This is a genomic window from Amycolatopsis thailandensis (assembly GCF_042723255.1).
Classification (GTDB): domain Bacteria; phylum Actinomycetota; class Actinomycetes; order Mycobacteriales; family Pseudonocardiaceae; genus Amycolatopsis; species Amycolatopsis thailandensis.
This window is the reverse complement of record NZ_JBHXJK010000065.1, coordinates 1-47,862: the sequence shown is the minus strand read 5'-3', so window position 1 is coordinate 47,862 and position 47,862 is coordinate 1. Positions and strand designations below refer to the sequence as shown.

The window sequence follows — 47,862 nt, the reverse complement described above, 5'->3', positions numbered from 1 at the left end:
AAGGGGGCCTTCACGTACTTGCGGGCGCCCTAGCACAAGCTCCGACGATTTCCGGCCCGGAAGCTCTCACCGCGGCCGAGTTGTCCACAACACCCCGGTTATCCACAGGCGGGCGAATCAGGCCTGTCCGGCGGCCGGTCACCCTGGCAGCGTTGATCGCACACGCACCGTGATGATCGCTGAGGGGGATCGAGATGATGGGCACGGCCGAACAACCGTCCGCCGGCGCTTCGCACATCGAGCTGGGCAGATGGGGTGAAGAACTCGCGGTCCGGCATCTGGAGAAGACGGGCTACGTGGTCCTGAGCCGCAATTGGCGTTGCCGCGACGGCGAATTGGATCTTGTCGCGACCGACCGGAAACGCCTCGTCTTCTGCGAGGTGAAGACGAGGTCGGGGCTGGGCTACGGCGCGCCGGCCGAGGCGGTGACCCCGGCCAAGGCGGACCGAATCCGCCGTCTCGCGCACCAATGGCAGCGCACGTTCATGCTCCGCTGGTGTCCGGTCCGCTACGACATCATCGCGATCGTCGCCCGTCCGGACGCCCGGCCGCATGTGCGGCACATCAAGGCGGCGTTCTGAATGGCGCTGGCGAAAGCCTGGTCCGTCGCGTTGCTGGGCGTCGACGGCAGGATGATCGAGATCGAGGCCGACATCGGTGGCGGGGCGCCGAAGGTGACGATGGTGGGGCTGCCCGACATCGGGCTGAAAGAGGCCAAGGACAGGGTCCGCTCCGCCGTCCGCAACTCGGGCGAGACCTGGCCGGACGAGCGGGTCATCCTCGGTCTGTCCCCGGCCAACCTGCCGAAGGTGGGGTCCGGCTACGACCTGGGCATCGCGGCGGCGGTCATGGCCGCGACGGGGTCGGTTCCGGCCACGAAACTGCTGCACACCGTGCTGCTGGGTGAACTCGCCCTCGACGGCAGGGTGCGGGCCGTCCGCGGCGTCCTGCCGGGACTGCTCGCGGCGCGCAACGCCGGGTACCGGAGGGCGGTCGTGCCCGCCGAGTCGTTGTTCGAGGCCGCCCTCGTGGACGGCCTGGAAATCGGCGGCGTGACCCGGCTGAGCGATTTCGTGGGCTGGCTCAAGGGGGAAGGGGAGCTCGTCCGGCCCGAGCCGTTCACCCTCCAAGAGCCGACGCTGGTGCCCGACCTCGCCGATGTCGTGGGACAGCCGGAAGCGCGGTGGGCGCTGGAGGTGGCCGCGGCGGGCGGGCATCACCTGCTCATGACCGGTCCGCCCGGGGTGGGCAAGACGATGCTCGCGAAACGCCTCCCCGGTCTCCTGCCGCGACTGTCCGCCGAAGAGTCGTTGCAGGTCACCGCCGTCCATTCGATCGACGGTTCGCTCTCCCGGTCCGAACCGCTGATCACCGTGCCGCCGTTCGTCGCGCCGCACCATTCGATCAGCGTCCCCGCGCTGATCGGCGGTGGCAGCGGTCTCGCCGTTCCCGGTGCCATCAGCCGGGCGCACCGGGGCATCCTGTTCCTCGACGAGGTCTGCGAATTCGGCCCGGAACGGCTGGAGTCGCTGCGCACGGTCCTGGAAGAGGGCGAAGTACGGATCGCGCGGATCAAGGGCGCCGTGCGGTACCCGGCCCGGTTCCAGCTGGTGCTGGCGACCAATCCTTGTCCTTGCGCTCCGGCGAAGGAGGCCGATTGCGTCTGCTCGGCGTCCGCGCGGAGGCGGTACTTGGGGAGGCTGTCCGGACCGCTACTCGATCGGGTGGATCTGCGGGTCCGGTTGCGTCCGCTTTCCGCGCTCAGCGCGCATCTGAGTGAGCCGCCCGAAGCGTCGGCGGCCGTCCGGGAACGGGTTCTGGAGGCGCGCGAGCGAGCCGGAAAACGCTGGGCGGAGCACGGCTGGCCGACGAACGCGGAGGTGCCCGGCCCGGCGCTGCGCCGCGAGTTCGCGCTGCCGCCGCAGGTCACGGCGTTGCTGGACCGTGCGCTGGAGCGAGGCGCGATCACCGCGCGCGGCGCGGACCGCTGCCTTCGCATCGCTTGGACGCTCGCCGATCTGAGGGGCACCGACAAGCCGGAGGCGGACGAGGTCGCGGCCGCGTTGAACTTCCGAGAGAGGTCATCCGGATGAGTGAACTCGACGCCGAGCGGATCGCGCGGTCGTACCTCCTGCGCGTGGCCGAGCCCCCGGCGCCCGCTTTGGTCGGTTTCGTGGGCGAACACGGCCCGGTCGTCGCCGCGGAACGAGTGTCGCGGGCGGATTGCCCGCCGAAGGTGCGTGACGAGACGGCCGCCCGGCGCGCGCACGACTACGCCGAGCGCGATCTGGAGCGGGCTGCCGCCGCCGAGACCAGGCTCGTCATCCCCGAAGACGGCGAATGGCCGGCTTGGCCCTTGCTTTCGCTGGCCGTCGCCCAAGGCAGGGGCGTCTCCGGTGTGGCGCCGCCACTGGCGCTGTGGGTGCGAGGTCCGGCCAGGCTCGACGAGGCGGTGGACCAGGCGATCGCGATCGTCGGCGCCCGTGCGGCGACCGGATACGGTGAGCACAACGCGGCCGAGCTGGGTTACCACTTGGCGAGCCGGGGAATCCCGGTGTTCTCGGGAGCGGCGTACGGCATCGACGGCGCGGCTCATCGGGGCGCGCTGAGCGCCGGCGGTACGACGGTCGCCCTGCTCGGCTGCGGGATCGACGCCGGGTACCCGGCGCAGCACACGACCTTGTTGCGCACCATCGGGAAGACCGGCGCGGTGGTGAGCGAGTATCCGCCGGGCACCTCGCCCGCGAGGCATCGCTTCCTCGTCCGCAACAGGCTCATCGCCGCGCTCACGGAAGGGACGGTCGTGGTCGAGGCGGGCAGGCGCAGCGGCGCGCGGAACACCGCCGGCACGGCACGGGCGCTGGGCAAGGTCGTGATGGCGATGCCAGGGCCGGTGTCCTCGGGGATGTCGGCCGGCTGCCACGCGCTGATCCGCGAAGGCGAGGCCACGCTGGTGACCTCGGTCGACGAGATCCTGGAGACCGCGGGGCGGCTGGGGGAGCCGGGCGCGGATCCGGCGAAACCGCGACGTCGCACCGACCGGCTCGGTCCGGAAGCACTCCGCGTGCACGACGCGCTGTCCGAACGGTCGCCGAGACCCGAGGAACGGATCGCGGCCGAGTCCGGCGTTCCGATCGAGCGCGTCCGCGCGCTGCTCCCCGAACTGGAATTCGACGGCTTCGCGGAAAGAAGTGACACAGGGTGGCGAAGACGGCCTACCAAGACCTGACTGGCCTACACCCGAGACGCCATCCCGGCACGATCCGACCACGGACACCGCATCAGGGTGCGGCGATACTTGACCATCTGCCGTACATCGCGCAGCGTGATCGGCATGCCGTCGACCGAAGGCCCCCACGGCACGGGAAAACGCGCCCGCAGACCCGATCTGCGTGCCGCCCGTGCGGCGCTTCCGGAACCCGTCCGGAAGCTGATCGACGACTACGAGCGGCATCTTTCCCTGGAGCGCGGGCTTTCCGCGCATACGGTGCGTGCCTATCTCGGCGACGTGGTCTCGCTGCTGGGTTTCGTGGACGGGAACGGCGGCCGGTTCGAGGATCTCGACATCGGGACACTGCGTGGCTGGCTTGCCCGGCAACGCGAGGACGGCGCCAGCCGGACGACCCTGGCCAGGCGCGCGGCCGCAGCCCGCACTTTCACCGCGTGGGCCCACCGGGGCGGGGCGCTCGCGGCCGACCCGGGCGGGCGGCTGGTGGCGCCGCGCGCGCACCGCAAGCTGCCCGGGGTCCTCCGCGCGGAACAGGCGAACGAGGTCATGCGCTCCTCAGCCGCCGGTGCCGAACAGCGGGACCCGGTCGCCTTGAGGGACAGTGCCATCGTGGAACTGCTCTACGCGACCGGTGTGCGGGTCTCGGAACTGTGCGGGCTGGACGTCGGCGACGTCGATTTCTCCCGCAGGGTCGTGCTTGTGCTGGGCAAGGGCGGCAAGGAACGCGTCGTGCCGTTCGGCGTCCCCGCCGAAACGGCCATGCGGGTGTGGCTCGACGAGGGCAGAGGAAAGCTCGCCGTCGAGACGAAGGGGGCGGCCGAAGCCGCGCTCTTCCTGGGGGCGCGAGGAGGCAGGCTCGATCCGCGGGCGGCCCGCCGGGTCGTCCACGACGCCGTCGGCTCGGTTCCCGGCGCGAACGACATGGGACCGCACGGCCTGAGGCATTCGGCGGCCACTCATCTGCTCGAAGGCGGTGCCGATCTTCGAAGCGTTCAGGAACTGCTTGGTCACGCTACGCTGGCCACAACGCAGCTCTACACTCATGTGACCGTCGATCGGCTGAAGGCGATCCACGACCGCGCGCACCCCCGGGCCCGATGATGCCGGGGAGAACTCGGCAGGTGACCCGGCGGCCCGAACCGGCGGCGCACGCGCATCCGCACGAGCACGGAGAACACGCTGAGTCGCATGCTGAGAACGGCGGTCCGATGACCGTCGACCCACATGTCACCGAAGCCGCCGGGAAACACCGTCCCGGCGGGAGCGGTCCTGCCGTCGCGCCCGGAGCGCGGACGGCCTACGAGGTGGACGCCGGGATCCAGGCGCTGTGGCGGGAGTTCACCGAGTCGCCGGACCAGATCGTGCGCGACAGGCTCGTCCTGCACTACGCCCCGCTCGTCAAGTACGTCGCCGGCCGGGTCGGCACCGGGCTGCCGACCCACGTCGACGTCGGAGACCTGATCCAGTCCGGGATCTTCGGCCTGGTCGACGCGATCGAGAAGTTCGAACCCGCCAGGGGCCTGAGGTTCGAGACCTACGCCATGCAGCGCATCCGGGGCGCCATCCTGGACGATCTCCGTTCCCAGGACTGGGTGCCCAGGGCGGTGCGCAGCAAGGCCCGCGAGGCCGAGCGCGCGCTGGAACGCCTCGGTGCCCGCCTGAACCGCACACCGACCGACGCCGAGCTGGCGGCCGAGCTCGAAATCAGCGTCGACGACCTGCGCGAGTTCTACGGCCAGCTCCAGCTCACCAGCGTCATCGCGCTGGAAGACCTCGTCGCCGCGGGCAAGGACAGTGGCTCGCTGGTCGACACGCTGCCCGACGACGGAGCCGTCGACCCGGTGGCAGTCCTGGTCGACCAGGACAACCGCCGCCAGCTGGCGCAGGCGATCGCCCAGCTCACCGAACGCGACCGGATCGTGGTCGGTCTCTACTACTTCGAGAGCCTGACGCTCGCCGAGATCGGCAAGGTCCTCGGCGTCACCGAGTCCCGGGTCAGCCAGCTGCACACCCGCGCCGTCATGCGCCTGCGCGCGAAACTGGTCGAGCAGACCTGACGGCCCGGGCCGCCGGACGTGTCGTCCGTCCAGACACGCGTGTCGTCCGTCTGATCACGCGTGGTCTCTGTTGGCAACCGCCGCCTCGACGCGACCCCGGAGCACCTCCTGGACGTCATTCCGGTGAGACCGGCTCACGGCCAAGATCGGGCGGGGCCTCATGTGATCAAAGGCGGATCTCTCGTGATCGGGCACGGGACACGTGTGTTCGGAGCCGGGACTCGTGTGATCGGGCGCGGGACACGTGTGCTTGCGGATGGATCTCGCGCGGCCAGGGCGGGTCTCGTGTGATGGGGCCGGTGCGACTCGCGTGGCCAGGGCGAGACTCGCGTGCTCGGGCGGGGACTCGCGCGACGCGGGGCCGGACGACACACGTGATCAGGTGGCCGACACGCGTGATTGGGCGGACGACACGCGTCCTCGGGGCGGGACTTGCGTGGCCAGGGGCGGGATTCGTGTGATCAGGGCCGGGACTCGCGTGACCAGAGGCGGGACTTGCGTGGCCAGGGCCGGGATTCGTGTGATCAGAGGCGGGACTCGCGTGACCAGAGGCGGGACTCGCGTGGCCTAGGGCGGGACTCGTGTGATCGGGGGCGGGACTTGCGTGATTGGGGGCGGGACTCGTGTGATCGGGGGCGGGACTTGCGTGATTGGGGGCGGGACTCGTGTGATCGGGGGCGGGACTCGCGTGATTGGAGGCGGGACTCGTGTGATCGGGGCCGGGGCTCGTGTGATCAGAGGCGGGACTCGCGTGATTGGGGCCGGGACTTGCGTGACCAGAGGCGGAACTCGTGCGATCAACTGGGCGGCAGCCGTAGGTAGTGGACGGAAGCGTGCTCAGCCGGGCGGAACACCTGGCGAAGGTCCAGGGACAGGGGTCAGTCTCCTTCCCACGGTTTGAGGCGGATCTCGGACGGTTCGCCGATCAACGCGAGCGGATCGACGTACTCCTCGCCCCGCCGGACACCGAAATGCAGGCAAGCCGGCTCGGGGCAGCCCGGGTGGCCGGCGACGAGCGTTCCGAGCACTTGGCCCCGGTAGACCTGATCACCCGCGGTGACCGTCGGACTGAGGGGTTGGTAAGTGGTGTGCAGGCCTCCTTCGTGATCGATCGAAACCACCCCGCGGCCCGCCACCTGCCCGGCGAACATCACCACTCCTTCGGCGGCCGCGAGCACGTTCGTGCCCGGTGCGGCGGCGAGGTCGATGCCCCGGTGGCCGGGACCGTACGGCGTCGATGGCGGCTCGAAGTACCTGGTGACACTGGGTGCCGACGAGAGCGGCCAGGAGAGGCGTCCTTGCGGAGAGGGCGCGCCTCTGGCCGTTCCCGGCATCGTCGAAGCGGTCAAGAGCGCGAGCACGGTCGCGAGGATCATGAGGTGGGGAAGGCGTCGAGGACGCCCCGGGCGGCGGTGCCTGCCGCCGGTGCGGTCGATCGCGAAGGAATGCCTGGTGACGGGGCGGGAACAGGATGTCGTGGTCATGTGTTCCAGCTTGGGGGGACGGCGTGGCGAGCGGGGCGCGCCGGGGGAATCTGTGGATAACCGGGGCGGTTGTGGACAACCCCTCTCATCAGGGGCTGCCGGTGCGGTACCCGGTGGCGACAGGGAGTAGACTCTTTTGCGCGGTCCGCGGCAGTGGACTGACTTCGCGTGCACGTGCGCGCTCCCGATGGCCGATCTCCTCACGGAGGGTCAGGACAAGCGGGGGCACACGGCCCGGCGGTCCTTGGGGTTACTCGACTTCCGGGTCCGGGCCCGAGCATCTGCACCAGGGCGATCGGCCACCCGGCCGAGAGCGACGAACCGAGCAAGCGCGTTCCGGCCAGGCCGGGCGCGCACGACACAGAAGAGGTTGATTCCGGCAATGGCCGTCGTCACCATGAAGCAGCTGCTCGACAGCGGCGTGCACTTCGGGCACCAGACCCGTCGGTGGAACCCGAAGATGAAGCGCTACATCTTCACCGAGCGCAACGGCATCTACATCATCGACCTGCAGCAGACGCTGACGTACATCGACCGTGCGTTCGAGTTCATCAAGGAAACCGTCGCGCACGGCGGCACCATCATGTTCGTCGGCACGAAGAAGCAGGCTCAGGAAGCCATCGCCTCCGAGGCCTCCCGCGTGGGCATGCCCTACGTGAACCAGCGCTGGCTCGGCGGCATGCTGACCAACTTCCAGACGGTGCACAAGCGTCTCCTCCGCCTGAAGGAGCTCGAGTCGCAGGAGCAGACCGGCGGCTTCGCCGGCCTGACCAAGCGCGAGATCCTCACGCTCACCCGTGAGAAGGACAAGCTCGAGAAGACCCTCGGCGGTATCCGCGACATGGCCAAGGTGCCGAGCATCGTGTGGATCGTCGACACGAAGAAGGAGCACATCGCCGTCGGCGAGGCTCGCAAGCTGAACATCCCGGTCGTCGCGATCCTGGACACCAACTGCGACCCCGACGAGGTCGACTACCCGATCCCGGGTAACGACGACGCGATCCGTTCGGCCGCGCTGCTGACCAAGGTCGTGGCCGAGGCCGCCGCCGCCGGTCTGATGGCCCGCTCCAGCCGCAACGGTTCCTCCGCCGACGCCAAGCCCGAGGCGGGCGTCGCCACGGACGAGCCGCTGGCCGAGTGGGAGAAGGAGCTGCTCGCCGGCTCCGAGACCGCCGCCGCGGACGCCAAGGAAGCCGCCGCCGCGACCGGCGCGACCACCGAGGCCCCGGCCGAGCAGGCCACCGCCTCCTCCTGATCCACCCGCTTGTGGGGCCGCCTCCGGGCGGCCCCACGAGTACCTCCCCAAAAGACTTTCTCGTACCTGAAAAGGACGGATACACCCACGATGGCGAACTACACCGCCGCAGACGTGAAGCGTCTCCGCGAGCTGACCGGCTCCGGCATGATGAACTGCAAGAAGGCGCTTGAGGAGAACGACGGCGACTTCGACAAGGCCGTCGAGTTCCTGCGCATCAAGGGCGCCAAGGACGTCGGCAAGCGCGCCGAGCGCGCCACCGCCGAGGGCCTCGTCGCCGGTGACGGCGGCGTCCTGATCGAGCTCGACTCCGAGACCGACTTCGTCGCGAAGAACGAGGACTTCCAGGCTCTCGCCTCGAAGATCGTCGAGGTCGCGAAGGCCGAGAAGACCAGCGACGTCGAGAAGCTGAAGGCCGCCTCGCTCGACGGCAAGACCGTCGACGAGCAGGTCCAGGAGCTGGCCGCCCGTATCGGTGAGAAGCTCGAGCTGCGCCGTGTCGCCGCCTACGAGGGCACCACCACCACGTACCTGCACCGTCGCGGTGCGGACCTTCCCCCCGCCGTCGGCGTGCTCATCGAGTACACCGGTGAGGGCGAAGCCGCCGCCGAGGCCGCTCGTGGCGCCGCCATGCAGGTCGCCGCGCTCAAGGCCAAGTACCTCACCCGTGAAGAGGTCCCGGCCGAGATCGTCGAGAACGAGCGCCGCGTCGCCGAGGCGACCGCCCGCGAAGAGGGCAAGCCGGAGCAGGCCATGCCCAAGATCATCGAGGGCAAGGTCAACGCCTACTACAAGGACAACGTCCTGCTCGAGCAGCCGTCGGTCAAGGACAACAAGAAGACCGTCAAGGCCCTGCTCGACGAGGCCGGCGTGGCCGTGAGCCGGTTCGCCCGGTTCGAGGTCGGCCAGGCCTGATCCAGGCGCGGAACACAAAGAACCACCACTGTGCCCCGTCTCCGTCCATCGGGGACGGGGCACAGTCGGGTTTCAGAGCATTAGGGAGGGCGACATGGGTGTCCGGGTCGAAGGCGGATACCGGCGGGTGCTGCTGAAACTGGGCGGCGAGATGTTCGGCGGCGGTTCCATCGGGGTTGATCCGGATGTGGTGCACTCGGTCGCCCAGCAGATCGCCGACGTCGCACGCACGGGGGTGCAGATCGCCGTCGTGATCGGCGGCGGCAACTACTTCCGCGGCGCGGAACTGTCGCAGCGCGGCATGGACCGCGACCGCGCCGACTACATGGCGATGCTCGGCACCGTCATGAACTGCCTGGCGTTGCAGGACTTCCTGGAGAAGGAGGGCCTGCCCACCCGCGTGCAGACCGCCATCACCATGGGGCAGGTCGCCGAGCCGTACATCCCGCGCCGCGCCGAGCGTCACCTGGAGAAGGGCCGCGTCGTCATCTTCGGCGCCGGGGTCGGCATGCCGTACTTCTCGACCGACACCGCCGCCGCGCAGCGCGCGCTCGAACTCGGCTGCGAAGCCGTCTTGATGGCGAAGGCCGTCGACGGTGTCTACACCGCGGACCCGAAGAGCGACCCGACCGCCGAGATGTTCCACGAGATCAGCCACCGCGAGGTGCTGGAACGGGACCTCAAGGTCGCCGACGCCACCGCGTTCAGCCTGTGCATGGACAACAACATGCCGATCATCGTGTTCAATCTGCTCACCGAGGGGAACATCGCTCGTGCGGTCAGTGGTGAGAGGATCGGCACCCTGGTCGACACCCCCGCCGACGGGGTTTCCGCGTAGTCCTGCTCTGATCTCCGTAATCGGTACGCATACACAACAACGGGAGTTGCCGTGATCGACGAGACCCTCCTCGACGCCGAGGAGAAGATGGAAAAAGCGGTGTCCGTCGCCAAGGAGGACCTGTCGTCGGTACGCACCGGCCGGGCCCACCCCGGGATGTTCTCGCGCGTTGTCGTCGACTACTACGGCGCGCCGACCCCGCTGAACCAGCTGGCGGGCGTCAACATCCCCGAAGCCCGGATGGCGCTGGTCAAGCCTTACGACCAGACCTCGCTCAACGCCATCGAGAAGGCGATCCGCGAGTCGGACCTCGGCGTGAACCCGAGCAACGACGGCAACGTGATCCGCATCGTCATCCCGCAGCTCACCGAAGAGCGCCGCAAGGAGATGGTGAAGGTCGCCAAGGCCAAGGGTGAGGACGCCCGCGTCTCGATCCGCAGCGTCCGCCGCAAGGCCAAGGAAGAGCTGGACCGGATCAAGAAGGACGGCGAGGCGGGCGAGGACGAGGTCGTCCACGCCGAGAAGGAACTGCAGAACCTCACCGACTCGTACACGCACAAGGTCGACGAGCTGGTGAAACACAAGGAAGCCGAGCTACTCGAGGTCTGATGAGCCAGGTGAGCGAGGAACGCGAGGACCGGGTGGACGCCCCGGAGCCGGCTCCGGCGGCGATGCCGGAGCCCGAAACCGTGCCGGAACCGGCGCGGAAGGTTTCCCGCGCCGGCCGCAACCTGCCCGCCGCGATCGGGGTCGGGTTGCTGCTGGGGGCGGCGATCGTCACGTCCTTGCTCACCGTGCGCTTCCTGTTCATCGGCATCATCGCGATCGCGATCGCGGTCGGCACGATCGAGCTGGCCGGGGCACTGAAGCGCGCGGCGGGCATCCGGATCGCGCTGGTCCCGGTGCTCGTCGGCGGTCAGGCGATGATCTGGCTGGCCTGGCCGTACGGCCGTGAAGGCGCGCTGACGGCGTTCGTGCTGACGGTGCTCGTCTGCCTGCTGTGGCGGTTGCCCGGCGGGGCGGACGGCTACCTGCGCGACATCAGCGCGTCGGTCTTCGCCGCCGCGTACATCCCGCTTTTCGGCGCCTTCGCCGCCATGCTCGTCCCGCCGGAGGACGGTGTCGGCCGGGTCCTGGCGTTCATGATCGGCGTCGTCGCCTCGGACACCGGCGGCTACATCGCCGGCGTGCTGGGCGGCAAGCACCCGATGGCGCCCAGCATCAGCCCGAAGAAGACCTGGGAGGGCTTCGCCGGTTCGCTCGTGGCCGGTGTGGTCGCCGGTGCGCTGACCCTGAGCCTGCTGCTCGACGGCCACGCCTGGCAGGGCGTGCTGTTCGGCGCGGCGATCGTCTGCACCGCGACGCTCGGCGATCTCGTCGAGTCGCTGATCAAACGCGACCTCGGCGTCAAGGACATGGGGAACATGCTGCCGGGGCACGGCGGGCTGATGGACCGGCTCGACTCGTTGCTCCCTTCGGCCGTCGTCTCCTGGCTGCTGCTTTCGGCGTTCGTCCCCGTTTAGGCGAAACTCGTGTGACAAGCCCAGCACCCTGGGCCAAGGTCGAAGTATGCGAACTCGACGGATGAGTAAGCGACTTCTGGCCCTGGCACTGAGCGTGGTCACGTTCGGCGCCCTGACGACAGCCGTGGCGGAAGCGGGCGAAAGCCCGGTCGTCCGCACGGATTCCGGTCCCGTTCGCGGCGTGAGCACCAGCGAATACCGGAGTTTCCAAGGCATTCCGTTCGCCGCGCCACCCGTCGGTGACCTGCGCTGGGCGCCTCCGGCCAGACCCACGCCGTGGACCGCCGTGCGGGACGCGAGCAAGCCCGGTCCCCGCTGCGCGCAGGGGCCGGGGCTCGGTTCGGCCCCGAGCGACGACGAGGATTGCCTGTATCTCAACGTGATCAGCCCGGCCAAAGCGGCGCACAAGCCGCGGCCGGTGATGGTCTGGGTGCACGGTGGCGGGTTCACCTCCGGCGCCGGCGGCGATTACGACTTCAAGCGCATGGCCCTCGGCGGGGACGTCGTCGTGGTGACCGTGAACTACCGGCTGGGCGTGTTCGGCTTCTTCGGCCACCCGGAGCTCGGACGCGACTCCGGCGTCTTCGGCCTCCAGGACCAGCAGGCCGCTCTTCGCTGGGTGCAGCGCAATGCCCGCGCGTTCGGGGGCGATCCCCGGAACGTCACGCTGTTCGGTGAGTCCGCCGGAGGGATGAGCACGTGCGCTCAGCTGGCCTCGCCGTCGGCCGCGGGATTGTTCCACCGCGCGATCATCCAGAGCGGTCCGTGCACCCTGACCTGGCCTGACGGCGGCTTCGCCCCCGGCGTACCGGCGGGTTCGCCGTATCTGCCGCGTGCCACCGTCGAAGCGATGGGCGCCGACGCGGCCAAGAAGCTCGGCTGTGCCGACGTCGCTTGCCTTCGCCGTCTCCCGGTGAAGGATCTCGTGAATCAGCCGCTCGCGACCCCCGCGTTCGGCACCGGCCTGCTTCCCGAGCATCCGGCGACCGCGCTGAAGGCGGGCCACTTCGCCCGCGTCCCGGTGCTGACGGGCGTGACCAGGGACGAGGCGAGGTTGTTCGTCTCCCTGTACCCCGGTCATCCCTTCACGGAGGAGCACTACCGAGAACTGCTGCGGACCGCCTTCGGGGAGAAGGCGCCGCTCGTCGCCGCCCGGTATCCGTCTGCGAAGCACGGCAGCCCGGCGATGGCGTTCGCGGACGCGATGACCGACAGGATCTGGGGCTGCCCCCAGGCGGGGACCGAGCGGTTGCTGCGCGAGCGGACCCGGACTTTCGGCTACGAATTCGCCGACCGGGACGCTCCACCGCTTCTCCCGGCCCCTCCTGGAATGCGCATGGGCGCCTCACATGGATCCGAATTGAGTTATTTGTCTGATATTGCCGGGCTCCCGGTGAAATTGACTCCGGCGCAGCAGGAGCTCGCGGCACAAATGATTCAGTACTGGACCCGGTTCGCGAGGACCGGCGATCCGAACGGCGAGGATCTGCCGAAGTGGCGTCCTTCGCCACGAACCCAGTCACTGGTACCGGGCGCGATCGGCCCGGTCGACCTCGCGGCCGTGCACGATTGCGGGTTCTGGGCGGGTATCTGAAAAGAGAGCCGGGGTGACCAAGCGGTCGCCCCGGCTCTCTTTCAGTCGTCGTAAGGATCGTCGACTTCGGCGCTGCCCCAGCCTTCGACGGCCCGGGAGTGGTCGATCACGGCGAACACCGAGCCGTCCGGGTCGGCGAGGATCGCCATCCGGCCGAACGGGGTGTCGTAGGGCTGGACGACGACGGCGCCGCCGAGCATCAGGGCCTGCCCCGCCGTGGCGTCCGCCCCGCGGGCCGGGTCGAGTTCGAGGTAGACCATCCAGTGCGGCGGGGTGTCCGGCCGGTATTCCGAACCCATCACGTACCGGTACAGCACCGGTTCGTGCTCGATGAGCCATTCGGCGTAGTCGAGCGACGTGCCGTCGCCGATCTGGTGGCTGGTGTAGTCGAAGAGACGGCAGTAGAAGTGGTCCGCCGCCGCGCCGTCGTGGGTGTTCAGGTCCGCGCCGCTGAAGGTGTTGGGCACGCCGGTCGCGAACTCCCAGGTGGCCGGGGGTTCCCAGAAGACGACGTGCGCGCCGCACGCGTCGACGGCGTGGATGATGTTGCCACGATGGGGAATCGCCACCGGTCCGAGCGTGACCCGGCCACCGAGACTGTCCACCCATTCGGCGGCCGCGGCCGCCTGGGGCACCGAGATGTGGACGCTCCAGCCGAACGGTCCCTCCGCGCCCGCGCGGTACAGGCCACCGGCCGGGACGCCGTTGAGCGTCGCGATCGAGTAGCGGCCCGTCGGCGTCGCGGGATCACGCTGAACGGTGAACTCCCAGTCGAAAAGTCCGCTGTAGAAGGTTTGAACGGCCGCTTCGTCTCTGCACGCGAGTTCGATCCAGCACGGGATTCCTGAAGGGATTACGGAAGTGTGGGCGGCCGAGCCAAGCGACATGCGGTTCTCCCTAACCGGTGGGGAGAGTAAAGTCTAGTCGCTATCCGCATTGTTTCCGTGAGAGATTTCGAACCGGGTGGCCCGGAACCCGGCCCGGTGTCCCATCGTTGGAGCTTCCGTGCGCTGGTTTCCCCGAGCTGTCTCCTCCTTCCGCCGCGGCGGTGACGAGGTGCTGCCGAGCCCGAACATCTGGTACTACCAAAAGGCTTACGAGGTCGAGAACCGCGCGCAGGACGTCGACGACGAGATCTGGCGGGTGCTCGCCGGGGCTAGGGACTGGTCCGGTGCCGACGTGCTCGACATAGGTTGCGGAGACGGGTTCCACCTGCCCCGGTTCGCCGCGACCGCGCGATCGGTGCTCGGGATCGAGCCGCACGAGCCGCTCGTCCGTGACGCGCGGCGCCGCGTCGGGGAGCTGCCGAACGTCGAGGTGCGGCAAGGCCGTGCGCAGCGGCTTCCGGTGCCGGACGCGGCTTTCGACGTCGTCCACGCGCGGACAGCGTACTTCTTCGGCCCAGGTTGTGAACCCGGCCTTCGCGAGGCGGAGCGGGTGCTGCGGCCGGGCGGGACGCTGCTGATCGTGGACCTCGATGTGACCAGTGAGCCTTACGGGCGCTGGATGCGGCTGGATCTGCCGCACTACGACCCGCCGGGAGTCGAGAAGTTCTTCGCCCGTCAGGGATTCGACTGCCACAAGGTGATGACGCGGTGGCTGTTCGAGGACGCCGCCGCGATGGAAGCGGTGCTGAAGATCGAGTTCAGCGCTCCGGTCGCGGAGAAGGCGATCGCGGAGGTCCGGCGCCTGAACGAGGTTTCGTCAGGCGCCGGCGTGGAGCAGGTGACGCTGCCGGTGGGCTATCGCGTGCATACGCGCACCAAGCCCACCGGCCTCGTCGTGCCTGGTCACTCCGTGTCCTCGGCGGAAGCCGCGTCCGGAGCGGTGTCGTCGGCCTCGCCGAGGATGCCGTAGATCGTCCGGCGCGCCTCGTTGAGGACGTCGACGGTCCGGGCCTGCTGGCCCTCGCTGCCGGCGTGCATGACCTGCGCGACAGCCGCGGCCAGGGTCGCCCCCGCCTTGCGCAGGTTCACCTCGACCGGGTCGACGTCGTGGGCGATCTGCTCCCACGGCGGGACGGCGTCCTGCTGCTCGGCCGCCGCACGGCCGGATTCGGTGAGTTCGAACAGCTTCTTGCCGCTCTCGTCCTTGCTGATCACCAGGCCTTCGTCGGCCAGCATCTGCAAGGTCGGGTACACCGAGCCGGGGCTCGGCTTCCAGAAGCCGCCGCTGCGCTCGCCGATCTCGCGGATGATCTCGTAGCCGTGCCTCGGCTGTTCGGAAAGCAGCGCGAGGATCGCGGCGCGGACGTCACCGCGCTTGCCGCGCCGTCCGCCGGGGCCACCTCGGCGGCCGTGCCGATGACGGTGGCCGGGCCCACCCGGACCCGGGGGGAAGTCGCCGAAGCCGCCGCGAGCCCAGGGCCCGAAGGCGGGTCGGCCGTGTTCTGAAGGGAAAGGTCGTCGTCGCATGATGTGAATCCTCTCTACGTAATGTTCCGACTCGTTCACGATATATCGGAAACGGTCGCACGGCAACCCTCCTCGGGTGAGCTGCGTCTCAGCGGCTTGTGCTCGTCAGGTTCGGGGGAGCGGTGACACGAGACCCGGCACCAGGGTGTGCGCGACATGGTGTCCGGCGGCCGCGACGTCACAGGTCGTGAGATCGACGCTGATGATCTCGAAGCCGCGTGCTTCGACTCGGTCCTGATACGCCTTGAGCCGCCGTTCCCCGAGCGCGGGCAGGTCGTCCCAAGCCCGGTCCGGCAGGTTGCGCAGCCGTGCCGCGACCCCGCCGCCCGCCCGCGGATCGAGGCGGATCTGGTGGAGGCAAAGGGGATCGGTGACGTCGGCGAAGTCGTCGCGATAGGAGTCGAGATAGCGCCTGTCCGCCCGGTACGGCTTGAGATCGCCGTGCTCCCGGCGCAGGGCGGAAAGTCCGCGTTCGTCGTCGAGGGCCCGGTAGGTGTGGTGCAGCGCGAAACCCTCGGCGAGTGCCTCCTTGGCGGCTTCGAGCGCGTCCGGCCGGGCGGCGAAACCGAGGGACAGCCGGCGCGCCACGCGGTCGAACACCGCGGCGGCGATCGCCGGGACGTCGAATTCGTTGTCGAGCGGGATGAGCGTGACCTCGTGGCCGTCCGCGGTGTCGGCGATCAGCGACCGGATCCCGTCCGGGATCGGGAGCCGCGCGAGACGGGGCATGCCGGTCCACCAGAGTGTGGTGGGGTCGCCTGCGAGGGCCTCTTCGAGACCGGATGTGACAGCCTGCTCTTCGGAGGTTCCGGTAGCGAGGCCCGCGGGGAGAGGATCGGCGAAGCGGGCTTCTCCCGCTTGCCGTTCGCGGGAAACCAAGAACGCCGGTACCCAGACGGCCTCCCCGGTGGTGTGGGAAAAGCCCTCCACCCACGAGCAGTCCGAGTCCGTCGTCAGCGGTGCGAAGGGGAAGCCGGGGGAGCGGTACCGCTCGGCCGAGTAGAGCTTCAGGCGGCGAGGGTCGAGCGCTGGGACGCCGTAGCGAGCGAGCTGCTCGTAGCTGCCGAAGCGCACTTCGCGATCCGGGGCGAGCCAGCTGCCGCAGTAACGCTTCACTGCTTCGCCGACGGCTGCCTGCCGGGCGAGATCGAAATCGTGCCACGCCGCGCCGACGGCTTCGCGGTCATTGGGCCAGTTCGTGACGCGGCGCATGTCCGCGATGTCGGCCTGGCACAAGCGCAGCCTGGCGGGCATGCCCGGCGACGGCGGTATCTCGCGGAGCCCGGTCACGATCCCGGTCCGGTCGTCGATCAGCGACACGGGCGCGGAAACGGTCCGGGCGCGGTCCGGGATGGGAAGGACCGGGCGGCGGATCTCAGTCAGCTCCGCCGGGTTCAGCTCGATCTCGCCGGTGGTGATCGCGGTCCGCCCGCCCGAGAGCCAGTGTTCGAGGTGCGTGGCGACGTTCGCCAGCACCCAGCGGAGATCTCCCGGACCCAGCGCGGGCGGGATCGCGTCGAGCGTGTGAAGTTCCCGCGAGGCCGCGCGCCGGCGGGCGACGACGTCGGCGAAATCGATCCCGCCGGGGGCGATGGCGGGCCCGGCGATCACCCGGCCGCGTTCGCGGCGCAGTGGCAGCCACCGCACGCCGTTCCCGGCGCACAAGGTGTCCAAAGTGGTCAGCTCGGCACGGGCGGGATGGTCGAAGGCCGCGACCACGAGGGTGTGCTCCGCGTCCACTTCGGACAGATCGTGCAGGATTCCCACGTTCGCGTACCCGCTGACGGCGAGCAGGTCCGCGAGCGGCTCGGTGAGCGCCCGGGATCCGGTGAGGAGAACCGTGGTTTCGGGAATGATGGTGGATCACCTCCGCTCACCGAGTCTCGGACCGGGTATGACGTACGCGCGTCTCCTCGTATGCGATCCGCACGGTCGGGCCGGGTGTGGTTCACGTGACCTGGGGAACAGCGACCCGGGGCGGCCCGGGCGCGTCGGAGGTGGACATGGGACACTGAGTGAGCTATGACTGCCCTCCCTCTCGTCTTCGACGCGCCCAAGCGCGGCCTTCCGCCGCGCCACCTCGCCGACCTCACCGCCGCCGAGCGGGCCGAGGCCGTCGCCGAGCTGGGTGAGAAGCCGTTCCGCGCGAAGCAGCTGTCGAACCACTACTTCTCGCGGCTCACGGTGAACCCGGAGGAGATGACCGACATCCCGGCGGCGTCGCGGGAGAAGCTCGTCGGCGACCTGATGCCGACACTGCTCACCGAGATCAAGGCGCTCGCCTGCGACGACGGCACCACCCGCAAGACCCTGTGGCGCGCGCACGACGGGACGCTGCTGGAGAGCGTGCTCATGCGCTACCCGGACCGCGCGACCCTGTGCATCTCGAGCCAGGCGGGCTGCGGCATGGCGTGCCCGTTCTGCGCGACCGGACAGGGCGGTCTCGACCGGAACCTTTCGACGGCGGAGATCGTCGACCAGGTCCGTTCGGCCGCCGCCGTGATGCGCGACGGCGAGATGGCGGGCGGCCCCGGCCGCCTGTCGAACATCGTCTTCATGGGGATGGGCGAGCCGCTCGCGAACTACAAGCGGGTGGTGGCGGCGGTCCGGCGGATCACGGATCCCTCGCCGGACGGGCTGGGGATCGGCCAGCGTTCGGTGACGGTGTCGACCGTCGGCCTCGCGCCGGCGATCCGCAAGCTGGCGGACGAGAAGATGCAGGTGCGGCTGGCGGTCTCGCTGCACACGCCGGACGACGAGTTGCGCGACACGCTGGTGCCGGTGAACGAGCGCTGGTCGGTGGACGAGGTCTTGTCCGCTGCCCGTTACTACGCGGACACGTCGGGCCGGCGGGTTTCGATCGAGTACGCGCTGATCCGGGACATCAACGATCAGCCTTGGCGGGCCGAGTTGCTGGCGAAGCGTCTTCGTCAGCACCTGGGTCAGTTGGTGCATGTGAACGTGATCCCGCTGAACCCGACTCCGGGCAGCAAGTGGGACGCGTCGCCGAAGCCGGTGGAGCGGGAGTTCGTCCGGCTGGTGAACGCGGGCGGGGTAGCGTGCACGGTGCGTGACACGCGTGGCCAGGAGATCGCGGCGGCTTGCGGTCAGCTCGCGGCCGAGAACTGATTTTTTCCTTTCAGCGATGGAGATTTTGTCGTGATGTATGCCCCCAGCCTGTTGGATCCGGCTGCGGAAGAGCTCCGGCTCGCGGACGTGCTCGGCCATGGTGCGACAGGGGTCGCGCGTGAGGCGCGGACGCTGCTGGGTGAGCGGTTCAGCTCGGTGACCTTCATGTACGTGCTGATGCGGGCGTTCGAGGTGGAGTACACGGCGGCGCGGGACGCTTCGCGCTGGCACGAGTTCCACGGCGGGCCGTACGCGCTGTCGGACGCCGACCTCGAAGCGCTGCTGGCGCCCTGGCTCAGCCGCTGACTCAGGTCGCGGGTGCGGTGGTGAGCATCCAGTCGCTGAAGGCGGCGAAACGTTCAGCGTTCTCGACGGCTCCATCGGCGTATCACCCGCGCGCAGGCGGTGCTGACCCCGGCGGCGGAGGTGGACCCGGCCACCTTGGAACGCACCTTCACCGTGCAGTGCAACGACGTCGTCATCGACGCGCTCGCCGCCGACGATCTGCGGCGGGGTCGCGCCGATCTCCAGATCACCAATCAGGTCCCGACGCACACCGAGGCGCGTTCGACCACGGTGCTCACCGACGAGCTGTCCGTGAGCGGCCGCCGTGACCTGCCACGGCCGCCATCGACGTGGGACGCTCCCCGCGCTCCCGCATGTGGTGATCTCCCGCGAAGGCGGACGTCACAACCGCGTCGACGATCTGCTGAAGGCTCGCAAACTCCGCCGGAAGATCGCCTTCACCGTGCCGACGCTGGCGTTGGCGCTCCGGATCGTGGACACGCACAACCTGGTGACGGTCGCTCCCCGGCTGCTCACGCGGCACGCGCTGCCGCCCTCGCTGCGCGTGTATCCCATGCCGGGGGCCACCCCGCCGATACTGGCCGTCCTCGCCTGGCACGCCCGCCACGACCGGGACGCCGCGCATCGCCGGCTGCGCACCTTGATCGTCAACGAGCTCGGCAAGATCACCAGATAGTCCTTTGTGGACGATTAGCGCGAGTGATGCCGGGTGGGCCGGTAGACGAGCTCCTGGGTGTGCCCGTCGAGTGTCCGGCTTTCGATCAGTTCGAGGTCGAAGTCGGCGGCGCCCTCGAAGATCCGTGCCGCTCCGGTCTCGCCGGTGAGTACCGGGAAGATCGTCACCTGGACCCGGTCGACCAGGCCGGCGGCCATCAGCGCGCGGTTCATCGCCAGGCTGCCGTGCGAACGCAGCGGGACATCGGACTCTTCCTTGAGCTTGGCGACGACGTCGACGGCGTCGCCGTTCACGATCGTCGTGTCCGGCCAATCGAGCGGCTCCCGAAGCGTCGTCGACACCACCGTCGCCGGAAGGTTCTTCAGCCGGCTGATCCACGGGTCGAGCGCCTCGATCTCGACGACGCCCGACAGCATCTCCACGTTCTCGCGGTAGGTCGTGGCGCCGAAGACCATCCGCTGCTTCTCGCTGTACAGAGCGAGGCGGCGCTCCAGGAACTCAGGGCCCTGCTTGCCCCAGTAGCCGCCCCAGTCGCCCGTGTGGGAGCCGTAGCCGTCGAGGCTGGAGAAAACGTCGAAGGTGTAGGTCGCGGTCATGATGGCTCCTTCAGTGAGTCCGGGCTTGCTTTCACCTCCTCTACGAACGGGCTCGCGGCGATCCGACATCGCCTACTGGATTTTCTTGGGGGCGGATTGATCGCAGGTTCGGTCCGTGAAGGACCCCTTTCCTCGGCTCAGCCGTGGAATCCCGACCTTCACGAACTGCGGGCGACCAGGGTGGCCGGACTCACCCCGCCGCTCGGTAGGCGACACCGCTGCGGTTCGCGCGCGTGCCGTCGTAGAGACCGGTCGGAGCGGTTTTGGTGGAGAGGGTGAACCAGGAGTAGCGCTCCACGAACGGAAGCCCCTTGAGCATGGCCGTCGAGTCGGTGACGAAAGCGGCCTGCTGTTCCTGGCTGGGGTACCGCGGTGGGTTCTGCGTGAAGTCGGTGAGCGCGTACTCGGTGAGCCAGATCGGCTTGCGGTAACGGTCGTGGACCGCCTGGAGGTAGCCGCGAAGATGGCCGACGGCGGCCGCGGAGAAGTCGCCGCCGTACCAGTGCAGCGGGATGAAATCCACGCGTCGGCCCTGGGCGGCCGCGCCGCTCATGAACCGGTCCAGCCAGTCGCCCGCCCGGTCGCCGCCGAACGCGACGGCGGGCGCGCCGAGGCGCATGCCCGTTCCCTGGAGCTGCGGCCAGAGCGAGAGGGCCCGCTCGACGGTCATGTTCGCCTGACCGGACATGTCGGGTTCGTTGAAACCCAGCAAGGTCGAACCCTGCGCCTTCGCCGTGGCCAGGTTCTGCGGGGTGACCGAACCGGCGCCCCAGATCATCGGCACGAACTCGGTTCCGGCCGGTTTGGCGACGCCTTGAGGATCGGAAGCCCAGTTGTAGAACCAACTCGCGCGCACGTCCCGCAGGGCTTCGTTCACCCCCGCGACGGTGTTCACGCTGACGCCCTTCTTGCTCGCCGCGAGTTCGGCGGTCGCGGCGGGGGACAGGGCGAAGGTGGCGAGCAGGACCAAGGCGGTCGACGTCAGTTTGCGGACCAGTGAGCGCACAGCACTTCCTTCCGGCCGGAGATTTCTCAACGTAGCGAGGTCGCTGTCGCTTTGTCGATCACGCCGTTGGGCCGGATGGACCAGTCGCACGGCGGTTTCGGGGGTTGGCCGCGAAACTCGGGGAAAGACTCGAAGAGGAGGGTGATCCGGATGTCCGCGACCAAGGCGAGACAGGTGCGCCACAACAAGGCCGTCCAGGTGCTCGGACGGATCGGGATGGGCTGCTATGGCCTGGTGTACCTGCTGATCGGGTACCTCGCGGTGCGGATCGCGGTCGGCGGTGCCGGCCAGGAAGCGGACGGGCGCGGCGCGGTCGCCGAGGTCGGCTCGACCCCGGTGGGCGGCGTGCTGTTGTGGGTTCTGGCGGCGGGGCTCGTGGCGTACGGCCTGTGGCAGGCGCTGCTGGCCGCGGTGGGATACACGTGGATCGACAAGGAGAAGAAGCGCACCGTCAAGCGGGTGACGTCCGGAGTGCGCTGCCTGGTGGGGGTCTCACTGGGCTTCTACGCGGCCCGGCTCGCAGTCGGCGCGGGAGAACAGGGCAGCGGTGACCAGAAGCAGCAGGAGCTCACCGCGACGCTGCTCGGGTTGCCCGCGGGCCCGTTCCTGGTGATCGTGGCGGCCGTCATCGTGTTCGGCGTCGCGGTGGGTTCGGTGGTCAAGGGTGTACGCCGGACCTTCGTGGAAGACCTCGATCTCTCGAAGCTGCCGTCGGGGACCCGGCGGTGGGTCGAGTGGCTCGGGAGGATCGGCTACGCCGCCCGGGGTGTGGTGTTCGGCGTGGTCGCGGTGCTCCTCGGATTCGCCGCGATACAGCACGATCCGTCGCGTTCCGGTGGGCTCGACGCCGCTCTGCGCACGCTGGCCGCGCAGCCGTTCGGCACGGTGCTGCTCATCGTGGTGGCCGCGGGGGTCGCCGCGTTCGGCGCCTATTGCGTCGGGGCGGCACGCGCGCAGCGCGGCTGATCCGCCCGCCTCGGTCCCGCGAAAGGACCGAGGCGGAAAGCGGAACCTACTCGACGGCGAGTTCGCCCAGTTCCGACCAGCCGTCCTGATCGACCTTCGCGTTGACGATCCGCGGCGTCTCGGCCAGGTACTGCGGCAGATCGCGCTGTGCCGCGCGGAAATGCTCGGAACCGACGTGGGCCGCGCCCGCGTCGTCGTCCTGGAACGCCTCCACGAGAACGTACTCGTTCGGGTCGTCCAGGCTGCGGGACCATTCGTACCAAAGACAACCGGGCTCGGCGCGGGTCGCTTCGGTGAAATCGCGCGCGATTTCCGGCCACCGGTCCGCGTGTTCGGGACGGACCCGGAACTTCGCCGTGATGAAGATCATGATCGTCCTGCTTTCCTGCTCAAGAGAATTGGATTCCTCCGTCGATCGTCACCGACGTAAGAAACGTACGACGCCATGTCACCACATGGCGGCCCCGACGATACCCGGGCAGCACGCGTTCACCGCCAACGGCAGGACCATGGCGGTGACCGACGCCGGATCGGAAACGTCCGCGATGACCGCTGCGGAGCGTCGGGGTGTGGTGTCTCACTTTGAGACATCGGCGTTCAGAGCGCGGAAGCCGCGCGGTAATCCCTCGGCGACGTGCCGATGAGCCGGGTGAACATCGTGGAGAACGCGGCCGGGCTTTCGTAGCCGAGCGAGGCGGCGATCTCCGCGATGGGGCGGCCTTCCGACAACAGTGACAGGGAATGCAGGACGCAGGCGCGTTGCCGCCAGCGGGCGAAACCCATCCCGGTTTCGGCGGTGAAGATCCGGTTCACCGTCCGCTCGCTCACGTGCAGCCTGGTCGCCCAGGCGCTCATGGGATCGTGGATGTCCGGTCCGTCCAAAAAGGACTCGCACAGTGCGCGAAGCCGTTCGTGTCCCGGGAGGGGGAGATCGAGCCGGATCGGGGCGGAACGGCGGATCTCGTGCAGGATCAGGCCGATGAGGGCGGCGTCTCTGCCACGCGGGGTGTACAGCTCGGGCACGTCGACGGCCTCGTTCAGCAGTTCCCGGAGCAGCGCGGAGACCTCGACGACCTGGCAGCGCCGAGGGAACCACGGCACCGCTTTCGGCTCGATGTACAGGCTCCGGGTGCTCACGGTCGTCGTGAACACCTGATGGCCGGTCTCCGGCGGGACGAGCACCGCGCGCCGGGTCGGGATGGTCCACGTGCCGTCGGCCGTTTCGACCCGCATCGATCCCGTCGCGCTGTAGAGGAACTGCGCCCGCCGGTGCCGGTGCGGGGGAATCCGGTGTCCCGGTGGGTAATCGGTGCGGATCGCCACCACCGCGCGATCGAGGTGGTCGACCTCGTCGATGGGGATGTCGCGCACCTCACCCAGGCTACTCCGCCTGTCCGTTGCGCAAAAGAAAGTGGCGTCCTTTCGAATGCCCGCCGTGCCGCGAGCGCCTACCGTCGAGGAAGTGCTGATCGAGATCGCGGTGCTGCTCGGGTTCGGCTGCCTGAGCGGCGTCACCACTGTCCTTTTCGGATTCGGCGGCGGCTTCATCACCGTGCCCGTCGTCTACGCCTTCACGCTCGCCGAGCCGGAACACGCCCTGGGCGCGATGCACGTGGCGGTGGCCACGTCGACAGCGGTGATGGTGGTCAACGCCGGAAGCGCGACTCTCGCCCAGTCGCGGACCGGACGGCTTCGCCGGGAGTACCTGTGGCCGCTCATCGCCTTCATCGGCCTCGGTGCGCTGCTCGGCTCCTTCGCCGCCACCGCGGCCGACGAAAGTGTCCTGCGCTGGCTCTTCGTCGCCTATCTCGCGCTGACCATCGCCGACAGCGTGGTCCGGAAGGGGTTTGTGAGCAGGCGGGAGGACGCTCCGCCTCGTGCGCTCGGCGGGTTCACGACCACCGCGGGCGGGACCGGGATCGGTGCCGTGGCGAGCTTTCTCGGGGTCGGGGGCAGCGTGCTGACCGTTCCCCTGATGCGCCGCAAAGGCCTTCCGATGGCCGACGCGACCGCGCTGGCGAACCCCTTGAGCCTGCCGGTGGCGGTGATCGGCACGGTCGTCTACGCCTTGGCGGCGACGGGCGCGCCTTCGGGCGCCGCTCATCTCGGCTACATCGACCTGGTGGCCGCCGGCGCGCTGCTGTGCGGGTCGCTGCCGACCATCGCGGTGACGCGCCGGGTGGTCGGCCGGATCCCGGACCGCGCCCACGCGATCGCGTACCTCGCTCTGCTCGCCGCCGCGCTGATCGCGATTGTCGTCCGCTAGTGATCGGATGAGTCAGGCGGAAGTCAAGTCTTGACATGTGGATGTTCGGGATGACAAAGCTAGTTGTCCGGTAAAGATCCGATGAATCTCTATACCTTTGCCGGAACTTGCGCCAAGATCTCCCGCATGAAACTGAGATCGATCACCAAACGCATGTTCGTTCTCGGGCTGCTGACGGTTCTCGGGACCACCGGGACGACGTCGGTGGCCACCGCCGAACCCCAGCAGCCGCCCGCGGACGTCAACGCGACCGGGTTGCCGCGCGGCGGCTGGGAACCGATCGGCCCGAACAGCGTCGGCGGGCTGCTGGCCGTGTCGCCCGCCGGACTCGCGATGATGCAGCCCGGCCCGCCCGCGTTGTGGCTCTCCAGCGATCGCGGCGCCTCCTGGAGTGCGCGCCGGGGTCTGCCGGTGGACACCTCCATCCAGGGATTCTTCGCCGATCCGGTGAATCCCGACCGCATGCTCGCGGTGGGCAACAAGCCCGGGTATCAGATCGGCGAGTGGCAAGGCCTGCTGCTGCGCACCACGGACCGTGGCCAGACCTGGGAAACCCTGCGCGAGTGGTACCCCGACGGCGCGTTCGGCATGGCCACGGACCCGACCGGCCGGGTCGTCGTGGTGCAGAACCTCGACACGCTGAGCGTCAGCACCGACGGTGGCGAGAACTGGAACGACGTGCCGCGGACCTGGCCGCGCGAGGGGATCGCCGCGCCGGTCGGCGCGCTCAAGCTCACCATGGTCGGCGACGATGCCTACTTCACGACGGTCTACCCGGAGTACTCGCTGTGGGTGGTCCGCGGGGTCAGTACCAAGGAGCCGCGGGCCGAACTCGTCTACCGGACCAACGGCGAGGTCAACCAGGTCGCTTCGGACGGCAAGCGGTTCGTGGTCACGGTCGGCCCCGAGCTGCACGGCTCCACCGACGGCGGCAAGACCTGGACGGTGCTGCGGCGCGAACCGGGCGGGCAACCCCTGCGCGAACCGCGTTTCGTCGGCGGCCGGCTGTACGTCTCGACGTATAACGACATAGACGTCAGCGCGGACTTCGGCCGCACCTGGACCCGCAAGCCGGTGCCCGCCGCGGGCGAAGGCGTCAGCGACATGATCGAACTTCCCGCGGCTCCGGGCAAACCCGCCACCACGCTGATTTCCGCGCTGTACCGAGGGGTGTACGCGGACGGCGGCAAGAGCGGCTACCAGCAGATCGGCGTCCCCGGCGAATCCATTCGCGACCTCGTGACCAGCGGGAACATCCTGCGGGAGAGTGTCGTCGCGGCCGGGGTGCAGGAGATCTACAACACCCCGCTCCCGCGCGGAAAGGTCTCCGCGGCGGACCGGGTCTGGCAGTCGCATCCGACCGATCGGCTGCACGAGGACGCGCGGCTGTCCGTCTCGCCGAGCCGCCCGGACGTCGTCTGGCAGGTCACCCGGAACGGGTTCGCGCTCGACGTGCTCCGCAGCGGTGACGGCGGCCGCACCTGGCAGTTCGCGGCGAAGGCGAAGGAAGGCCTTCCCAGGGCGATCTTCGCGCATCCGGCCGACCCGGACAGGCTCCTCGTCTCGGCCTTCGCGCCCAGCGGCTACGTGCTCTACCGCAGCGACAACGCCGGGAAGACCTGGGAAAAGCTCACCACCGACACCGGGTTCATCGCGTTCGCGGGCGACCCGTGGAACGCGAACCGGGTCTGGGGCGGGGACTCCGGCGGCCTGTCCCGATCGGACGACGGCGGCAAGACCTGGACCCACGTCTCCGACGAACCGGTCAGTTCGATCTCGGTCAGCCGATGGGGTGGCGGACGCGTCCTGGCCGGTGGGGCGGGCATCCTGCTCAGCGAGGACAACGGCCGGACCTTCCGGCGGGTCCACGACGGTGGGGACCCCCGCGAGATCAGCCGGATCCTGCCGCATCCGTTCGACTTCCGGGTGTGGTTCGCGAGCAGCTCGACCGGGGGAGGCGTGCTGCGCAGCACGGACTTCGGCCGCACCTGGTCGCCGCTGCCCGGCGCGCTCCCTGACGCCAGGGTGCTCTCGCTGGCGATCAGTGCCGACGGCCGGTATCTGTTCGCCGGCACCGCGCAGTCCGGGGCGTACCGGCTGACGCTGTACTGAGTCCGGGCGCTTCGTGGCCGGAGAAACTTCCGGCCACGAAGCGTTTACCCGGCCCCACGCCGGATGTCAGAGTCGAGGTCATGGCCATCGACGTCGCCGCCCTCCGGCTTCACTTCCCTTCCCTCGCCGACGGAACCGCCTTCTTCGACGGACCCGCGGGTACCCAGACACCCCGGCCCGTCGCCGACGCCATCGCCGGGACCCTGACCGCTCCACTGTCGAACCGGGGCAAGGTCAGCCCGTCCGAACTCAACGCGGAGAACGCCGTCACCGGTTTCCGTGCCGCTTACGGCGACTTCCTCGGCGTGCCCGCCGAAGGTGTCGTCCACGGCCGCAGCGCCACCCAGCTGACGTACGACTTTTCCCGTCACCTGGCCAAGAACTGGCGCGAGGGCGACGAGATCGTCGTCAGCCGTCTCGATCACGACGCCAACGTCCGGCCCTGGGTCCAGGCCGCCGAACGGGCCGGGATGACCGTCCGCTGGCTCGACATCGACCCGGAAACCACCGAACTCGACCTCGATTCCCTCGTGCTCACCGAGAAGACCAGGCTGGTCGCGGTCACGGCGGCCTCGAACGTCCTCGGCACCAAACCGCCGATCCGCCGGATCGCCGATCTCGCGCACGACGCCGGGGCGCTGGTCTTCGTGGACGGCGTGCATTACGCCGCCCACGATCTGGTGGACGTTCCCGCGCTGGGAGCGGACTTCTTCGTCTGCTCGCCGTACAAGTTCCTCGGCCCGCACTGCGGGGTGCTCGGCGCGTCGCCGTCCCTGCTCGAAACCGTCGAGCCGGACAAGCTCATGCCGTCGCCGGACACCGTGCCCGAACGCTTCGAATTCGGCACGCTGCCTTACGAAATCCTCGCGGGCGCGACGGCCGCGGTGGACTTCCTCGCCGCCATCGACCCGGGAGCGGGCGAATCACGCCGGGAACGGCTGACGAATTCGCTGAACTCCTTGCACGACCACGAAATCACACTGCGTGCCAGATTGGAGAAGGGGCTGGGAGACGCCGTCACCGTCCACTGCAAGGCGGCCGACCGGACCCCGACGCTCTTGATGAGCCTCGGTGGCCGCGAGCGCGAGGCGCAACGGCATCTCGCCGATCGGAAGATCGTCGCCCCGGCGGGGTCCTTCTACGCCTACGAGGTCTTCGCGGCCTTGAAGCTGGAGGACCCGGCGCTCCGGGTCGGGCTCGCGCCGTACACCAGTGTGGAGGACGTCGAAAGGTTGCTGGACGGGCTGTCGGCTTTTGGGTGACCACAGTGGACAGTCGGGCGCTTCCATGATTTGGGCTTGGACTTGGGCTGCCGCTGCGAAGGGTGAGTTTCCTCGGCTGAGCCGAGGGAAGGGGGCCTTCACGCGCACCCGCTGTGGTGTGTGGGGTTTCTGGGGCTCTTGAGGTGCCTGAGGTGACCCGGCTGTCCGTGAAGGGCCTCTTGAGGGACCCAGAGTCCGTGAAGGCCTCCTTCACTACCTTGAGGGTAGGTAAGGAGGCCTTCACGGACTTACGCCCAGCCGGGTCGGCCCCCAGAGCGAGCCCAAGCGATAGCAAGGGTCCCTTGCTATCACTTCTCTCAACATTGAGACAAGCGATAGCAAGGGACCCTTGCTCACGTTGCTTAGCACGCTAACTAACGGGAGCAAAGGTCCCTTGCTCCCCCGCGAGGACCGGCGCGAGCCTTTGCCTTCCCCTCGATCACAAGATCGAGCGGGAGACCTTGTGATCGGTCCCATGGACCTACGGTGACCGGACCGACACTCTGGGAAGGAAACGTCGCGGGCAACGGGGCCCGGGGCCGAACGGGACGGTGACCAGGATGGCGGGATTTCGCGCACGGACACTCATCGCCGGGATGGTCGCGCTCGCGGCCGTGGGCATCGCCCCCGCCGCGACGGCCGCGACCGTCAGCGCGGATCCATGGAGCGCACCGGGGCCCTTCGCGGTGACCGTCGAGGCTCTCGACGGCACGCACACCGTGTACCGGCCTTCGCGGCTGGAGAAACACCCGGTGATCTTGTGGGGCAACGGGACCGGTGCGAACCCGAAGATCTACGACGGCCTGTTGCGTCATCTCGCTTCGCACGGTTTCGTGGTCGCGGCGGCCGACACGCCGAACGCGGGCTCCGGCGCGGAGATGCTGGCCGGGGCCACGACCTTGATCGCCGAGAACTCCCGTCCCGGCAGTCCTTACCAGGGGAAGATCGACACCGCGCACATCGGCGCCACCGGCCACTCCCAAGGCGGTGGCGGGGCGATCGCCGCCGGCGCGGATCCGCGCGTCACCGCCACGATCCCGATCGAGCCGGGCCCGCAGGGCTCCGCCGCGGCCTTGAAGGGGCCCGCTTTCTTCCTCGGGGGCCAGTTCGACACCATCGTCGTTCCCGCGCTGCTCGTCATCCCGCGCTACCGGCTCGCGAGTCAGGTGCCCGCGATCTACGGCGAACTCGCCGGGGCCACCCACTTCACGCCAGTGGGTGACGGTGGCGGATTCCGCGGCGCGATCACCGCCTGGTTCCGGTTCTGGCTCTCCGGCGACGAGCGGGCCCGGGCGGAGTTCTTCGGCCCTTCCTGCGGACTGTGCCGGGACGGGGCGTGGTCCGACGTCCGGCGCAACGCGAAGGCTTCAGCGATTCCGGGAGCTTGATCGCCGGTTCTTGTCGGTGCTCCGGGTTAGGGTCTGCCACAGCAGCCTGACCTGGAGGGATACCCGTCATGACCACTCTCGACAACCGGCCGAACACCGCGCTCCTGGTCGTCGACGTCCAGAACGGCGTCGTCGACGAAGGCCACGAACGCGACGCCGTGGTCGCGAACATCGGCGGCCTCGTCGGCAGGGCGCGGAAGGAAGGCGTCCCGGTCGTCTGGGTGCAGCATTCCGACGAGGAGCTCGTGCACGGGAGCGAAGAATGGCGCATCGTCGGCGAGCTCGCTCCCGAGGAAGCCGAGCCGCGCGTCGACAAGTCCTACGGAGACTCCTTCGAGGACACCGATCTGGAGAAGGTCCTGGCCGAACGTGGCGTCGGGCGGCTCGTGGTCGTCGGGGCGGAGACCGACGCCTGCATCCGCTCGACGTTGCACGGCGCCCTGGTCCGCGGGTACGACGCGACGCTGGTCGGCGACGCGCATACGACGGTGGACAAGTCGGAATGGGGAGCGCCGAAGCCGGAGCAGGTCATCGCGCACACGAACCTGTACTGGCGTTACCAGGTCGCGCCGGGCCGGAAGGGAGGCACGGTCACGAGCGAAGACGTCGAATTCAGCGGCTGAACAGCCTCAGACGTGGCTTGACCAGTGAGCGATCAGCAGTCCGGCGTCACCGCCGAAACCGTTGTGGCAGTGAAACTTTGCCGCCTGTAGTACGCGCCGGACGGTTTCGGACGGCACATTCCCGGCATGGGCGTCCAAGGAGCCGGTGAGCGCGAACCGCGCGCCGTCGGCGTCGCGCGCGTCCGAGAGTCCCGCGGTGTGCAGGGCCAGGAGATGCCCTGGCCTCAGCCGGGTGGTCGTGATCCGGCCGGGCGGCCCGGCACCGAACGGTGGGCGGCGGGCACTGTCCACTGTGGTCTCTTCATGGCCGGCGCCGAAGACGAGCGGGGGTTCGCCGCCCGCCTGGAGATAGCGCAGGGTGCCGTCGGCCAGGTTCAGCTCGGCCAGCGTGCCGCGGACCAGTGCGCCGCCGCTGAACTGTGCCGACAGCGCTGTGCCGATGGCGGCCTCCTGGTCCCGCAGTCCGCGACCCTCGCGGCGAGCGGATCGGCAAGCCGCGAGCGCGGCGGTGACCATCAGGCCCGCGTGCGGGGCTTCGCGGCCGGCGTCGAAGATCGCCAGCCACGCCGTCGTCTCGGAAAGGGCGTAGTCGAAGGCGGCGCCGCGAAGGTCGTGGACGGGCTCGAAACCGCCCGCCACCAAGACGTCCCGTGTCGCCGCGGCCGACGGCGGCAGATTCTGCCGGAGCAGCTCCGCGGTGGAGCTGGACGGTCGTTGCCGCAGCAGCATGTCGAGGCCGTCGCCGTACCTTCGCGCCTCGGCGAGAAGGCGGCCGGACAGCGCCGCGAGCCATCGGCACTGGGTTCGCAGGGCGGGGTCGGATAGGTCGGTGTCCGCGTCGGCTTCGACTTCGAGCACGCCGAGACGTTCGTCGCCGTCCAGCAGCACGGTCCACAGCCGCGCCCCTTCCGGCTCGCCGGCGGGCAGGGTGTCGGCGTGCCGGTATGCGCGCCCGGCGGTACTGGCCTCGACGGCCAGCGGTACCCGATCGGTCACCGACCCGTCGGGAAGCGGGATGAGCTGCCGCTGTTCGTCGTCGACGAGGTAGACGGCGACCTCCAGGTCCAGTGCCCGGCCCGCCGCGGCGATGATCTCCGGCAAGCGCTCCGGCGGGGTCCGGCGGGCGCCGTCGAGAAGTCCCACCAGCGCGGCCAAGGGACCGCGAGGACGGGTGTTCTCCCCGGCCGCGCGGCTGTACGGTGCTTGGCGCACGCCAGCGACCTCTTCGAGCCGCTCGTTGACCGCGTGCGCCACCATGTCGCGCTGGATCCTGGGCAGGGGGACCAGCCCTTGCAGGAACGCCTCCAGTTCGAGCTCGCTGACGTCGCCGCCCAGCGCGAAGTACCTCAGCCACAGCTGTTCCAGGGTGAGCCCTGTCCGCGCGAAGCACGCCGCGACGATCCTGCGTTGCTCCTCTGCCTGGAGCGAGGCCACGGTGATCACCCCCGAGGTTCTCGGCAACGTGAGATCCGGGTACCAACCCACGCCCTGGGTGAAACATGAGCAGGCAGCCGAATGGGTACTTCGCCCAGGAGAGGGCAGGAGGCGCCATGAACCGACCGAAGCCGGCGGGCGTACTGCCGCTCGACGAGGTGTCCATCACCCTGCTGCACGACGGTCACCCGCACCCCGCCGTCGGGACCGCGAGAGCGTCGTCGTACTCGATCACGGAACGGTCGCTGTCTGGAGGCGGGCGCCACCGGGGAGATCGTGCGGGTCGCGGGCCGGTTTTCGCCAGCTTCCTGGCCGCGCCGTTGTCGGTGAGCGAGAACCTCGCGCGCTATGTCGACGCCAGGACGACGATCGGGCAGCCGCGGACCGCGCTGACTTCCAGGGCCGTCATCGACCAGGCCAAAGGCGTGCTCATGGCCGTGCGCCGGGTCGACGAGGACGGAGGCGTTCTCGTCGCTGGTGGTCCAGTCCCAGCGGGAGAACGTCAGGTTACGCCAGGTGGCGGAACGGTTCATCGACGGCGTGACCGGAAGAGGCGATCCGGGACGGGTCGAACGTGGGTCGCGGTAGGCGGGGTGATCGCACTCGGCTAAGGTCGGCTTCCGAAAGCGGTTCTGAGCGTTGAGAAGTTAGCGCCGATCCGCCGGTAACCGGGTTGGTTGCGGCGGTTGATGGTGCGCGCTCGGCGCCGGTTCTCGCCGGTGACTCCCGTGGTGCATCACGCCGATGTGCAGAAGTGGGAGAGGCGGGCTTTGGCCGATGAAGTCGACTGGCAGCAGGACAAGAACCGATTCGTCGAGGATGTCGGCGACGGCGACCTGCCGGTGATCTCCGAGAACGGCGCTCGGCTCATCGCCGGGCCACTGGTTAAGCAGTTCGTATCCCTGACCAGGGCGTTGCTGGATTCAGGTTCGGTCGCCGCGGTACTCGAACGGGTGGTCTTCGCGACGCGGGACCTGGTGCCGGGCGCGGACCTGGTGAGCGTCACCCTCCTCGATCCCGACGGCGGGTTCCACACGCCGGTGGGGACCGACGAGATCGCCGGCGAACTGGACCAGTTGCAGTACCAGTACGGCGAAGGCGCCTGTGTCGAAGCGGCGCGCGTTTCGGGACCGGCGGCGGCCTTCAGCGACAACCTCGCCGAAGACGCCCGCTGGCCGCGTTTCGGCCCGGCCGCCGCGTCGCTGGGTTTCCACTCGCTGGTTTCGACGGCCCTGCTGCCGGACTCGTCGAGTTCGGAACTTTCCGGGGCGCTGAACGTGTACTCGCGGCGCCCGCACGGCATCGCGAGGCCCGACCGCGACGTGCTGTTGCTGCTGGCGACGCACGCGTCGCTGGCGCTGGCGACCACGCACGCGGTCACCCGCGGTCAGCTCCAGGAGGAGCAGCTCCAGCAGGCGCTGGACAGCAGGGACGCGATCGGGCAGGCCAAGGGCATCCTGATGGCGCGCCGCGGGATCGACGCGGCGGAGGCGTTCGAGGTGCTGCGGCACACGTCGCAGAACATGAACATCAAACTCCGGGAACTGGCGGAGATGCTGTCCAAGCGGCATGCGGAACTGGAATTGCCCGACTGAACAGGCCATCGCCACTACGATCGCGATCATGGCTTTCGGTGAGCTGGAGTTGTCGCGGACGTACGAGTGGCGTGGCCGTTCGGTGGCGTGGGAACGCCTCGGCGAAGGCGCCCCGGTGGTGCTGTGCCACGGGACACCGTGGTCGGCCCAGCTGTGGGCGCCTTTCGCACGAGCGCTCAGCGAGGAGTTCGCCGTCCACGTCTGGGACATGCCGGGGTACGGCCGCTCGTCGAAGGAACCCGGTCACGACGTCGATCTCGGTACGCAGGGCGAACTCTTCGCCGACCTCCTCGGGCATTGGGGGCTGACTGCCCCGCACGTGATCGCCCACGACTACGGCGGGGCCGTTTCACTGCGGGCGAAGCTGCTGCACGGCGCCGAATACTCCTCGCTCGCCCTGGTGGACGTCGTCGCGTTGCGGCCATGGGGATCGGAGTTCTTCCGGCTCGTCGCGGAGAACGCCGAGGTCTTCCAGGCGCAGCCCCCGACGGTGCACAGAGGCGCCCTGGAGTCTTACATCGGGACGGCCTCCCATCGTGGTCTCACCCGCGCGCAACTGGACACGCTGACCGGGCCGTGGCTGGACACGGCGGGGCAACGCGCCTTTTACCGGCAGATCGCCGAGGCGGACGTCCGGTACACCGACGAGATCCAGGACCGCTATCCCGAACTCGCGTTGCCGGTGAAGGTGATCTGGGGTGCGGACGACACGTGGATCCCGGTGGACCGGGCGGAACAGCTCGCGAACGCGATTCCCGGCGCCCTCCTCGACGTCATTCCGGACGCCGGGCATCTGATCCAGTTCGACGCGCCGGTCGAACTGGCCTTTTCCCTGCATCGGTGGCTCACCGCGGAAGTGGGCCGGTGGGGACCCGCCGGGAGCGGACGCTGAAACGCCCCGGGAAGATCAACATCGTTTCATTCGGATATTAGAAGTCGTCTACGTGATATCCCGCGACGTAGGCGTTCGCGAGCAGTCCGCCGCGACATTCGGCGGTCGACGTGCCGAAGCCGACCGGAACCCAATGCCCGACGGTGAACCACAAGGATGATCCCGAAGCGCAATGGGCGACCACCCGATAGGTTTCCGAGTGTCTCGGCAGGGAGAAGCAGGTCAGGGAAATCGCCTCGCCGAAGACGATTCCGTAGCGGTTGCTGTCGCATCCGTAGGGCGGGAACTGGCTTTCGGTCGCCGCGGAGGCCGGTGAGGCGGCCAGGAATCCGGCCGCCGAAAAGGCGGCCATGACTAAAGCGGCGATTTTCTTCTTCATTGCTTTCTCCCGCGGATCGTTCCCAATGGAAAGCTCAGATTAACCGCACGGAAGAATTGTCGTGAATTCATCGGGCAGGTGAAACGAGAACGCGGGCGGTGAGCCGCACTGCTCCGAAAGAGCGTCCCCCGCCCCTCTTCTGAGTCTCGTCGCGCCTCTTTCGGCCTAGTGCCGCCGGTACTGCGCGGGAGACGTGAGCGTGGCCCGGTCCTCGTAGGATCCCGGCCTCCCGCGGTCGACGTGGAACGTCGTCAGGGTGCTCACCGGCGAACGCGGGTCGCGCCGGTCGCCCACCACCCGCATGTGCGTGCTCCAGCGGCGGGGCGTGACCTCGTAGACGTCGTAGCCGTACCGGTCGCCTTCGAAGTACTTGAGGTGCGGGTTCGCCGCGCCCATCTTCGGCCCGTTGGTGGCGTTCCACTCGGGGGAGTAGGCGCCGGAGGTGACCGAGTGCGCGGTGAACTCCGTCCCGATCACCGGGGTGGACGGATCCGCGAAGTCCGGGCGGATGTCGTCGACGAACGCGGAGTGCCAGTCGCCGGTGATCACCACGAAGTCTTCGAGGCCGCTCTGGGCCACATGGGTCAGTACCTCTTTGCGTTCGGCGAGGAAGCCGTCCCACTGGTCCGTGAACATGTAGCCGCCACCGGGCTTCGCCAGCTGGCTCAGCATGATCGAGTTCACCCAGCAGTGCCACGCCTCGCCCGCGCCGGTCACCTGATCCTTGAGCCAGCCCTTCTGGTCCGCGCCGAGGATCGTCCCGTCGGGCAGGTTCTGCGCCGACCGGTACTGCCGCAGATCCAAAATGGACAGATCCAGCAGATCGCCCCAGCGGCGCTGCCGGTGGATCCGCGGCGTCGAGGGGTGGTCGGGGCGCACCGGCATGTGCTCGTACCAGGCCTGGTACGCCGCCGAACGCCGAGCCTGCAGTGAAGGGGTGGTCCCGCTGTAGTCGTTGACGACCTCGTGATCGTCCCAGGTGATGAACCAGGGGTGGGCCGCGTGGGCGTCCCGGAGCGAGGGGTCGGACTTGTAGAGCGCGTGCCGCCGCCGGTACGCCGGCAGCGTCAGCACTTCGGGGCCTTCGTGGTCGCGTAGCGGGTTCCCGCCGACCTGACCGTGCTCGTAGACGTAGTCACCGAGGTGGACGACGAAATCGAGGTCCTCGCGCGCGATCCCGGCGTGCGCCGCGTAGAAACCGTCGTGGAACGCCTGGCAGTTCGCCGAGGCGAACCGGACCCGCCGGCCCGGCCCGACCGGTGCCGTGCGGGTGCGGCCGACCCGGCTGACCTTGCCGAGGGCCTGGAAGCGGTAGTAGTACTGCGAGCCCGGCTCCAGCCCGGACACCGGGACGTGCACGCTGTGCCCGAGCCCGGCGGTGGCCGCCGTCGTCCCGCGGGCCACGCGGCGGCGGAACCCGCGATCGGTGGCGACCTCCCAGGCGACCTCGACGGTGTCGTCCAGCGGCTGCTCGAACTCCATCGGTTTCGGCGCGAGCCTGGTCCAGAGGGCGACGCCGTAGGGCACCGGGTCGCCGGACGCGACGCCGAGCGTGAACGGCGCCTCGTCCCAGGTCGCGCCCAGCGCCGCCGCGGCCTCTTCCGCCTGCGCGACCGTCATCCGCGAGCTCAACGGCCAGGCCAGCCCCAGCGCACCGGCGGTGGCGGCGCCTCGCAACAGGTCCCGGCGGTTGACGGACATCGGTGGTCTCCTCGGCTCGGCGGACGGCTCTCCGAGAGCGAACACCGCCGAGATGACCGGAGCCCAACACGAGGACGAACATCAGACGGTGATGACGACCTTGCCGCGCGCGTGCCCCTCGTTGGCGTAGCGGATGGCCTCGGGCACTTCGGCCAGCGAGAAGGCGCGGTCGATGACCGGCTTCACCTTTCCCGCCTCGACGAGCGCACGCAGCGTCTGCAGATCGTCCTGATTCTCCGTGGAGAACAGGCCGCGCAGCTTCTGCTTCACGAACGGCCCGAGCAGCAGCGCCCGCAGGTTGCGGGCGACCGGGCCGATCCACCTTCCCTCGCCCTCGCCGCCGACGATCACGAGAGTTCCTCGCGGGGTGAGGGATTTCCGCAGTGAGGTCAGCGATCGATTGCCCGCGGTGTCGAGGATGAGGTCGTAGCCGCCGCCGAACCCTTCGCGCGTGTAGTCGAACACCGTGTCCGCGCCGAGCGAGCGGACGAGGTCGACCTTGGCCGGTCCGCACACGCCGTCCACCTGGGCGCCGAACGCCTTGGCGATCTGCACCGCGAACGTGCCGACGCCACCACCCGCGCCGATGATCAGGACCTTCTGCCGGGGTGCGACCCGCCCTCGGTCGCGAAGCGCCTGAAGCGCGGTAAACGCGGAAATAGGGATGGCAGCCGCTTCCTCGAAGCCGAGCGTCTCGGGCTTCCGCGCGATCTTGTCCACTGTGGTCAGCGCGTACTCGGCGAAGGAACCTTGACAGGTGCCGAAAACCTCGTCGCCGACGCGGAACCGCGTGACGTCGGCGCCGACCGCGTGCACGACGCCGGCGAAGTCCAGCCCGCGGACGCGGGCCTTCGGTCTCCGCACCCCGAAACCCATCAGCCGCACCAGGTACGGCGTTCCTTCCATGAGATGCCAGACGCCGGGGTCGACGGCCGCCGCCCGGATCCGCACGACCACACCGTCCGGTCCAGCTTCGGGTTCGGGCAGTTCGGTCAGTGCCAGGACCTCGGTGGTGCCGTACTCGTTCTGGACGATCGCCTTCATGGCGGCCTCGTTTCCTAGTCCGGATACTGGAAGACGTCGTCGAGCCCGACGCCGAACACCCTGGCGATCTGGAAGGCCATCTCCAGGGACGGTGAGTAGCGGCCCTGCTCGATCGCGATGACCGTCTGGCGCGTGACGCCGACCCGGTCCGCGAGTTCCGCCTGGGTCATCTCGTCCGCGGCGAACCGCAGGGCGCGGATGGAGTTCGTGACCTTGGTCGGTTTCACCATGTCTGGAATCCCCGGCGGTACGCGGCGATCTTCGCGATCGAGCCGAGCAGGGAAGACAGGACGAAGGCGAGGTACACGGTGTTGGCGATCCAGAAGTGGTCCAGTTCGGCCATCGCCATGACGAGCGCCGCGACGCCGCCGATCACGACGAAGGACTGTCCGATGTGCTCACCGAACCGGCCGATCTCGCGGTCTCGCTGGTCTTTCCGGCCCGCGTCCCGAGGTGAGGCGATCGACGCCGCGATGTGCAGGACGATCGAAGCCACGATGGCCGCCCCGACCGTCCACAGCAGCGTCGCCACGTAAGGGACGTCGGTGAGCGAGCCGGAGCCCGCCCGGCCGAGGACGACGATCAAGTACACCGCGTAGGCGCAGATCGTGACCGCGGCCATGATCCACGCGCGTTTCTCTTCCAGTGCCACGACGCCCAAGGTAAAGAATTCCAGACTTGGTGTCAAAAATTCTTTACCTGGCCGAGCGAGTGCTTCGCTCGGGCGAATGCTCGTGATGGACCGGAACCGGGTGCAGGCCGGGCAGGACTCGGCGCCGGGCACGAAGGTGGCCGCGGACGCGGTGATCACCTTGACCACCGTCAAGATCGGCGAGAAGTGACGATGGCCGGCCTCAGGCCTGGACGGTGAGGGTCTCTTCGAGAGTCGTCCGGTGCGTCGGCTTCGCCTCTTCGTAGCGACGGCGGCCCTCGTCGGTCACGACGACGAAGATCCCGCGCCGATCCGACTCGCAGAGCGCGCGCTGGACGAGGCCCTCGCGTTCCAGCCGGGCGACGAGCCGTGAGGTGGCGCTCTGGCTCAGGTGGACGACCTCGGTCAGGTCGGCCGCGCGGCATTTGCCGACGACGCAGTTGACCAGGCGTTCCAGGGCTTCGAACTCGGTGACGCCGAGGCCGTGACGCTCCTGGAGCCGGCACTCGAGGCGGCCGAAGACCGCCGCGTGCCGGGCGGACAGGTCACGCCATTCCCGCAGCAGGTCTTGTTCGGCGACGTCGCTCACGAGGCCCAAGATAGCATGCACGTGAATTTTATGCAAAGTCATTTAATGCACTTGCATTAGATGCGTATGCATGTAATGTACCGATCATGAGTTCTTCCGTGCAGCTGTCCACCAGCTCTACAAGGTGGGACGCGCGCCTCTGGGGTGTCCTGCTCACCGTGTCCGTCGTCGTGGGCCTCGACGCGCTCGACGTGTCGATGGTCGCCGTCGCCCTCCCGTCCATCCAGGCCGAACTCGGCCTCTCCACCGGTGCCTTGCAATGGGTCATCAGCGCCTATGTGCTCGGCTACGGCGGTCTGCTGCTCCTCGGCGGGCGCACCGCCGACCTGCTCGGCAGGCGCCGGGTCTTCCTGGTCGCCGTCGCGGTCTTCGCGCTCGCTTCCCTGCTCGGCGGCCTCGTCGACGACGGCGCGCTGCTGATCGCCACCCGCTTCATCAAGGGCCTCGCGGCCGCGTTCACCGCCCCCGCCGCCCTGTCCATCATCACCACGACCTTCCACGAAGGTCCCGCCCGCAACCGGGCGATCAGCATCTTCGCCGTCTTCGGTGCCAGTGGTTACTCCGCGGGGCTCGTGTTCTCCGGTCTGCTCACCGAGGTGGGCTGGCGCTGGACGTTCCTGCTGCCGGTGCCGATCGCGCTCGCCGCGCTGGCCGCCGCGATCAAGCTGATCCCGTCCTATCGCCCGCAGGAGGGTGGCGGCTACGACTTCCCGGGCGCGATCACCGGCGCCGCCGGTTCGCTCCTGCTGGTGTTCGCCGTGGTCGAGGCACCGGAGATCGGCTGGGCCGCGCCGCGGACGCTGATCACGTTCGTCCTCGCGCTCGCCCTGCTCGGCACCTTCGTGTTCATCGAGAAGCGCAGCAAGCACCCGCTGCTCCGGCTCGGCATCCTGCGCTCCGGCCCGCTGGCCCGCGCCAACCTCGGCGGCGCGACGTTCTTCGGCGCCTACATCGGGTTCCAGTTCGTGGTCATGCTGTACCTGCAGACGGTTCTCGGCTGGTCCGCGCTGCAGACCGCGCTCGGCTTCCTGCCCGCCGCGCTGATCGTGGCCTTCGGCTCCCCGCGGATCGAGCCGTTGATCGACCGGATCGGCACGCCTCGCACGATCCTCGCCGGGGTCGTCGCCCACGTCATCGGGTACGCGCTGTTCCTGCGCATCGACGAGAGTTCCAGCTACGCCGGTTCGGTGCTGCCGAGCATGATCCTGCTGGGCATCGGCTTCATGCTGGCGTTCTCCTCGCTGAACATCCAGGCGACCAACGGGATCTCCGACGACGAGCAGGGCCTCGCCGGCGGTCTGCTGAACACGTCGATCCAGGTCGGCGGTGCGATCGGCCTCGCCGTGGTGACCGCGGTCCTGACCGGCAACGCGGGAGGCGCCACCGGCCCGGCCGCACTGCTGAACGGTCTGGCGCCCGCGCTGACCGTCGTCACCGGCATCGCCGTGATCAGTGTCCTGGTGGCGCTGTCCGGAGTCGTCGGCCTGCGCAGGGCCGAAGCCCGCACCGCGGTCGCCGAACCGGAGTTCGCCGCGGCCGAATGACCAAGGGGGTGAAAGGGCCCTTCCCGCGCTCGGGGGCGGGAAGGGCCCTTTCGGGTCACCAGCGGATCGGCAGGGACTTCAGCCCGTTCTGGAAGTTCGACCGCAACCGCACCGGATCACCGGCGAGTTCCGCCTCGCCGAGCAGGTCCAGGACCGCTTCGAACATAGCGCGCAGCTGCACCCTGGCGAGCTGCGCGCCGAGGCAGAAATGCGGACCGTGCCCGAAGGTCAGATGGTCGTTGGGAGCGCGGCCGATGTCGAAGCGGTCCGGATCCGCGAAAACGGACTCGTCCCGATTCGCGGCGGAGAACCAGACGACGACCTTGTCACCCGCCCGGATGTCCACATCGGACAGGACGACGTCCTCGGTCGCGGTCCGGCGGAAGTGCATGACCGGCGTCCACCACCTCAACATCTCTTCCACCGCACCGGGAAGCAGCGAACGATCGGCCAGCAGCCGCCGGTACTGATCCGGATGCGACAGCAGCGCCAGCATCCCGCCGGGGATGCCGTTGCGCAGCGTTTCGTTGCCCGCCACGGAAAACAGCCAGAACAGGTTCTCGAACTCCGCGATCGACACCCGCCCGCCGTCTTCCACGTGACTCATCAGGTTGCTCATCACGTCGTCGCCGGGGTGACGGCGTTTGTACTCGCCGAGCGCGGTGGCGTACGCGTAGAGATCCGGCATCCCGGCGCGGGTGCGCGGATCGGGCATCGCGCCGTCCGGCCCCGGTACCGGACGCACGGCCAGCGCGGCCCGCGCGAGATCGGTGACCTCGCCGGTTTCGACCGTCGCGCTCACCGCGTAGTCGGCGTCCTGGTAGCCGATCACGCGATTGCTCCAGTCGTACATCAGCCGCCGGTCCTGTTCGGGGATCCCGAAGACCTCGGCCAGCGTCAGCAGCGGGAGATCGGCGGCGACGGCGGCGAAATCGCACTGGCCGTCCGCCGCGATCCCGGCGATCAGTTCCCGCGCCCAGCCATGGATCCGCTCGGTCAGCCTGCCGACCGCGCGCGGCGTGAACGCCTTGGTGAGCAAGCCCCGCAGCCGGGCGTGCTCGGGCGGATCCATGTTGAGCATCATCCGCCGGACGTACCCGAGGTCCTGTTCGGTCGCCGGGTCCCGGATCTGCGTCCCGCCCAGGCTCGACGAGAACAGCCGCGGGTTCCTCAGCACGTGTTTGACGTCCGAATGCCGCAGCACGGCCCAGAAATCGTCCATCCGCACGACCGGCGACTCCCGGCGCAGCGCCGCGAGGTGCTCGTACGGCACGCCCCGGGTGTAGGTGTCCGGATCGGTGATCACGGCTTCGAACACTAGCCCGTGTCCGGTGAGCCTGTCCGCGGTCTTCGCGCCGACAGGCTCACCGGACACGGACTAGCCCGCGCACAGGTGACTGGGGAAAGATCCGTCCCGTGGAACCACTGAAACTGCGCACCGCCGGAACCGAAGGCCCCGCCGTGCTCCTGTTGCACGGCCTCGGCGCGACCGGCGCGGTGTGGGACGGCCTGATGTTGCAGCCCGGCTACCGCTGGCTGGCACCCGACCTCCCCGGGCACGGGGCGTCACCGCACCTGGCGCACTACTCCTTCGGGAGTCTCGCCGGGGCGGTCGCCGATCTGCTCCCGGAACGCGGTCCGCTGCTGGTGATCGGCCACTCCCTCGGCGGGGTGGTCGGCCTCGCCCTGGCGAGCGGGTGGTTCGGGCTCCACGTCGAAGGGCTGCTCGCGGTCGGCGTCAAGGTCGAATGGAGCGAAGGCGACCTCGCCAAGGCCGCCGACATGGCGGCGAAACCGCCCAGGGTGTTCCTGGAGCGTGAGGACGCCGAACGGGCGTTCCTCAAGATCGCCGGCCTCACCGGACTGGCCGAGGCGGACCCCGAGGGCGTCGTCGAAACCGAAGGCGGCTGGCGGCTGGCGCTGGACCCCCACGCGTTCGCCGTCGGCGCGCCCGACATGCCCGGTCTGCTCGGCGCCGCGCGCTGCCCGGTCGCCCTCGCAGCCGGCGAGCATGACCCCATGAGCCGCATCGACCAGCTTCGCGCGCTCAGCCCGGCTTCCGCCGAACTTCCCGGACTGGGGCACAACGCCCACGTCGAAGACCCGGCGGTACTCCTGGCCTTCCTCGGGCAATTCGTCCTCTGAATGCGGTAGTTCGGCGTCTAACCACCGCATTCAGAGGACGAAACGCGGAGGCGGGCTAGCGCCGGAGGCGGCCGAGGGTGGCGATGCCCTCGGCGATGTCGCTCGCCGGGCTGGATCCGTAGCCGAGGACGAGGCCCGGATTCATCGGCCGCTGACAGTGCCACGACAGCGGCTGCACCTTCACGCCCTGCTCCAGCGCGGCCGCGGCGAAGTCGAGGTCGGAGAAGTCGGCGTCGAAGGTGATCGTCAGGTGCAGCCCGGCGGCCGCGCCGTGCACGACGGCGTCCGGCAGGTGCGCCCGGAGCGCGTCGATCATCGCGTCGCGACGACGGCGATGGCGTTTGCGGACGAACCGCAGCTGCCGCTCCATCTCGCCGGACTCCATGAGATGCGCCAGCACCAGCTGCGGGAGGACGGCGTTGCCCAGGTCGGCGAACCGTTTGGCCGCGACCACCTCGTCCCGGTAGCGCGGCGGCACCAGCATCCAGCCCACCCGGAGCGCGGGCGCGAGCCATTTCGACACGCTGCCCGCGTAACAGACCTGTTCGGCGAGCATCGAGCGCAGCGCGGGGACCGGCGGGCGGTCGTAGCGGTGTTCGGCGTCGTAGTCGTCCTCGATGATCAACCCGCCGTCCGCGGCCCAGCGCATGAGCTCGCGACGGCGTTCCCCGCCGAGCACGACACCGGTCGGGAACTGGTGCGCGGGCGTGAGCAGTACGGCGGGCGCGCCGCTGCGGACGAGCTCGCCGACGTCGATGCCGTCTTCGTCGACGCGGATCGGCGGCGTCGCCAGCCTGCGGTCGTGCAGATGCTGCCGCGCGCCCAGCGAACTCGGGTCCTCGACGGCGATCTCGGAGATCCCGTTGTCGCACAGCACCTGAGCCAGCAACCCGAGACCCTGCGCGACACCGGCGACGATCAGGACGTCGTCGGCGTCGGCGGTGATGCCGCGGGTGCGGGCGATCCAGTGCGCGATGGCCAGCCGCAACGCGGGCGCGCCCCTCGGGTCGCCGTAGCCGAAGGAGGCCGCCGAGAGGTCGTTGAGCACGGTGCGCTCGGCGCGGAGCCAAGCCGTCCTCGGGAAGGCGGTCAGATCCGGCACGCCGGGGGACAGGTCGATCTTCGCCGGGGTCGACCGCAGTGAGTCGAAGACGCCGATCCCCGGGGCGGGCTGGAAGATCGTGCCCGCCGACGGGGGTCCGGACGTCGTCTGTTCCTTGGTTCTCGCGGGTGCCGCGACGACCACCGTTCCCGCGCGGCCGCGCCCGGCGACGTGGCCGTCCTCGACCAGCCGTTGGTAGGCCTCGGTGACCACGCCGCGGGAAACCCGCAGGTCCGCGGCCAGCGACCGGGTCGCGGGCAGCCTGCTGCCGACCGGCAGGCGGCCGTCGGAGATGGCGTGCCGCAACCGCGACGCCAGCCAGTCCGACCGGCGCCCCGGTGGTGCGTCCCCGATGTCCAGCTGCAGGAAGTCCGAGCCCTCGGCAGTCACCCGATCATTGTGTCATTCGGGCTCGTAGGCGAGGTTCGGGCGCAGCCACTGCTCCACAGTGGACAGTTCGAGACCTCGCCGGGTGGCGTAGTCCTCGACCTGGTCCTTGCCGAGCCGTCCGACGGTGAAGTACTTCGAGTCGGGGTGGGCGAAGATCAGCCCGGACACGCTCGCCGCGGGCGACATCGCGAAGGACTCCGTCAGGGTCATGCCGAGCTTGTCGGAGTCGAGCAGGTCGAACAGCTCCTGCTTCTCGCTGTGGTCCGGGCTCGCCGGGTAGCCGAGCGCGGGGCGGATGCCACGGAACCTTTCGGCGTGCAGGTCCTCCAGCTTCGGATCGGCGTCGGGCTCGAACCACTCCCGCCGTGCCTTCAGGTGGATGTACTCGGCGAACGCCTCGGCGAGCCTGTCCGCGAGCGCCTTCACCATGATGGCGCGGTAGTCGTCCTGCTTCGCTTCGAACTCGGCCGCGAAATCCTCGGCACCGAGGATGGTGACCGCGAACCCGCCGAGGTGGTCGCCCGCCCCGGCCGGGGCGATGTAGTCGGACAGGCAGCGGTTCGGCCGCTCCAGCGGTTTCTTGGTCTGCTGGCGCAGCATCGGGAACTTGACCCCCGACTCCAGGATGATGTCGTCGCCCTCGGAGTGCGCCGGCCAGAACGCGTACGCGCCCTTGGCCTGGAACCGCTCCTCGGCGATGATCTGGTCCATCAGGGTGTTCGCGTCGTCGAACAGCTCCTGCGCGACCGGGTTCGAGAGGATCGCCGGATACTTGCCCTTCAGCTCCCAGGCCAGGAAGAGGAAGGTCCAGTCGATCATCTCGCGCAGCTCGGTGAGCGACGGGGACACGTACCGGACGCCGGTGAACGCGGGCGTCGGGATCTCGTCGAAGGAGACCTTTTCCGGGTTGGCCCTGGCCTGCTCGACCGTCAGCAACGGGGTCCGCTGCTTGTTCGCGTGCTGGACGCGCAGCTCTTCCTGGTCCTCGCGGTTCTTCTTATCGAGGATCTCGGCGCGGTCCGCGTCGAGCAGGTCGCCGACGACGCCGACGACACGGGAGGCGTCGAGGACGTGGACGGTCGTGTTCTCGTACGCGGGCGCGATGCGGACCGCGGTGTGCTGGCGCGACGTGGTCGCGCCGCCGATCAGCAACGGCAGTTTCAGCCCGCGCCGCTCCATTTCGGCGGCGACGTTGACCATTTCGTCCAGCGACGGCGTGATCAGGCCGGAAAGCCCGATGGCGTCGGCGCCTTCGGAGACGGCGGTGTCCAGGATGACCGAAGCCGGGACCATCACGCCGAGGTCGATCACCTCGTAGTTGTTGCAGCCGAGGACGACGCCGACGATGTTCTTGCCGATGTCGTGCACGTCGCCCTTGACCGTCGCCAGGACGACCTTTCCGTTGCCTTGACGGGTTTCGACGCGGCCTTCGAGGCGGGCCTTCTCCTTTTCGGCCTCCATGAACGGTTCGAGGTAGGCCACGGACCGCTTCATCACGCGCGCGCTCTTGACGACCTGCGGCAGGAACATCTTGCCGGACCCGAACAGGTCGCCGACGATCTTCATGCCGTCCATCAAGGGACCTTCGATGACCTCGAGCGGCCGCGGCAACTTCTGCCGCGCTTCCTCGGTGTCCTCTTCGATGTAGTCGACGATGCCGTGCACCAGCGCGTGGCTGAGGCGCGCCTCGACCGTGTTCTCCCGCCAGGAGAGGTCGACGGTGCGCTGGGTTCCCTTGCCACTGACCGTTTCCGCGAACGTGACCAGCCTGTCGGTGGCGTCCTCGCGGCGGTCGAAGAGCACGTCCTCGACCAGTTCCAGCAGATCCTTGGGGATGTCCTCGTAGACCGCGAGCTGCCCGGCGTTGACGATGCCCATGTCCAGGCCCGCGCGCACCGCGTGCAGCAGGAAGGCCGAGTGCATCGCCTCACGTACGACGTTGTTGCCGCGGAAGGAGAACGAGAGGTTCGAGATACCGCCGCTGATGTGCACGCCGGGACAGCGTTCCTTGATCCGCGGCAGCGCGTCGATGAACGCCTTGGCGTAGCCGTTGTGCTCGGAGATACCGGTCGCGACCGCGAGCACGTTCGGGTCGAAGATGATGTCCTCGGCGACGAAACCGGCCTTCCGCGTCAGCAGATCGTAGGCACGCCCGCAGATCTCGACCTTGCGGTCGGCGGTGTCGGCCTGGCCCGTCTCGTCGAAGGCCATGACCACCACGCCCGCGCCGTAATCACGGATGCGCCGGGCCTGCTGGAGGAACTGCTCCTCGCCTTCCTTGAGGCTGATGGAGTTGACGACTCCCTTGCCCTGCACGCATTTCAGCCCGGCTTCGAGGACGGTCCAGCGCGAGCTGTCGATCATGATCGGCAGCCGGGCGACCTCGGGTTCGGTGGCGATGAGGTTGAGGAACGTGGTCATCGCTTTTTCGCTGTCGAGCAGGTCGGCGTCCATGTTGACGTCCAGCAGGTTCGCCCCGCCGCGGACCTGCTCCAGCGCGACGTCGACGGCGGCCTGATGGTCGTCGGCCTCGATCAGCTTGCGGAACTTGGCGGACCCGGTGACGTTGGTCCGCTCGCCGATCATGACGAACCCGGTGTCCTTGCCGATCTCGAACGGCTCCAGACCGCTGAACCGGGTGTGCGGCTTGGCGTCCGGCAGGGCGCGCGGCGCCATCCCGCGGACGGCGTCGGCGATTCCCTTGATGTGCGCGGGGGTCGTGCCGCAGCAGCCGCCGACGACGTTGACCATCCCGGCCGTGGCGAAGTCGCCGAGCAGTCCGCCGGTCTCGTCGGGTGTCTGGTCGTACCCGCCGAACGCGTTCGGCAGGCCGGCGTTGGGGTGACAGGCCGTGTACGTGCCCGCGAGGCGGGACAGTTCGGCGATGTGCGGGCGCATCTCCTCGGCGCCCAGCGAGCAGTTGACGCCGACCAGCAGCGGATCGGCGTGCTCGATGGAGCTCCAGAACGCCTCGACGGTCTGCCCGGACAGCGTCCGGCCGCTCAGGTCGACGATCGTCACGGAGATCCACAGCGGCAGATGCGGTGCGACGTCGCGGGCGGCGGAGATCGCGGCCTTGCAGTTGAGGGTGTCGAAGATGGTCTCGATCAGCAGCAGGTCCACGCCGCCCTCGGCGAGAGCCTTGATCTGATCGGCGTACGAGGCGTACACCTCGTCGAAGGTCACCGCGCGGTACGCCGGGTCTTCGACCTTGGGCGACAGCGACAACGTGACGTTCAGCGGCCCGACCGACCCGGCGACGAACTTGCCGCCCGCCGCGTCCGCAGCCTCACGTGCGATCTGGGCACCGCGGAGGTTCATCTCGTACGCGAGGTGCTCGAGTCCGTAATCCGCCTGTCCGATGGTGGTGGCGGTGAAGGTGTTCGTCGTCGTGATGTCCGCGCCGGCGTCCAGATACTGGCGGTGGATGTCGAGGACCACGTCCGGTCTGGTGAGGTTCAGCAGGTCGGGGTCGCCGGTGATGTCACGGGGGTGATCCTGGAACCGCTCGGTGCGGTAATCCTCAGGCTTGAGGCCGGCGTTCTGGAGCATCGACCCCCACGCGCCGTCGAGCACGACTATGCGCTCGTCCAGCAGCTTTCGCAGGGCGGTCGTTTCCATCCAGCGCTCCTCCCATGTCGTGGGAGGCGCCCTTGCGGTGAAGTCCGGGGCCGAGCGTGGCGGACTCCATGGTCCGTTGCAGCGCCTCTCGACCTTGGCGACCAGACTACCGGATCGGCACAAGGGCGCTTCGCCCGAATTACTCAGCCGCTGGCCAGGGCGGGTTCGGCTTCCCGGATCGTGGGATGGGGTGACGCGGGCCGGTGGCAGGAGCTTGAAGCGACCGGTGCGAGGAATCGGGACCTCGAGTGTCCCGATTCCTCGCACCGTCGACCACTAGAAACCGACGGTCGCCTTCTGGATCTTCACCGGCTTCGCGGGCAGCCCGTCCTGCGGCCCGTTCGGGTCCGTCGGGATGATCCCGGCGGCCACGATCTTGTCCAGCACGTCCATGCCCCGCACGACCTTGCCCATCACCGAGTAGTTCTTCGGGATGTTCGCGAACGAGTGCACGATGAAGAACTCGCTGCCGTTGGTGCCGGGGCCCTGGTTGCCCATGGCGATGGTGCCGCGTTCGTAGGTCTCGGTGCCGTCGACCTCGTCCGGGAACTTGTAGCCCGGCCCGCCCTTCTCGGCTTCGTAGATGTCGCCGCATTGGAGGACGCCGAGGCGCGAGGAGTTCGTCAGGCGCCAGCACTGGCTGTGGTCGTAGAAGCGCTGCAGCGCGAGGCTCGCCAGGTTGTGGGCGGCGCACGGGGCGGCGCCCGCGCGGTTCAGGCGCACGGTGACCGGGCCGTAGTTGAAGCGGAACGTGACGTCGATCGTGCCGCGGGTCAGCGCGAAGGGGAGCGGCCGCAGGACCGGCCGGGCCGCGGGGTTTTCCGGGGTCGGCGTGAACTCGCAGCGCACGAGCGGCAAGGACGCCGAAGACGCGGGCGCGGCCGTGGCCACGCCGGGCAGCAGGACGGCGGCGAGAGCGGAGACGACGGCGGTGACACCCCAGCGCAGCTTCATGAGGGGGAACCTAACCCAAAAGGGTGGTCGTCGGGTAGCGCTTCACGCGGGCGGCACTGCGCGGGTCCAGGACTTCACGGACGCCGTGATCGCCACATTCGCTCCAGGTGCACCAGCAGTCACAGCGGCGGCGCGCCCAAGTACATGAAGGCCCCCTTCCTTGCGCTAGGCGCATGGAAGG

46 protein-coding genes are annotated in these 47,862 nt (G+C 69.1%); 26 read left to right on the top strand and 20 right to left on the bottom strand.

Features of this window, described 5'->3' with window-relative positions:
- Positions 1 to 194: 194 nt before the first annotated feature.
- The 5 genes from ACFWMR_RS25090 (at position 195) to ACFWMR_RS25070 (ending at position 5,286) form a co-directional block, all read left to right on the top strand.
- Complete coding sequence (locus ACFWMR_RS25090; RefSeq protein ID WP_093932951.1) at positions 195 to 581, top strand: YraN family protein; 387 nt, start codon at positions 195 to 197, stop codon at positions 579 to 581.
- Entirely contained in the window at positions 582 to 2,093 is a 1,512-nt protein-coding gene (locus ACFWMR_RS25085) for a YifB family Mg chelatase-like AAA ATPase (RefSeq protein ID WP_378380108.1), read from the top strand.
- The gene (gene dprA, locus ACFWMR_RS25080; RefSeq protein WP_378380107.1) at positions 2,090 to 3,229 is read left to right on the top strand and encodes a DNA-processing protein DprA; all 1,140 of its coding nucleotides are present in this window, start codon (positions 2,090 to 2,092) and stop codon (positions 3,227 to 3,229) included. Before ACFWMR_RS25085 ends, dprA begins: the two co-directional genes overlap by 4 nt.
- A 105-nt stretch (positions 3,230 to 3,334) precedes the next feature.
- Positions 3,335 to 4,330, top strand: coding sequence for a tyrosine recombinase XerC (locus ACFWMR_RS25075; RefSeq protein ID WP_378380106.1), 996 nt, complete (start codon positions 3,335 to 3,337; stop codon positions 4,328 to 4,330).
- Between the two features lie 20 nt (positions 4,331 to 4,350).
- Complete coding sequence (locus tag ACFWMR_RS25070; RefSeq protein WP_167406021.1) at positions 4,351 to 5,286, top strand: FliA/WhiG family RNA polymerase sigma factor; 936 nt, start codon at positions 4,351 to 4,353, stop codon at positions 5,284 to 5,286.
- 166 nt (positions 5,287 to 5,452) lie between these two features.
- Here ACFWMR_RS25070 and ACFWMR_RS25065 read toward each other — a convergent pair whose 3' ends face one another.
- Together ACFWMR_RS25065 and ACFWMR_RS25060 are read right to left on the bottom strand one after the other, a co-directional pair.
- Positions 5,453 to 6,127 (bottom strand): hypothetical protein, encoded by a 675-nt coding sequence (locus ACFWMR_RS25065; protein ID WP_378380111.1) that lies wholly within the window; start codon positions 6,125 to 6,127, stop codon positions 5,453 to 5,455.
- A 37-nt stretch (positions 6,128 to 6,164) separates the two neighbouring features.
- Positions 6,165 to 6,770: a murein hydrolase activator EnvC family protein gene (locus ACFWMR_RS25060; RefSeq protein ID WP_378380105.1), complete on the bottom strand. Its 606-nt coding sequence runs from the start codon at positions 6,768 to 6,770 to the stop codon at positions 6,165 to 6,167.
- 382 nt (positions 6,771 to 7,152) lie between these two features.
- Here ACFWMR_RS25060 and rpsB point away from each other — a divergent pair, with 382 nt between their 5' ends.
- The 6 genes from rpsB to ACFWMR_RS25030 all read left to right on the top strand — a co-directional run bounded on the left by rpsB (position 7,153) and on the right by ACFWMR_RS25030 (position 12,895).
- Positions 7,153 to 8,025 (top strand): 30S ribosomal protein S2, encoded by an 873-nt coding sequence (rpsB, locus tag ACFWMR_RS25055; RefSeq protein WP_093932955.1) that lies wholly within the window; start codon positions 7,153 to 7,155, stop codon positions 8,023 to 8,025.
- Between the two features lie 90 nt (positions 8,026 to 8,115).
- Positions 8,116 to 8,940, top strand: coding sequence for a translation elongation factor Ts (gene tsf, locus ACFWMR_RS25050; RefSeq protein ID WP_378380104.1), 825 nt, complete (start codon positions 8,116 to 8,118; stop codon positions 8,938 to 8,940).
- A gap of 94 nt (positions 8,941 to 9,034) precedes the next feature.
- Positions 9,035 to 9,778 (top strand): UMP kinase, encoded by a 744-nt coding sequence (gene pyrH, locus ACFWMR_RS25045; RefSeq protein ID WP_016336220.1) that lies wholly within the window; start codon positions 9,035 to 9,037, stop codon positions 9,776 to 9,778.
- 51 nt (positions 9,779 to 9,829) lie between these two features.
- Positions 9,830 to 10,387, top strand: coding sequence for a ribosome recycling factor (frr, locus tag ACFWMR_RS25040; RefSeq protein ID WP_020630578.1), 558 nt, complete (start codon positions 9,830 to 9,832; stop codon positions 10,385 to 10,387).
- Positions 10,387 to 11,301 (top strand): phosphatidate cytidylyltransferase, encoded by a 915-nt coding sequence (locus ACFWMR_RS25035; protein ID WP_378380103.1) that lies wholly within the window; start codon positions 10,387 to 10,389, stop codon positions 11,299 to 11,301. Before frr ends, ACFWMR_RS25035 begins: the two co-directional genes overlap by 1 nt.
- A 61-nt stretch (positions 11,302 to 11,362) precedes the next feature.
- Positions 11,363 to 12,895 (top strand): carboxylesterase/lipase family protein, encoded by a 1,533-nt coding sequence (locus ACFWMR_RS25030; RefSeq protein ID WP_378380102.1) that lies wholly within the window; start codon positions 11,363 to 11,365, stop codon positions 12,893 to 12,895.
- Between the two features lie 41 nt (positions 12,896 to 12,936).
- Here the strand turns inward: ACFWMR_RS25030 and ACFWMR_RS25025 are convergent, their stop codons facing one another.
- Entirely contained in the window at positions 12,937 to 13,782 is an 846-nt protein-coding gene (locus ACFWMR_RS25025; RefSeq protein WP_093932958.1) for a VOC family protein, read from the bottom strand.
- Positions 13,783 to 13,900: 118 nt separating this feature from the next.
- On the opposite strand from ACFWMR_RS25025, the gene ACFWMR_RS25020 reads away from it, so the two are divergent.
- Positions 13,901 to 14,752 carry a class I SAM-dependent methyltransferase gene (locus tag ACFWMR_RS25020; protein ID WP_378380101.1) on the top strand — a complete coding sequence of 284 codons (852 nt, stop codon included), beginning with the start codon at positions 13,901 to 13,903 and terminating at the stop codon, positions 14,750 to 14,752.
- On the opposite strand, the gene ACFWMR_RS25015 is transcribed toward ACFWMR_RS25020, so the two are convergent.
- On the bottom strand, positions 14,686 to 15,309 hold the full coding sequence (locus ACFWMR_RS25015; RefSeq protein ID WP_378380100.1) for a PadR family transcriptional regulator: 624 nt from the start codon (positions 15,307 to 15,309) through the stop codon (positions 14,686 to 14,688). The two genes, ACFWMR_RS25020 and ACFWMR_RS25015, sit on opposite strands and share 67 nt — an antisense overlap.
- Positions 15,310 to 15,414: 105 nt before the next feature.
- Positions 15,415 to 17,076, bottom strand: a complete 1,662-nt coding sequence (locus ACFWMR_RS25010) for a YcaO-like family protein (protein WP_378380099.1) — start codon at positions 17,074 to 17,076, stop codon at positions 15,415 to 15,417.
- 255 nt (positions 17,077 to 17,331) lie between these two features.
- Here ACFWMR_RS25010 and rlmN point away from each other — a divergent pair, with 255 nt between their 5' ends.
- The 3 genes from rlmN (at position 17,332) to ACFWMR_RS24995 (ending at position 19,420) form a co-directional block, all read left to right on the top strand.
- Positions 17,332 to 18,438 carry a 23S rRNA (adenine(2503)-C(2))-methyltransferase RlmN gene (gene rlmN / locus ACFWMR_RS25005; RefSeq protein WP_093932961.1) on the top strand — a complete coding sequence of 369 codons (1,107 nt, stop codon included), beginning with the start codon at positions 17,332 to 17,334 and terminating at the stop codon, positions 18,436 to 18,438.
- Positions 18,439 to 18,471: 33 nt separating this feature from the next.
- On the top strand, positions 18,472 to 18,744 hold the full coding sequence (locus tag ACFWMR_RS25000; RefSeq protein ID WP_093932962.1) for a hypothetical protein: 273 nt from the start codon (positions 18,472 to 18,474) through the stop codon (positions 18,742 to 18,744).
- Positions 18,745 to 19,099: 355 nt separating this feature from the next.
- Positions 19,100 to 19,420 carry a LysR substrate-binding domain-containing protein gene (locus tag ACFWMR_RS24995; RefSeq protein ID WP_378380098.1) on the top strand — a complete coding sequence of 107 codons (321 nt, stop codon included), beginning with the start codon at positions 19,100 to 19,102 and terminating at the stop codon, positions 19,418 to 19,420.
- Positions 19,421 to 19,434: 14 nt separating this feature from the next.
- Here the strand turns inward: ACFWMR_RS24995 and ACFWMR_RS24990 are convergent, their stop codons facing one another.
- Together ACFWMR_RS24990 and ACFWMR_RS24985 are read right to left on the bottom strand one after the other, a co-directional pair.
- Entirely contained in the window at positions 19,435 to 20,016 is a 582-nt protein-coding gene (locus ACFWMR_RS24990; protein ID WP_378380097.1) for a dihydrofolate reductase family protein, read from the bottom strand.
- Between the two features lie 190 nt (positions 20,017 to 20,206).
- Positions 20,207 to 21,022 (bottom strand): glycoside hydrolase family protein, encoded by an 816-nt coding sequence (locus ACFWMR_RS24985; RefSeq protein ID WP_378380096.1) that lies wholly within the window; start codon positions 21,020 to 21,022, stop codon positions 20,207 to 20,209.
- Between the two features lie 150 nt (positions 21,023 to 21,172).
- On the opposite strand from ACFWMR_RS24985, the gene ACFWMR_RS24980 reads away from it, so the two are divergent.
- Positions 21,173 to 21,988, top strand: a complete 816-nt coding sequence (locus tag ACFWMR_RS24980; RefSeq protein ID WP_378380095.1) for a DUF1206 domain-containing protein — start codon at positions 21,173 to 21,175, stop codon at positions 21,986 to 21,988.
- Between the two features lie 46 nt (positions 21,989 to 22,034).
- On the opposite strand, the gene ACFWMR_RS24975 is transcribed toward ACFWMR_RS24980, so the two are convergent.
- Positions 22,035 to 22,358, bottom strand: a complete 324-nt coding sequence (locus tag ACFWMR_RS24975; protein WP_378380094.1) for a putative quinol monooxygenase — start codon at positions 22,356 to 22,358, stop codon at positions 22,035 to 22,037.
- 227 nt (positions 22,359 to 22,585) lie between these two features.
- Positions 22,586 to 23,359, bottom strand: a complete 774-nt coding sequence (locus ACFWMR_RS24970) for an AraC family transcriptional regulator (protein WP_378380093.1) — start codon at positions 23,357 to 23,359, stop codon at positions 22,586 to 22,588.
- 91 nt (positions 23,360 to 23,450) lie between these two features.
- On the opposite strand from ACFWMR_RS24970, the gene ACFWMR_RS24965 reads away from it, so the two are divergent.
- From ACFWMR_RS24965 to ACFWMR_RS24945, 5 genes are all read left to right on the top strand, one after another.
- Positions 23,451 to 24,254 carry a sulfite exporter TauE/SafE family protein gene (locus ACFWMR_RS24965; protein ID WP_378380110.1) on the top strand — a complete coding sequence of 268 codons (804 nt, stop codon included), beginning with the start codon at positions 23,451 to 23,453 and terminating at the stop codon, positions 24,252 to 24,254.
- Between the two features lie 126 nt (positions 24,255 to 24,380).
- Positions 24,381 to 26,366, top strand: a complete 1,986-nt coding sequence (locus tag ACFWMR_RS24960; protein WP_378380092.1) for a peptidase S8/S53 subtilisin kexin sedolisin — start codon at positions 24,381 to 24,383, stop codon at positions 26,364 to 26,366.
- An 80-nt stretch (positions 26,367 to 26,446) separates the two neighbouring features.
- Positions 26,447 to 27,628 (top strand): cysteine desulfurase-like protein, encoded by a 1,182-nt coding sequence (locus ACFWMR_RS24955; RefSeq protein ID WP_378380091.1) that lies wholly within the window; start codon positions 26,447 to 26,449, stop codon positions 27,626 to 27,628.
- A gap of 560 nt (positions 27,629 to 28,188) precedes the next feature.
- Positions 28,189 to 29,016 (top strand): poly(ethylene terephthalate) hydrolase family protein, encoded by an 828-nt coding sequence (locus ACFWMR_RS24950; RefSeq protein WP_378380090.1) that lies wholly within the window; start codon positions 28,189 to 28,191, stop codon positions 29,014 to 29,016.
- A gap of 68 nt (positions 29,017 to 29,084) precedes the next feature.
- Positions 29,085 to 29,639, top strand: coding sequence for a cysteine hydrolase family protein (locus tag ACFWMR_RS24945; RefSeq protein WP_378380089.1), 555 nt, complete (start codon positions 29,085 to 29,087; stop codon positions 29,637 to 29,639).
- 6 nt (positions 29,640 to 29,645) lie between these two features.
- Here the strand turns inward: ACFWMR_RS24945 and ACFWMR_RS24940 are convergent, their stop codons facing one another.
- Entirely contained in the window at positions 29,646 to 31,073 is a 1,428-nt protein-coding gene (locus ACFWMR_RS24940) for a PP2C family protein-serine/threonine phosphatase (protein ID WP_378380088.1), read from the bottom strand.
- A 116-nt stretch (positions 31,074 to 31,189) separates the two neighbouring features.
- Here ACFWMR_RS24940 and ACFWMR_RS24935 point away from each other — a divergent pair, with 116 nt between their 5' ends.
- The 3 genes from ACFWMR_RS24935 to ACFWMR_RS24925 all read left to right on the top strand — a co-directional run bounded on the left by ACFWMR_RS24935 (position 31,190) and on the right by ACFWMR_RS24925 (position 33,560).
- Positions 31,190 to 31,684: an ANTAR domain-containing protein gene (locus ACFWMR_RS24935; RefSeq protein WP_378380087.1), complete on the top strand. Its 495-nt coding sequence runs from the start codon at positions 31,190 to 31,192 to the stop codon at positions 31,682 to 31,684.
- A gap of 159 nt (positions 31,685 to 31,843) precedes the next feature.
- Positions 31,844 to 32,668 carry an ANTAR domain-containing protein gene (locus ACFWMR_RS24930; protein ID WP_378278164.1) on the top strand — a complete coding sequence of 275 codons (825 nt, stop codon included), beginning with the start codon at positions 31,844 to 31,846 and terminating at the stop codon, positions 32,666 to 32,668.
- A gap of 28 nt (positions 32,669 to 32,696) precedes the next feature.
- Positions 32,697 to 33,560, top strand: a complete 864-nt coding sequence (locus tag ACFWMR_RS24925) for an alpha/beta fold hydrolase (RefSeq protein ID WP_378380086.1) — start codon at positions 32,697 to 32,699, stop codon at positions 33,558 to 33,560.
- Positions 33,561 to 33,597: 37 nt separating this feature from the next.
- Here the strand turns inward: ACFWMR_RS24925 and ACFWMR_RS24920 are convergent, their stop codons facing one another.
- From ACFWMR_RS24920 to ACFWMR_RS24895, 6 genes are all read right to left on the bottom strand, one after another.
- Positions 33,598 to 33,939, bottom strand: coding sequence for a hypothetical protein (locus ACFWMR_RS24920; protein WP_093932973.1), 342 nt, complete (start codon positions 33,937 to 33,939; stop codon positions 33,598 to 33,600).
- A 165-nt stretch (positions 33,940 to 34,104) separates the two neighbouring features.
- Positions 34,105 to 35,640 (bottom strand): alkaline phosphatase D family protein, encoded by a 1,536-nt coding sequence (locus ACFWMR_RS24915; RefSeq protein WP_378380085.1) that lies wholly within the window; start codon positions 35,638 to 35,640, stop codon positions 34,105 to 34,107.
- 81 nt (positions 35,641 to 35,721) lie between these two features.
- On the bottom strand, positions 35,722 to 36,684 hold the full coding sequence (locus ACFWMR_RS24910) for an NAD(P)-dependent alcohol dehydrogenase (RefSeq protein ID WP_378380084.1): 963 nt from the start codon (positions 36,682 to 36,684) through the stop codon (positions 35,722 to 35,724).
- Between the two features lie 14 nt (positions 36,685 to 36,698).
- Positions 36,699 to 36,914, bottom strand: coding sequence for a helix-turn-helix transcriptional regulator (locus ACFWMR_RS24905; RefSeq protein WP_378380083.1), 216 nt, complete (start codon positions 36,912 to 36,914; stop codon positions 36,699 to 36,701).
- Positions 36,908 to 37,336 carry a hypothetical protein gene (locus ACFWMR_RS24900; protein ID WP_378380082.1) on the bottom strand — a complete coding sequence of 143 codons (429 nt, stop codon included), beginning with the start codon at positions 37,334 to 37,336 and terminating at the stop codon, positions 36,908 to 36,910. Before ACFWMR_RS24900 ends, ACFWMR_RS24905 begins: the two co-directional genes overlap by 7 nt.
- Positions 37,337 to 37,538: 202 nt before the next feature.
- Complete coding sequence (locus tag ACFWMR_RS24895; protein ID WP_378380081.1) at positions 37,539 to 37,925, bottom strand: MarR family winged helix-turn-helix transcriptional regulator; 387 nt, start codon at positions 37,923 to 37,925, stop codon at positions 37,539 to 37,541.
- Between the two features lie 86 nt (positions 37,926 to 38,011).
- Here ACFWMR_RS24895 and ACFWMR_RS24890 point away from each other — a divergent pair, with 86 nt between their 5' ends.
- Positions 38,012 to 39,469 (top strand): MFS transporter, encoded by a 1,458-nt coding sequence (locus tag ACFWMR_RS24890; protein ID WP_093932977.1) that lies wholly within the window; start codon positions 38,012 to 38,014, stop codon positions 39,467 to 39,469.
- 55 nt (positions 39,470 to 39,524) lie between these two features.
- On the opposite strand, the gene ACFWMR_RS24885 is transcribed toward ACFWMR_RS24890, so the two are convergent.
- Positions 39,525 to 40,775, bottom strand: a complete 1,251-nt coding sequence (locus ACFWMR_RS24885) for a cytochrome P450 (RefSeq protein WP_378380109.1) — start codon at positions 40,773 to 40,775, stop codon at positions 39,525 to 39,527.
- 110 nt (positions 40,776 to 40,885) lie between these two features.
- Between ACFWMR_RS24885 and ACFWMR_RS24880 the strand changes: the two genes are divergently transcribed.
- On the top strand, positions 40,886 to 41,614 hold the full coding sequence (locus ACFWMR_RS24880) for an alpha/beta fold hydrolase (RefSeq protein WP_093932979.1): 729 nt from the start codon (positions 40,886 to 40,888) through the stop codon (positions 41,612 to 41,614).
- A 55-nt stretch (positions 41,615 to 41,669) separates the two neighbouring features.
- Here the strand turns inward: ACFWMR_RS24880 and pdxR are convergent, their stop codons facing one another.
- The 3 genes from pdxR to ACFWMR_RS24865 all read right to left on the bottom strand — a co-directional run bounded on the left by pdxR (position 41,670) and on the right by ACFWMR_RS24865 (position 47,681).
- Positions 41,670 to 43,106, bottom strand: a complete 1,437-nt coding sequence (gene pdxR / locus ACFWMR_RS24875) for a MocR-like pyridoxine biosynthesis transcription factor PdxR (RefSeq protein ID WP_378278387.1) — start codon at positions 43,104 to 43,106, stop codon at positions 41,670 to 41,672.
- A 12-nt stretch (positions 43,107 to 43,118) separates the two neighbouring features.
- A complete protein-coding gene (metH, locus tag ACFWMR_RS24870; protein WP_378380080.1) occupies positions 43,119 to 46,727 on the bottom strand; it encodes a methionine synthase in 3,609 nt (1,202 codons plus the stop codon).
- A 276-nt stretch (positions 46,728 to 47,003) separates the two neighbouring features.
- Positions 47,004 to 47,681: a peptidylprolyl isomerase gene (locus ACFWMR_RS24865; RefSeq protein WP_378380079.1), complete on the bottom strand. Its 678-nt coding sequence runs from the start codon at positions 47,679 to 47,681 to the stop codon at positions 47,004 to 47,006.
- Positions 47,682 to 47,862: the final 181 nt, after the last annotated feature.

Excerpts from the sequence above, each read along its gene's own strand:
- ACFWMR_RS25090 (WP_093932951.1), top strand. The coding sequence starts at position 195 with ATGATGGGCACGGCCGAACAACCGTCCGCCGGCGCTTCGCACATCGAG.
- ACFWMR_RS25085 (WP_378380108.1), top strand. The coding sequence starts at position 582 with ATGGCGCTGGCGAAAGCCTGGTCCGTCGCGTTGCTGGGCGTCGACGGC.
- dprA (WP_378380107.1), top strand. The coding sequence starts at position 2,090 with ATGAGTGAACTCGACGCCGAGCGGATCGCGCGGTCGTACCTCCTGCGC.
- ACFWMR_RS25075 (WP_378380106.1), top strand. The coding sequence starts at position 3,335 with ATGCCGTCGACCGAAGGCCCCCACGGCACGGGAAAACGCGCCCGCAGA.
- ACFWMR_RS25060 (WP_378380105.1), bottom strand. The coding sequence starts at position 6,770 with ATGACCACGACATCCTGTTCCCGCCCCGTCACCAGGCATTCCTTCGCG.
- rpsB (WP_093932955.1), top strand. The coding sequence starts at position 7,153 with ATGGCCGTCGTCACCATGAAGCAGCTGCTCGACAGCGGCGTGCACTTC.
- tsf (WP_378380104.1), top strand. The coding sequence starts at position 8,116 with ATGGCGAACTACACCGCCGCAGACGTGAAGCGTCTCCGCGAGCTGACC.
- pyrH (WP_016336220.1), top strand. The coding sequence starts at position 9,035 with ATGGGTGTCCGGGTCGAAGGCGGATACCGGCGGGTGCTGCTGAAACTG.
- ACFWMR_RS25035 (WP_378380103.1), top strand. The coding sequence starts at position 10,387 with ATGAGCCAGGTGAGCGAGGAACGCGAGGACCGGGTGGACGCCCCGGAG.
- ACFWMR_RS25030 (WP_378380102.1), top strand. The coding sequence starts at position 11,363 with ATGAGTAAGCGACTTCTGGCCCTGGCACTGAGCGTGGTCACGTTCGGC.
- ACFWMR_RS25025 (WP_093932958.1), bottom strand. The coding sequence starts at position 13,782 with ATGTCGCTTGGCTCGGCCGCCCACACTTCCGTAATCCCTTCAGGAATC.
- ACFWMR_RS25015 (WP_378380100.1), bottom strand. The coding sequence starts at position 15,309 with ATGCGACGACGACCTTTCCCTTCAGAACACGGCCGACCCGCCTTCGGG.
- rlmN (WP_093932961.1), top strand. The coding sequence starts at position 17,332 with ATGACTGCCCTCCCTCTCGTCTTCGACGCGCCCAAGCGCGGCCTTCCG.
- ACFWMR_RS25000 (WP_093932962.1), top strand. The coding sequence starts at position 18,472 with ATGTATGCCCCCAGCCTGTTGGATCCGGCTGCGGAAGAGCTCCGGCTC.
- ACFWMR_RS24990 (WP_378380097.1), bottom strand. The coding sequence starts at position 20,016 with ATGACCGCGACCTACACCTTCGACGTTTTCTCCAGCCTCGACGGCTAC.
- ACFWMR_RS24980 (WP_378380095.1), top strand. The coding sequence starts at position 21,173 with ATGTCCGCGACCAAGGCGAGACAGGTGCGCCACAACAAGGCCGTCCAG.
- ACFWMR_RS24975 (WP_378380094.1), bottom strand. The coding sequence starts at position 22,358 with ATGATCTTCATCACGGCGAAGTTCCGGGTCCGTCCCGAACACGCGGAC.
- ACFWMR_RS24960 (WP_378380092.1), top strand. The coding sequence starts at position 24,381 with ATGAAACTGAGATCGATCACCAAACGCATGTTCGTTCTCGGGCTGCTG.
- ACFWMR_RS24955 (WP_378380091.1), top strand. The coding sequence starts at position 26,447 with ATGGCCATCGACGTCGCCGCCCTCCGGCTTCACTTCCCTTCCCTCGCC.
- ACFWMR_RS24950 (WP_378380090.1), top strand. The coding sequence starts at position 28,189 with ATGGCGGGATTTCGCGCACGGACACTCATCGCCGGGATGGTCGCGCTC.
- ACFWMR_RS24945 (WP_378380089.1), top strand. The coding sequence starts at position 29,085 with ATGACCACTCTCGACAACCGGCCGAACACCGCGCTCCTGGTCGTCGAC.
- ACFWMR_RS24935 (WP_378380087.1), top strand. The coding sequence starts at position 31,190 with ATGAACCGACCGAAGCCGGCGGGCGTACTGCCGCTCGACGAGGTGTCC.
- ACFWMR_RS24925 (WP_378380086.1), top strand. The coding sequence starts at position 32,697 with ATGGCTTTCGGTGAGCTGGAGTTGTCGCGGACGTACGAGTGGCGTGGC.
- ACFWMR_RS24920 (WP_093932973.1), bottom strand. The coding sequence starts at position 33,939 with ATGAAGAAGAAAATCGCCGCTTTAGTCATGGCCGCCTTTTCGGCGGCC.
- ACFWMR_RS24915 (WP_378380085.1), bottom strand. The coding sequence starts at position 35,640 with ATGTCCGTCAACCGCCGGGACCTGTTGCGAGGCGCCGCCACCGCCGGT.
- ACFWMR_RS24910 (WP_378380084.1), bottom strand. The coding sequence starts at position 36,684 with ATGAAGGCGATCGTCCAGAACGAGTACGGCACCACCGAGGTCCTGGCA.
- ACFWMR_RS24905 (WP_378380083.1), bottom strand. The coding sequence starts at position 36,914 with ATGGTGAAACCGACCAAGGTCACGAACTCCATCCGCGCCCTGCGGTTC.
- ACFWMR_RS24890 (WP_093932977.1), top strand. The coding sequence starts at position 38,012 with ATGAGTTCTTCCGTGCAGCTGTCCACCAGCTCTACAAGGTGGGACGCG.
- metH (WP_378380080.1), bottom strand. The coding sequence starts at position 46,727 with ATGGAAACGACCGCCCTGCGAAAGCTGCTGGACGAGCGCATAGTCGTG.
- ACFWMR_RS24865 (WP_378380079.1), bottom strand. The coding sequence starts at position 47,681 with ATGAAGCTGCGCTGGGGTGTCACCGCCGTCGTCTCCGCTCTCGCCGCC.